Source organism: Nonomuraea endophytica (assembly GCF_014203235.1).
GTDB classification, from domain to species: Bacteria; Actinomycetota; Actinomycetes; order Streptosporangiales; family Streptosporangiaceae; genus Nonomuraea; species Nonomuraea endophytica.
This window is the reverse complement of sequence record NZ_JACHIN010000016.1, coordinates 1-56,658: the sequence shown is the minus strand read 5'-3', so window position 1 is coordinate 56,658 and position 56,658 is coordinate 1. Positions and strand designations below refer to the sequence as shown.

53 protein-coding genes and 1 pseudogene (1 of these 54 only partly in view) are annotated in these 56,658 nt (G+C 69.1%); 21 read left to right on the top strand and 33 right to left on the bottom strand.

The genetic code is table 11. The annotated features are described in order from the left end of the window. Both HNR40_RS42925 and HNR40_RS42920 read right to left on the bottom strand, forming a co-directional pair. Positions 1-760: the 5' portion of a hypothetical protein gene (locus tag HNR40_RS42925; protein ID WP_312896745.1), read on the bottom strand. 221 nt of this gene lie to the left of the window's left edge; 760 of the gene's 981 nt are visible here — the first part of the coding sequence; its start codon is at positions 758-760; its stop codon lies beyond the left edge, outside the window. Positions 761-797: 37 nt separating this feature from the next. Continuing rightward, positions 798-2,021 (bottom strand): polysaccharide biosynthesis C-terminal domain-containing protein, encoded by a 1,224-nt coding sequence (locus HNR40_RS42920; protein WP_184972069.1) that lies wholly within the window; start codon positions 2,019-2,021, stop codon positions 798-800. Between the two features lie 107 nt (positions 2,022-2,128). Between HNR40_RS42920 and HNR40_RS42915 the strand changes: the two genes are divergently transcribed. Then, entirely contained in the window at positions 2,129-3,097 is a 969-nt protein-coding gene (locus HNR40_RS42915) for an aldo/keto reductase (protein WP_184972067.1), read from the top strand. 1 nt (position 3,098) lies between these two features. Here the strand turns inward: HNR40_RS42915 and HNR40_RS56815 are convergent, their stop codons facing one another. The 4 genes from HNR40_RS56815 to HNR40_RS42900 are packed head-to-tail and all read right to left on the bottom strand — an operon-like array spanning position 3,099 to position 5,452. Continuing rightward, the gene (locus HNR40_RS56815; RefSeq protein WP_281395803.1) at positions 3,099-3,224 is read right to left on the bottom strand and encodes a hypothetical protein; all 126 of its coding nucleotides are present in this window, start codon (positions 3,222-3,224) and stop codon (positions 3,099-3,101) included. Continuing rightward, positions 3,194-3,751: an RNA 2',3'-cyclic phosphodiesterase gene (thpR, locus tag HNR40_RS42910; RefSeq protein WP_184972065.1), complete on the bottom strand. Its 558-nt coding sequence runs from the start codon at positions 3,749-3,751 to the stop codon at positions 3,194-3,196. The genes HNR40_RS56815 and thpR overlap by 31 nt, the downstream gene beginning before the upstream one ends. A 7-nt stretch (positions 3,752-3,758) precedes the next feature. Further along, complete coding sequence (locus HNR40_RS42905; RefSeq protein WP_184972063.1) at positions 3,759-4,979, bottom strand: MFS transporter; 1,221 nt, start codon at positions 4,977-4,979, stop codon at positions 3,759-3,761. 23 nt (positions 4,980-5,002) lie between these two features. Continuing rightward, entirely contained in the window at positions 5,003-5,452 is a 450-nt protein-coding gene (locus HNR40_RS42900; RefSeq protein WP_184972061.1) for a MarR family winged helix-turn-helix transcriptional regulator, read from the bottom strand. A 336-nt stretch (positions 5,453-5,788) separates the two neighbouring features. Here HNR40_RS42900 and HNR40_RS42895 point away from each other — a divergent pair, with 336 nt between their 5' ends. Continuing rightward, positions 5,789-8,113, top strand: a complete 2,325-nt coding sequence (locus HNR40_RS42895) for an ATP-binding protein (RefSeq protein ID WP_184972059.1) — start codon at positions 5,789-5,791, stop codon at positions 8,111-8,113. Here the strand turns inward: HNR40_RS42895 and HNR40_RS42890 are convergent. Both HNR40_RS42890 and HNR40_RS42885 read right to left on the bottom strand, forming a co-directional pair. Continuing rightward, positions 8,091-9,551 carry an NCS2 family permease gene (locus HNR40_RS42890; RefSeq protein WP_184972057.1) on the bottom strand — a complete coding sequence of 487 codons (1,461 nt, stop codon included), beginning with the start codon at positions 9,549-9,551 and terminating at the stop codon, positions 8,091-8,093. The two genes, HNR40_RS42895 and HNR40_RS42890, sit on opposite strands and share 23 nt — an antisense overlap. A gap of 68 nt (positions 9,552-9,619) precedes the next feature. Next, positions 9,620-10,834, bottom strand: coding sequence for an RNA-guided endonuclease InsQ/TnpB family protein (locus HNR40_RS42885; RefSeq protein WP_246510296.1), 1,215 nt, complete (start codon positions 10,832-10,834; stop codon positions 9,620-9,622). A 92-nt stretch (positions 10,835-10,926) separates the two neighbouring features. Between HNR40_RS42885 and HNR40_RS55540 the strand changes: the two genes are divergently transcribed. Both HNR40_RS55540 and HNR40_RS42875 read left to right on the top strand, forming a co-directional pair. Next, positions 10,927-11,133: a DUF2530 domain-containing protein gene (locus tag HNR40_RS55540; RefSeq protein WP_184972055.1), complete on the top strand. Its 207-nt coding sequence runs from the start codon at positions 10,927-10,929 to the stop codon at positions 11,131-11,133. A gap of 69 nt (positions 11,134-11,202) precedes the next feature. Beyond that, positions 11,203-12,675, top strand: coding sequence for an alpha/beta hydrolase (locus HNR40_RS42875; RefSeq protein WP_184972053.1), 1,473 nt, complete (start codon positions 11,203-11,205; stop codon positions 12,673-12,675). Between the two features lie 117 nt (positions 12,676-12,792). Here HNR40_RS42875 and HNR40_RS42870 read toward each other — a convergent pair whose 3' ends face one another. Genes HNR40_RS42870 through HNR40_RS42860 form a run of 3 tightly spaced genes read right to left on the bottom strand, consistent with a single transcriptional unit; the run spans position 12,793 to position 15,674 of the window. Then, positions 12,793-13,998, bottom strand: coding sequence for an alpha/beta hydrolase (locus HNR40_RS42870; protein WP_184972051.1), 1,206 nt, complete (start codon positions 13,996-13,998; stop codon positions 12,793-12,795). Between the two features lie 8 nt (positions 13,999-14,006). Then, positions 14,007-15,248, bottom strand: a complete 1,242-nt coding sequence (locus HNR40_RS42865) for a serine hydrolase domain-containing protein (protein WP_246510295.1) — start codon at positions 15,246-15,248, stop codon at positions 14,007-14,009. Positions 15,249-15,269: 21 nt separating this feature from the next. Further along, positions 15,270-15,674 carry a VOC family protein gene (locus tag HNR40_RS42860; RefSeq protein WP_184972049.1) on the bottom strand — a complete coding sequence of 135 codons (405 nt, stop codon included), beginning with the start codon at positions 15,672-15,674 and terminating at the stop codon, positions 15,270-15,272. Between the two features lie 198 nt (positions 15,675-15,872). Between HNR40_RS42860 and HNR40_RS42855 the strand changes: the two genes are divergently transcribed. Then, complete coding sequence (locus HNR40_RS42855; RefSeq protein ID WP_184972047.1) at positions 15,873-16,757, top strand: LysR family transcriptional regulator; 885 nt, start codon at positions 15,873-15,875, stop codon at positions 16,755-16,757. Between the two features lie 65 nt (positions 16,758-16,822). Continuing rightward, on the top strand, positions 16,823-16,975 hold the full coding sequence (locus HNR40_RS42850; protein ID WP_184972046.1) for a hypothetical protein: 153 nt from the start codon (positions 16,823-16,825) through the stop codon (positions 16,973-16,975). 226 nt (positions 16,976-17,201) lie between these two features. Here HNR40_RS42850 and HNR40_RS42845 read toward each other — a convergent pair whose 3' ends face one another. Together HNR40_RS42845 and HNR40_RS42840 are read right to left on the bottom strand one after the other, a co-directional pair. Next, positions 17,202-17,549 carry a DoxX family protein gene (locus tag HNR40_RS42845; protein WP_184972044.1) on the bottom strand — a complete coding sequence of 116 codons (348 nt, stop codon included), beginning with the start codon at positions 17,547-17,549 and terminating at the stop codon, positions 17,202-17,204. Positions 17,550-18,472: 923 nt separating this feature from the next. Then, complete coding sequence (locus tag HNR40_RS42840; protein ID WP_184972042.1) at positions 18,473-18,856, bottom strand: hypothetical protein; 384 nt, start codon at positions 18,854-18,856, stop codon at positions 18,473-18,475. Between the two features lie 1,026 nt (positions 18,857-19,882). Here HNR40_RS42840 and HNR40_RS42835 point away from each other — a divergent pair. After that, complete coding sequence (locus tag HNR40_RS42835) at positions 19,883-20,419, top strand: hypothetical protein (RefSeq protein WP_184972040.1); 537 nt, start codon at positions 19,883-19,885, stop codon at positions 20,417-20,419. A 444-nt stretch (positions 20,420-20,863) separates the two neighbouring features. After that, a complete protein-coding gene (locus HNR40_RS42830; protein ID WP_184972038.1) occupies positions 20,864-21,055 on the top strand; it encodes a hypothetical protein in 192 nt (63 codons plus the stop codon). A 122-nt stretch (positions 21,056-21,177) separates the two neighbouring features. On the opposite strand, the gene HNR40_RS58020 is transcribed toward HNR40_RS42830, so the two are convergent. Then, entirely contained in the window at positions 21,178-22,218 is a 1,041-nt protein-coding gene (locus tag HNR40_RS58020; RefSeq protein WP_376773588.1) for a peptidoglycan-binding domain-containing protein, read from the bottom strand. 429 nt (positions 22,219-22,647) lie between these two features. Between HNR40_RS58020 and HNR40_RS42820 the strand changes: the two genes are divergently transcribed. Beyond that, a complete protein-coding gene (locus HNR40_RS42820) occupies positions 22,648-24,228 on the top strand; it encodes a hypothetical protein (protein WP_221341533.1) in 1,581 nt (526 codons plus the stop codon). A gap of 938 nt (positions 24,229-25,166) precedes the next feature. On the opposite strand, the gene HNR40_RS42815 is transcribed toward HNR40_RS42820, so the two are convergent. The 5 genes and pseudogenes from HNR40_RS42815 to HNR40_RS42800 form a co-directional block, all read right to left on the bottom strand. Then, complete coding sequence (locus HNR40_RS42815) at positions 25,167-26,027, bottom strand: helix-turn-helix domain-containing protein (protein ID WP_184972032.1); 861 nt, start codon at positions 26,025-26,027, stop codon at positions 25,167-25,169. 6 nt (positions 26,028-26,033) lie between these two features. Further along, positions 26,034-26,555 carry a DUF6879 family protein gene (locus HNR40_RS42810; protein WP_184972030.1) on the bottom strand — a complete coding sequence of 174 codons (522 nt, stop codon included), beginning with the start codon at positions 26,553-26,555 and terminating at the stop codon, positions 26,034-26,036. A gap of 465 nt (positions 26,556-27,020) precedes the next feature. Further along, positions 27,021-27,146, bottom strand: a pseudogene (locus HNR40_RS58140) (IS30 family transposase); the annotation flags it as partial. 105 nt (positions 27,147-27,251) lie between these two features. Next, positions 27,252-30,284, bottom strand: coding sequence for a sacsin N-terminal ATP-binding-like domain-containing protein (locus tag HNR40_RS42805; protein WP_184972389.1), 3,033 nt, complete (start codon positions 30,282-30,284; stop codon positions 27,252-27,254). A gap of 54 nt (positions 30,285-30,338) precedes the next feature. After that, entirely contained in the window at positions 30,339-31,139 is an 801-nt protein-coding gene (locus HNR40_RS42800) for a DUF3027 domain-containing protein (RefSeq protein ID WP_184972028.1), read from the bottom strand. A 125-nt stretch (positions 31,140-31,264) separates the two neighbouring features. Here HNR40_RS42800 and HNR40_RS42795 point away from each other — a divergent pair, with 125 nt between their 5' ends. Continuing rightward, entirely contained in the window at positions 31,265-32,827 is a 1,563-nt protein-coding gene (locus tag HNR40_RS42795; protein ID WP_312896742.1) for an MFS transporter, read from the top strand. Here the strand turns inward: HNR40_RS42795 and HNR40_RS42790 are convergent. Beyond that, positions 32,824-33,219 carry a cold-shock protein gene (locus HNR40_RS42790; RefSeq protein WP_184972024.1) on the bottom strand — a complete coding sequence of 132 codons (396 nt, stop codon included), beginning with the start codon at positions 33,217-33,219 and terminating at the stop codon, positions 32,824-32,826. The two genes, HNR40_RS42795 and HNR40_RS42790, sit on opposite strands and share 4 nt — an antisense overlap. A gap of 90 nt (positions 33,220-33,309) precedes the next feature. Further along, on the bottom strand, positions 33,310-33,930 hold the full coding sequence (locus HNR40_RS42785; RefSeq protein ID WP_312896741.1) for an HAD family hydrolase: 621 nt from the start codon (positions 33,928-33,930) through the stop codon (positions 33,310-33,312). An 87-nt stretch (positions 33,931-34,017) separates the two neighbouring features. On the opposite strand from HNR40_RS42785, the gene HNR40_RS42780 reads away from it, so the two are divergent. Beyond that, on the top strand, positions 34,018-34,419 hold the full coding sequence (locus tag HNR40_RS42780) for a hypothetical protein (protein WP_184972022.1): 402 nt from the start codon (positions 34,018-34,020) through the stop codon (positions 34,417-34,419). A gap of 34 nt (positions 34,420-34,453) precedes the next feature. After that, on the top strand, positions 34,454-35,080 hold the full coding sequence (locus HNR40_RS42775) for a TetR/AcrR family transcriptional regulator (RefSeq protein ID WP_184972020.1): 627 nt from the start codon (positions 34,454-34,456) through the stop codon (positions 35,078-35,080). Here the strand turns inward: HNR40_RS42775 and HNR40_RS42770 are convergent. Next, positions 35,073-35,876, bottom strand: coding sequence for a hypothetical protein (locus tag HNR40_RS42770; RefSeq protein WP_184972018.1), 804 nt, complete (start codon positions 35,874-35,876; stop codon positions 35,073-35,075). The genes HNR40_RS42775 and HNR40_RS42770 overlap by 8 nt on opposite strands. Before the next feature lie 44 nt (positions 35,877-35,920). Here HNR40_RS42770 and HNR40_RS42765 point away from each other — a divergent pair, with 44 nt between their 5' ends. Then, positions 35,921-38,329, top strand: a complete 2,409-nt coding sequence (locus tag HNR40_RS42765) for a helicase C-terminal domain-containing protein (RefSeq protein ID WP_184972016.1) — start codon at positions 35,921-35,923, stop codon at positions 38,327-38,329. Between the two features lies 1 nt (position 38,330). On the opposite strand, the gene HNR40_RS42760 is transcribed toward HNR40_RS42765, so the two are convergent. Genes HNR40_RS42760 through HNR40_RS42745 form a run of 4 tightly spaced genes read right to left on the bottom strand, consistent with a single transcriptional unit; the run spans position 38,331 to position 43,306 of the window. Beyond that, a complete protein-coding gene (locus HNR40_RS42760; protein WP_184972014.1) occupies positions 38,331-39,602 on the bottom strand; it encodes a DUF4407 domain-containing protein in 1,272 nt (423 codons plus the stop codon). Next, positions 39,595-40,563: a hypothetical protein gene (locus HNR40_RS42755; RefSeq protein ID WP_184972012.1), complete on the bottom strand. Its 969-nt coding sequence runs from the start codon at positions 40,561-40,563 to the stop codon at positions 39,595-39,597. Before HNR40_RS42755 ends, HNR40_RS42760 begins: the two co-directional genes overlap by 8 nt. A gap of 11 nt (positions 40,564-40,574) precedes the next feature. Then, positions 40,575-42,611 (bottom strand): hypothetical protein, encoded by a 2,037-nt coding sequence (locus tag HNR40_RS42750; protein WP_184972010.1) that lies wholly within the window; start codon positions 42,609-42,611, stop codon positions 40,575-40,577. Then, positions 42,608-43,306, bottom strand: a complete 699-nt coding sequence (locus HNR40_RS42745) for a hypothetical protein (RefSeq protein WP_184972008.1) — start codon at positions 43,304-43,306, stop codon at positions 42,608-42,610. Before HNR40_RS42745 ends, HNR40_RS42750 begins: the two co-directional genes overlap by 4 nt. A 284-nt stretch (positions 43,307-43,590) precedes the next feature. On the opposite strand from HNR40_RS42745, the gene HNR40_RS42740 reads away from it, so the two are divergent. Next, complete coding sequence (locus HNR40_RS42740) at positions 43,591-44,028, top strand: Pycsar system effector family protein (protein ID WP_184972006.1); 438 nt, start codon at positions 43,591-43,593, stop codon at positions 44,026-44,028. Here the strand turns inward: HNR40_RS42740 and HNR40_RS42735 are convergent. Continuing rightward, a complete protein-coding gene (locus HNR40_RS42735) occupies positions 44,018-44,743 on the bottom strand; it encodes a Crp/Fnr family transcriptional regulator (RefSeq protein WP_184972004.1) in 726 nt (241 codons plus the stop codon). The genes HNR40_RS42740 and HNR40_RS42735 overlap by 11 nt on opposite strands. 96 nt (positions 44,744-44,839) lie before the next feature. Between HNR40_RS42735 and HNR40_RS42730 the strand changes: the two genes are divergently transcribed. Then, the gene (locus HNR40_RS42730) at positions 44,840-46,312 is read left to right on the top strand and encodes a class I adenylate-forming enzyme family protein (RefSeq protein ID WP_184972002.1); all 1,473 of its coding nucleotides are present in this window, start codon (positions 44,840-44,842) and stop codon (positions 46,310-46,312) included. Here the strand turns inward: HNR40_RS42730 and HNR40_RS42725 are convergent. Next, positions 46,309-47,202 (bottom strand): hypothetical protein, encoded by an 894-nt coding sequence (locus tag HNR40_RS42725; protein ID WP_184972000.1) that lies wholly within the window; start codon positions 47,200-47,202, stop codon positions 46,309-46,311. The genes HNR40_RS42730 and HNR40_RS42725 overlap by 4 nt on opposite strands. A 3-nt stretch (positions 47,203-47,205) precedes the next feature. Continuing rightward, positions 47,206-47,706 carry a SigE family RNA polymerase sigma factor gene (locus tag HNR40_RS42720; RefSeq protein WP_184971998.1) on the bottom strand — a complete coding sequence of 167 codons (501 nt, stop codon included), beginning with the start codon at positions 47,704-47,706 and terminating at the stop codon, positions 47,206-47,208. An 81-nt stretch (positions 47,707-47,787) separates the two neighbouring features. Here HNR40_RS42720 and HNR40_RS42715 point away from each other — a divergent pair, with 81 nt between their 5' ends. Beyond that, the gene (locus HNR40_RS42715; protein WP_184971996.1) at positions 47,788-48,138 is read left to right on the top strand and encodes a hypothetical protein; all 351 of its coding nucleotides are present in this window, start codon (positions 47,788-47,790) and stop codon (positions 48,136-48,138) included. Positions 48,139-48,206: 68 nt separating this feature from the next. Continuing rightward, complete coding sequence (locus tag HNR40_RS42710; RefSeq protein WP_184971994.1) at positions 48,207-49,850, top strand: DNA repair helicase XPB; 1,644 nt, start codon at positions 48,207-48,209, stop codon at positions 49,848-49,850. A 179-nt stretch (positions 49,851-50,029) separates the two neighbouring features. On the opposite strand, the gene HNR40_RS42705 is transcribed toward HNR40_RS42710, so the two are convergent. Beyond that, positions 50,030-50,362, bottom strand: a complete 333-nt coding sequence (locus HNR40_RS42705; RefSeq protein WP_184971992.1) for a hypothetical protein — start codon at positions 50,360-50,362, stop codon at positions 50,030-50,032. A 102-nt stretch (positions 50,363-50,464) separates the two neighbouring features. Here HNR40_RS42705 and HNR40_RS42700 point away from each other — a divergent pair, with 102 nt between their 5' ends. Beyond that, positions 50,465-52,555, top strand: coding sequence for a HelD family protein (locus HNR40_RS42700; RefSeq protein ID WP_184971990.1), 2,091 nt, complete (start codon positions 50,465-50,467; stop codon positions 52,553-52,555). A 116-nt stretch (positions 52,556-52,671) separates the two neighbouring features. On the opposite strand, the gene HNR40_RS42695 is transcribed toward HNR40_RS42700, so the two are convergent. Further along, the gene (locus HNR40_RS42695; RefSeq protein WP_184971988.1) at positions 52,672-54,078 is read right to left on the bottom strand and encodes a flavin monoamine oxidase family protein; all 1,407 of its coding nucleotides are present in this window, start codon (positions 54,076-54,078) and stop codon (positions 52,672-52,674) included. 23 nt (positions 54,079-54,101) lie between these two features. Between HNR40_RS42695 and HNR40_RS42690 the strand changes: the two genes are divergently transcribed. Then, positions 54,102-54,701, top strand: coding sequence for a TetR/AcrR family transcriptional regulator (locus tag HNR40_RS42690; protein ID WP_184971986.1), 600 nt, complete (start codon positions 54,102-54,104; stop codon positions 54,699-54,701). A gap of 14 nt (positions 54,702-54,715) precedes the next feature. Further along, positions 54,716-55,141: a GNAT family N-acetyltransferase gene (locus HNR40_RS42685; protein ID WP_184971983.1), complete on the top strand. Its 426-nt coding sequence runs from the start codon at positions 54,716-54,718 to the stop codon at positions 55,139-55,141. A gap of 27 nt (positions 55,142-55,168) precedes the next feature. Here the strand turns inward: HNR40_RS42685 and HNR40_RS42680 are convergent, their stop codons facing one another. Then, entirely contained in the window at positions 55,169-55,540 is a 372-nt protein-coding gene (locus HNR40_RS42680; protein ID WP_184971981.1) for a helix-turn-helix transcriptional regulator, read from the bottom strand. Between the two features lie 57 nt (positions 55,541-55,597). On the opposite strand from HNR40_RS42680, the gene HNR40_RS42675 reads away from it, so the two are divergent. Then, positions 55,598-55,957 carry a DUF6841 family protein gene (locus HNR40_RS42675; RefSeq protein ID WP_184971979.1) on the top strand — a complete coding sequence of 120 codons (360 nt, stop codon included), beginning with the start codon at positions 55,598-55,600 and terminating at the stop codon, positions 55,955-55,957. 128 nt (positions 55,958-56,085) lie between these two features. On the opposite strand, the gene HNR40_RS42670 is transcribed toward HNR40_RS42675, so the two are convergent. Beyond that, positions 56,086-56,382 carry a hypothetical protein gene (locus HNR40_RS42670; RefSeq protein WP_184971977.1) on the bottom strand — a complete coding sequence of 99 codons (297 nt, stop codon included), beginning with the start codon at positions 56,380-56,382 and terminating at the stop codon, positions 56,086-56,088. Positions 56,383-56,658 lie beyond the last annotated feature (276 nt).

The window sequence follows — 56,658 nt, the reverse complement described above, 5'->3', positions numbered from 1 at the left end:
CCTCGGACCCGGTCAGCACCGCCTTGCCGTCCGCCGTGTACGCGATCGACTCGGCCTGATCCAGCGGCGGCATCGAGATCTTGGTAATGATGTCGCCGGAAGGCCGGAAAAGCGTGGCGGAGAAGTAGGTCCGCACGACATAGGAGGATCCGTCGGGCGCGTAGGCCGCGTCGGTGGCCATCATGGGCGCGGTGGCGACCTTGCGCAGGATGTTCACGCGTCCGGTGCGCAGCTTCAGGGGCGCCTCGTACACCGCCCCGGAGAACTCCTTGGACACCACCGACAGCCGCCCGGTCCTGGGGTTCACCATGATCCCCTCGGCGTTGCGTGCCCCGTCGGCGTACCGGAACCGGTAGCGCACCGCGGGCACCGTGGCGTCTCTCAGCGAGGCGGGTTCCATCACCTTGTAGATGGAGATGTCCGGCCAGGCGCCGTCCAGGTTGTCCCCGATGTCGGCGAACCACAGCACGCCCCGCCCGGTCGCGGGGTCCTTGGAGGCCGCCATCGCCTCCCAGTCGCGCGCCTGCGCCCCCGACACCCTGAAGGCCGCTTTGGTACGGCCCGCCCCGTCGACCGCGAAGAACTCCGCGGCGGCCGAACTGTCGTTGTGCGTGTAGTAGATCCCGGTGTGCGTGGGCGAGACGGCCAGCCCGCTCGACTCCGTGATCCGCGCGTCGCGGAAGGTGAACAGCTTCTCTTCCGCCTCATCGGCCAGCGCCATCGCCGGCGCCGCAGGCAGCGCGCAGGCCAGCACGGTCACGGCAATCGCCCTAATCCAGACATCCCCCACCCTGACATCATGCCCGCTCCGCGGCCCCGGCCATCCCCACCTGGGCACTGTGCTTGCGGAACCCCCAGCTCTGCAACGCATAAAGCAGGACGTTCACCGCCAACATGGTCACCCACAACCCGGTGATCCCCCACACCCGCGCCACCGGCACAGCCGCGGCGACGAGCAGGCCGTACCCGATCGCGAAGTAGATGAGCGAGACGCCGGCCCGCTTGAGCGCCGACAGCCCGAAACCCCGCACGGCCTGCGCCGCGTCCGCCATCGACGACAGCAGCATCAGCGGCACCAGCGCGAGCACCGAAGCCCGCACCCCGGGGTCGTCGCTGAACAGGCCGGCCAGCGCCGGCCCGGCGAGCAGCAGCGCCAGCCCGCCCGCGGCCGAGGCGCTCACGGCCAGCACCGCCGCGCGCCGGTTGACCCGCCGCACCTCGGCGGCGGTGGCGGCCCGCGCCATCTCCGGCACCGCCGCCTGCGCGACAGCCAGCGACGCCAGGAACGTGAACCCGGTGAGCGTCCCGAGCACCGCGTGCGCGGCGGCCTCGCGCACGCTCGTCAGCGTCGCGGCGAACGTCACCACCCCGAGCGCCCCGAACTTGACCAGCACCGTCCCCGCCATCGGCAGGCTGACCCGGGCCAGCGCGAGGATCTCCGCGACACGGGGACGCGCCTGCCCGATGGGACGGCCGAGCGCGCGGCGCAGGCAGACGTTCGAGACGAGCACGCCGGCCAGCCCGGCCGCGAGCCACGCCACGCCCATCCCGTCGAGCCCCCAGCGCGGCACCAGGACCAGCGTCAGCACGATCACCGTCGCGGTGTTGGCCAGGCCGGACCAGAGCACCTGCCGCGAACGCCCGAGCGCGATGAGCACCGTGTTGGCGCCGCCGTTCGAGGCCAGCACAAGCAGATCAAGCGCCAGCAGGTACGGCAGCGCCCCCAGCTCGGCCACGACCTCCCCGGGCACGCCCGCGACCCCGGCCAGCAGCGGCACCCCGAGCACCGCCAGCGCCCCGACGAGGCCGACGGCCAGCGTCAGCCAGCGCGCGTCGCGCAGGATCGGCACCGCGCGTGCCGGATCGTCCTTGTGCGGGGCGACGAACGGCATCAGCCCGCGCAGCGCCCCGGCCACGGCGGTGGCGGCGGGGTTGAGCACGGCGGTCATGACCGCGAAGGCGGCCAGCGTGACGGGCGCGTGCCGCCCGAGCACCCCGGCGACGACCAGGGAACCCACCATCCCGGTCACCATGGACAGAAACAGGGGAACAGCGGACCGAAGCAGCACCATCACGACGGAAAGTCATCCTAGCCTGGAGTGCACTCCAGCTACCTAGGGTGAAGTCCATGGAATACGTGAACCTGGGACGCTCCGGCCTCAAGGTCAGCCCGCTGTGCCTCGGCACCATGAACTTCGGCCCGTTCACCTCCGAGGAAGACTCCTTCGCGATCATGGACCGCGCCCTTGAGGCGGGCGTCAACTTCTTCGACTCCGCCAACGTGTACGGCCAGTCGGCCGGAAGGGGCGCGACCGAGACCATCGTCGGCAACTGGTTCGCCCAGGGCGGCGGCCGGCGGGAGAAGACCGTCCTCGCGACCAAGCTCTACGGCGGCATGACCGACTGGCCCAACGACAGCCTGCTGTCGGCCCTGAACATCAGGAAGGCCTGCGACGCCTCGCTGAAGCGCCTGCGGACGGACTACATCGACATCTACCAGGCCCATCACGTCGACCGCGGCACGCCGTGGGAGGAGTTCTGGGAGGCGATGGACGTCCTGCGACAGCAGGGCAAGATCGTCTACGTCGGCTCGTCGAACTTCGCCGGCTGGCACCTGGCCAAGGCCCAGGAGGCCGCCCGGCGCCGGAACTCCGTCGGCCTGGTCAGCGAGCAGAGCCACTACAACCTGCTGAACCGGGCGGTCGAGCTGGAGGTGCTGCCCGCGGCCGAGGACTACGGCATCGGCGTGATCCCATGGAGTCCGCTGGGCGGCGGCCTGCTCGGCGGCATCCTGCGCAAGATGGACAAGGGCCGCTCGTCATCCGAGCGGATGCTCGGCGAGCTCGACAAGCACCGCGACAAGATCGAGGCCTACGAGAAGCTCTGCGACGAGCTGGGCGCCGACCCCGCGCACGTGGCGCTGGCGTGGCTGCTCAAGCAGCGCGCGGTGGCCGCGCCGATCATCGGCCCGCGCACGATGGAGCAGTTCGAGGGCAGCCTGCCCGCCCTGGAGGTCACGCTCGACGAGGCGGCGCTGGCCAGGCTGGACGAGATCTTCCCCGGGCACCGGACGGCGCCTGAGGACTACGCCTGGTAGGTCAGGTGACCAGCGCGCCGACGACGACGATCAGCAGCAGAAGGCCGAGCACGATGGGCAGGAGCCAGAAACGGGGACGGTCCACGGTTGTGGAGCCTAGCCGGGCTCCGGCGGTGCGAGCGCCCACTCGGCCAGTGACTCGTACCTCACCTGGGCGCCCAGGGTTGAGCTGACCAGCCGTACGGACTCGGCCCGCCACGGCGAGCCGGTGAATCCGGCCAGCGACTCCACCAGCGCGCTCAGGTCCTGCTCGTGCTTGGCGCGGGCGAGCGTGAGGTGCGGGTGGAAGCGCTTCTCGTCGGTCTCCACCGCGCCCGCCCGGCGGGCTCCGGCCTTGACCGAGTCGGCCAGGCGGGTCATCGAGCCGCCGCTCATCCCCGCCCAGAAGACCCTGGCCCGGCGGACCGATGAGAAGGCTCCGAAGCCGTCGAAGGCCAGGTCGAGGGCGGAGTGGCGGGCCACGGCGCGCGCCAGCCGTACCTGGAGGTCGGGCAGGACGCGCTCGGGCACCTCGCCGAAGAACGCGAGCGTGATGTGCCAGGTGGCGCGGGCGGGCCAGCGCAGGCCCGGCACCTGCCCGACGTGCGGAGCGATCGCCGTCTCGATCTCGTCGAGAACCTCGTCGGGTGGTACCAGAGCCGCGAACAACCTCATGCGGGCATCATGCCGTGGCGAGCACCACGCTGCGGCGCGCGCCGATCATGCGTGTCATGAGCAGCGCCATGCCGGTGCCGGCCAGCACCAGCGCGCCCGAGAGCATGACTCCGACTCTCGGGCCGCCGAACTCCGACAGCAGGCCGACCAGCGGCGCCCCCAGCGGCGCGCCGCCGGTGAACACGAGCAAGTAGATGCCCATGACCCGGCCGCGCATCTCCGGCGAGGTGGCGAGCTGGACGCTGGCGTTGGCAGCCGTGTTGACGGTGATCAGCGCGATGCCGGCCGGGACCAGCAGCGCCAGGTATACCGGGTAGACAGGCGCCACGCCGACCGCGACCAGGAACAACCCGAAACTGATCGCGCCGATGAGCAGCACCTTCCTGCTGGGCTTGGCGCGGCGCGCGGCCAGCAGCCCGCCGCCGAGCGCGCCGACCGCGAACATGCTGGAGGCCAGCCCGAACGACGAGGCGCCCGCGTTGAACACCTCGCGGGCCATCAGCGCGATCGACATCGAGAACGACTGCGAGAACATCGACACGAACCCGATCAGCAGGATCGGCATCAGCAGTTCCTGCTTGCCCAGCACGTAGCGCAGGCCCTCGCGGAGCTGGCCCTTGGCCCTGGGGACGGGCTCGGCGAGGTTCAGCTCCGCCTTCCGCATGAAGATCAGGCTGGAGATGACCGCGGCGAACGTCAGCGCGTTGAGCAGGAAGATCGGTCCGGTCCCGCCCAGCATGAAGATCAGCACACCGGCGACGGCCGGGCCGACCACGCGGGCCAGGTTGAAGATCGAGGCGTTGAGCGCGATGGCGTTGGACAGGTCCTTGCGGCCGACCATCTCGACCACGAACGTCTGCCGGGTCGGCACCTCCACACAGGAGACGAGGCCGAGCGCGAAGGCCATCACGTAGACGTGCCAGACCTGCGCGGTGCCGGTGACCGTCAGGATGCCGATGGTGAGCGCGAGCATCGCCATGATCGACTGCGCGACGACCAGGATGGGCCGCTTCGGGTAACGGTCGGCGAGCACGCCGCCGAAGAGGCCGAACAGCAACATCGGGAGGAACTGGAGCGCGGTCGCCGTACCGAGGGCCGCCGCGCTGCCGTGCGTGAGGTCGAGCACCAGCCAGTCCTGCGCGGTGCGCTGCATCCAGCCGCCGAGGTTGGAGACGGCGCTGCCCGAGGCGAACAGCCGGTAGTTGTGATTCCTGAGCGACCGGAACATCCCGGTCCTGGGTTCCTCAGGTTCTAGATCTTGCTGAGCTTCTCCAGAATCGGGGCCGCCTGCCTGAGCACCGCCCGCTCCTCCGGCGTCAGCTCCTTCAACCGCTGCGTCAGCCAGGCCTCTTTCTGCCTGCGCTCCTCCTTCAGGAGCTTCAAGGCGGCCTCGGTCACGCTCACGGTCACTTGCCGCCGGTCGGTCGGGTGCGGTGTACGCGCGAGCAATCCTCGCTCCACGAGCCCGGCGATCACGCGGGTCATCGAGGGTGGCTGCACCTTCTCGAGCTCTGCCAATTCGCCGGGGGTTATCGCGGAATGCCGTTCCACGGCGGCGAGCGTCGCGACCTGAGTGGGTGTCAGTGAGGCCGCCGTCGCCTGTCGTCGTAGCCGCCTGGTCAGCCGCGCCAGTGACACGCGCAGAGCTGAAGCCAGGCCTGCGTCGCTCCGCAGGTCCATCTTTTGGGTGTTCGTTAGCATGAGTCATTACCTTTGCTAACTATATGGGTACCCAACACATTCCCTCCCGGCCGAAGATCTCACCCATTGATACAGCAGACCAGGCAGAGCATGAAAAAGGGGCGGTGACCCGGGGTGGCTCACCCCTCCAGAGGCCACGCCGGATCACCGCCCGCTGAGACATCCATGCTCCTGCGCGGAGCGGAGGTCACACTCCCACAGGGTGCCGGTACGGCCCGCGTCCCGGCTATCGGTACCCCCTACGGATTTCCCGGCGACCGGCTCCGTCGGCATACGTACTCCACGGATTGCGCGGAATGCCATAACCGATCGTTACCCAATGAATACGATCCGAACATGACACTAGGCACGTTCCGCAGACGGCCAGGAGAGCTCCCCCGCGACGTCACCGCCTTCATCGGGCGCCGGACCGAGCAATCCGAGCTCGCCGCCCTCCTCACCGGCGAGCGCCTGGTGACGGTCACCGGACCGGGCGGCGTCGGCAAGACCCGCCTGTCCCTGCGGGTCGCCGACGCCGTCAAGGAGCGCTTCGCCGACGGGATCTGCCTCATCGAGCTGTCCGCATTGCGCGATCCCGAGCTGCTCCCCCACACCGCGTGCACGGCGCTCGGACTTCCGGAGAAAGCCGGGCAAACGCAGCTAGACACACTCCTGGACCACCTCCAGGAGCGCGACATCCTGCTCATCCTGGACACCTGCGAGCACCTCATCGACGCCTGCGCGGGCCTGGCCGACATCCTCATGCGGGAGACGCCCCGGGTATGCGTACTGGCCACGAGCCGCCAGCCGCTCGACGTTCCCGGCGAGCATACGTATATGATCGCGCCGCTTCCGGTGCCCGACTCCGCCGCCCTCGCCGCCGGGAGCGGGAACGCCATCGAACTGTTCGCCCTGTGCGCGGCCACCGTCGTGCCCGGGTTCCAGCTCACCGAGGCCAACGGCGACCAGGTCGTCGCGCTGTGCCGCCGCCTCGACGGGATGCCGCTGGCGATCGAGCTGGCCACCGTGCGGCTGCGGGCCGTACCGCTGGAGCAGCTCATCGAGCGTCTTGAGGACCGCTTCCGGTTACTGACGGGCGGCCGGCGTACGGCGCTGCCACGGCACCAGACGCTCCGCACCACCATCGACTGGAGCCACGACCTGTGCACCCCGGAGGAACGGGTGCTCTGGGCCAGGCTGTCGGTGTTCGCCGGATCCTTCGACATGGAGGCCGTCGAGGAGGTCTGCGCCGACGACCGGCTGCCGGTCGAGACCGTCATGGAGACGCTGATCGGCCTGGTCGACAAGTCGCTCGTGCTGCTCGCCGACGAACCGGGCGCCCGCTACCGCCAGCTCGACACCATCCGCGAGTACGGCGCCGAGCAGCTCGCCCGCAGCGGCGAGCAGTCCGCCGTGCGCGGCCGGCAGATCGCCCGCTTCCACCGCCTGGCCGCCTACTTCGACGAGCACTTCATCGACGACGACCAGGTGGAGCGTTACCGGGCGCTGCGGCGCGACCACGCCAACCTGCGCGCGGCCATGGAGCACGCCATGCTCCTGCCCGACCCGAACGTGGCCGCCGACCTGATCAACGCGCTCTGGGGCTACTGGCAGATCTCGTGCCTGTACACCGAGAGCCGCTACTGGCTGGGCCAGGTGCTGCACCGCTGCACCGCGCCCTCCCGCCAGCGGGCAAGGGCGCTCGGCGTGCGCGCCTATCTGATCGCCTTCCAGGGCGACCTCGACACCGCCCTGTCCGACTGCGACGAGGCCCTGCCCATCGCCGAGGAGCTCGGCGAGCGGCTGCTGGCCGGGCGCATCCTGCTCTACCGGCACCTGGCGCTCTGTTTCGCCGGACGGCTCGGGGAGGCGGCCGACACCGCCGAGACCGCGCTGAAGATCATGGATGAGGTCGGCGACCGGATCGGGCTGGTCGCCCTCGACGCCCAGGACGGCTACCGCCACCACCTGGCCGGCGAACCAGAGGAGGCGCGGCGGCTGTGCGAGCACGGGCTGCTGCGGCTGGGGCACGACACCGGCGAGCGATGGCTGCGCGGATACCTGTACTACATCACCAGTGCCGCCCTGTTCGGCAAGGGCGACTACGAGGGGTGCGAGGCGGCGGGCCGTACCGCCATCGGGATCAAGACGGAACTGGGCGACATGATCGGCACGGCCTACTGCCTGGAGACGCACGCCTGGCTGGCCGCGGCGCGCGACCGCGCGCAGCGGGCGGCGTGGCTGCTGGGCGCGGCCGACCGGCTCTGGCAGATGACCGGACTACGGCTGAGCGGCACGGTCGTGATGGAGGAGTTCCACCAGAGCGCCACGGGCGCCGTGCTGGCCGCGCTCGGCGAGAAGCGCTTCGCCGAGCAGCGCGAACACGGCGCCCGCACGCCGCTGGAGAAAGTGGTCGACGCCGCGCTCGCCGACGCCGACCGGCTGCCCGGCGGCGCCCCCATGGCCTGCGGGCCCGCGATGGAGCTGCTGACCCGCAGGGAGCGGGAGGTGGCCGTGCTGCTGCGCGAGGGCCTGTCCAACCGGGAGATCGCCGAGCGGCTGCACATCTCCAAGCGGACCGCCGACACGCACGTCGAGCACATCCTGGCCAAGCTCGGCCTGACCTCCAGGGCGAAGGTGGCCGAGTTGGTCGCGGGCGTTACAACCCGATCAGGTCCCTGATCGGGCCCAGCGCGAAGTACACGACGAACAGCAGGGAGACGCCCCACATCAACGGGTGCACCTCGCGGCCCTTGCCCTTCAGCACCTTGATCAGCACGTAGCTGACGAAACCGGCGCCGATGCCGTTGGAGACCGAGTAGGTGAAGGGCATGATCACGATCGTGAGGAACGCCGGGATCGAGACCTCGTAATCGCTGAAGTCGATCTCCTTGATCGCGCTCATCATCAGGAAGCCCACGATGACCAGCGCGGGCGCCGCCGCCTCGTACGGCACCACCTTGACCAGCGGCGCCAGGAAGATCGCGACCAGGAAGAGCAGGCCCGTCACGACGCTGGCCAGACCGGTGCGGGCGCCTTCCGCCACGCCGGAGGCCGACTCGACATAGGTGGTGTTGGAGGACACCGAGCCCGCGCCGCCCGCCGCCGCGCCGATCGAGTCGACCAGCAGGATCTCCTTGGTCCTGGGCAGCTGCCCGTCCGGGCCGATCAGGTCGGCCTGGCGGCCGACTCCGACGATGGTCCCCATCGTGTCGAAGAAGTCCGTCACCAGCAGCGTGAACACCAGCAGCACGGCCAGCAGCACCGACACCCGGGTGAACCCCCCGATGGGGTCGAACTCCGTGAACAGCACCAGCGGGTTCGTGATCCCGAACATGTCGGAGGTGATGTGCGGGACGTTCAGCATCCACCCGCCGGGGTTGTCCTTGGAGAACGCACCCGGACGGAAGAGCAGCTCGACGACCGCCGCCAGCACGGTCGTGCCGACGATCCCGATCAGGATCGCGCCCTTGACCTTACGCGCCACCAGCGCGGCGGTGGCCAGCAGGCCCACGATGAACACCAGGACCGGCCAGGAGGTCAGCTCCCCGGCGATGCCCAGCGTCAGCGGCGGCACCGCGTTGCCACGGACGAAGCCGGAGTCCACGAAGCCGATGAGCGCGATGAACAGGCCGATGCCCACGCTGATCGCGGTCTTCAACTGCGTCGGGATCGCGTTGAACACCGCCACGCGGAACCCGGTCAGCACCAGGATGCCGATGATCACGCCCTCGACGAAGACCAGGCCCATCGCCTCCTCCCAGCTCATCTGGGTGGCGACGCCGAAGGTGACGAAGGCGTTGAGACCGAGCCCGGCGGCCATGGCGAACGGCACCCTGCCGACGACGCCCATGAGAATGGTCAGGACACCGGCCACGAACGCGGTCCCGGCCGCGACCAGTGCGATGTTGGGGCTGCTTCCGTCACCGATGAACTGTCCGTCGGCGTCCGGCTTGGTGGCGATGATGAACGGATTGAGTACCACGATGTAGGCCATCGTGAAGAAGGTGGCGAGGCCGCCGCGGACCTCGCGCGAGAGCGTCGAACCTCGTGCGGTGATGCTGAAGAACCGGTCAAGAGTGCTGTTCACGCGCGAACAGTGACAGGCGTCGCATCGCATGAAAAGCGTAGGTGATCGTATCGAGATGGTATTGGAAGCTACCCTGGATATTGTCAACTGCCTCCGGCTCAAGCCGGGGGCTTGCTCTCACGGTCCCGTCTGGGTGAAGGGAGGCCGGTTGCGTGCGGGGTGTTGACGGACCCCCAGACCGCGACAGCGCGGATCGCGATGTTGCGGGCTGCGATGTGGTCGGCGTGCCCAGCGAGGTCACACCCTTGGCAGACGAACCTTCCACGCGCGGGCCGGTTCTGCCTGCCGACACACCCGCAATCTGGACAGACCTGCGAGGTGTAGCGGGGATCGACCCAAGAGAAGGCGATTCCGGCGCGTGCGGCCTTGTAGCGGGTGAACGCGCTCTGCTGAGCAAAAGCCCAGCCGTGCAGGGTGCGCCGCTGGGACCGGTGAGCCCTTGTCCGGAAGCGAATGCCCTGGAGGTCTTCCAGGGCGATGCCGCGACCGGTGCGTTCGGCCTCACGCACCACGTACTTGCTGATTTGGTGATTGATGTCGGTCATCATCCGGTGTTCTCGACCGGACAGGCGGCGCAACACCCGTCGAGCCGCCGTTGTGCCCTTTGCCTGCAGACGTCGACGTTGGCGATGACGGCGTTCCCGCAGTGCGCGCACGTGCCCGGTCCCGGCGATCGTGCCGCGCAGTGCAGCGCCGGGCAGCACCACGCCGTCGCTGGTGACGGCGAGGTTCGCGATGCCCTGATCCACTCCCAGGAAGCCGTTCACCGGGTCGGCGACGTCTGGTCTGGGCAGGGTGACGGCCACCTGCAGCAGCCATACCCCGTCCCGGCAAACCAGGTCAACCTCGCCCAGCGGCAACGTCTGGACCGCCGTCACATCGCTCTCGCGGCCGGTATAGCCGACCGCGACCCGGCCGGTGGGGGTCCACAGCGAGACCGTTCTGGCATCCCGGTTCCAGGACAGCATGCGCGCGTCGAACGGCACCGCGCCCTGTCCCCGAAATACATGCGGTCGCTTCTTGGTCGCACGGCGGTTGGCGTAGGCGGCGGCAACCCGGGCGATCGCCCGGCACGCGGCTTGCGCCCCCAGTCCGGTGATCTGGGCGCGCGCCGAGTAGTAGGCCAGCCGATGCAACGCCCCGATCGCGAAGATCCGGTGGTGCCAGGCAATCCGCGAGATGAGAGTGGCCGCCGCGTTGCATGCCGCCACCGCGCCCGCCAATGCGGCGCCCTGCTCCGCGGTGGGCGAAAGCCGTACTTGGACTACGGACGGCAGGCCCGCGCGTTTGATCTCAGACCGGCCCAGAGCCATCACGAACCTCCCGTCACAAACGCATCAGGCAACACACAGATTACCGACAGTCACCAATTTTTCCCATACTATTTTCGAAAGGTGCGCCGCTAGTGACACGTGAATGGCGCCCAGAACCGGAACCGATCAAGACCAATGATCCGGCCGCCATCGCCGTGGGCACCGCGCTCTGGGCGGTCGCGCTCGTCGTTCTGCTGATCTTCCGGCCCGCGCCCGAGAACACCTGGTGGATCTGGACCTGCCTGACCGGCGCCGGGTTCGGCCTGTTCGGGATCTGGTTTGTCAGGCGCAGGCGTTGACATAAGTCACCCGCAACTACTGGCATCTCCCACTACCTGGGCAAATCCGGTCTGACCATGCTTGAAGGCATGAAGAAGACCTTGACGACGACCCTCCTGCTCGCGACGGCCCTCACCGCATGCAGCACCGCGGCCAAGCCGGAACCGGCCCCCGTCGCGAAGAAGCAGGAGACCGGGGCCGTCGCCTGGGCCCCCTGCACCGACCTGACCGGGCCCGACGGCAAGCCCCTGAAGGACGCCTCCCTGGAGTGCGGCAAGCTCCCCGTCCCCCTCGACTACGCGAAACCGGACGGCGAAAAGCTCGACCTGGCCCTCATCCGGATCAAGGCGACCGGCGACAGGCTCGGCTCCCTGGTCTTCAACTTCGGCGGCCCCGGCGGCTCCGGCGTCGACACCCTCGGCCTGGCCTCGAAGGCGTTCGCCAGCCTCGGCACCCGCTACGACCTGGTCAGCTTCGACCCGCGCGGCGTCGACCGCAGCTCCGGCGTCAAGTGCGGCGACCTCAACAAGTTCGCCTCCGTCTCCCCGCAGTCCGCCGACTTCGAGCGCATGATGAAGGAGTTCGCCAAGGCCTGCGCCGCCGAGTCCGGCAAGATCCTCCCCCACGTGGGCACCGCCAACGCCGCCGAGGACCTCGACCGCATCCGCATCGCCGTGGGCGACGAAAAGCTCAACTACTTCGGCCTCTCGTACGGCACGCAACTCGGCGCCGTCTACGCCACCAAGCACCCCAAGAACGTCGGCCGCTTCGTCCTCGACGCCGCCCTGGACCCCTCGGTCAGCTTCAAGGAGCGGGCCGTCACCCAGGCCAAGGGCTTCAAGCAGGCCTTCGACGCCTTCGCCAAGGACTGCGTCGCCCAGACCTGCGACCTCGGCGCCACCCCCGCCGCCGTCCAGAAGGATCTCCAGATCTTCCTGAAGGCCCTGGACGAGAAGCCCGTCAAGGTGGGCGACCGCGAACTCACCGGCGGCCTGGCCCAGACCGGCGTCATCGCCTCCCTCTACTCCAAGATGAGCTGGCCGGTGCTTGAGCAGGCCGTCGCGGCGGCCAAGAAGGGCAACGGCGAAGCGCTCCTGAGCATGGCCGACCTCTACACCGGCCGCCGGCCCGACGGCACGTACAACACCATGATGACCAGCCTCCAGGCCATCAACTGCGTCGACAGCCCCGAACGGCCCACCGACGCCGACATCGCCGACGTGAAGAAGGCCACGCTCGCGGTGAACCCGATGATGGAGAACGGCGGGCTCTCCGTCATCTGCCGCTACTGGCCGGTGCACGGCACCAACGACGACGCCAAGCGCGTCGACGCCACCGGTTCGGCCCCGATCGTGGTGGTGGGCGGCAAGGGCGACCCGGCCACGCCGTACGAGTGGGCGCCCCGCCTTGCCGCCAGCCTCAAGACCGGCGTCATGCTGACGTACGAGGGTGAGGGGCACGGCGCGTACCTGAGTGGCAGCAGCTGCGTGACCCGCGCCATCGACACCTACCTCCTCAACGGCACCCTCCCCCAGAAGAACGCCACCTGCCCCGCCACCTGACCCGACTCTTCTCCACGAGCGGCCCCACGGGGGCGAGCCGCTAACCCGATGCCCCTCCCACCCAGGGAGGGGCATCCTGTCTGGGGGTGAACGCGTTGATGCGGTGCGCTGATCGCCCTATTTCAGGGCGTGTTCCATGAGGAATCCTTGGACGTGCGGTCGCATGATCTGCGAACCCCAGCTGCCCCACTGGCCGGTGAAGTTGTGCTCGGCCCACGGAATGGTCACCGCGGTGGCGGGCACGCCCGCGGCGTTGAGCTTGCCGGCCAGGGCGGCTGCCTGCGGGGCCGGGATCATGTGATCGCGGTCACCCTGGATGAGCAGGGTGGGCGGCAGACCGGCACGGACGTGGTTGATCGCCGAGGCCAGGTCGTAGCGGGCGCGTTGTGAGTCGAGATCGCCGCCGAGGAAATCGGTGGTGGCGCTCGCGGCGAGTCCGGGCAGGCCGTTGCCGTTCAGGAGGGCGGGCAGATCGGTCGGCGCGTACCAGCCCATGACCGATTTCACCGGGGCCTCCGGCACTGCGCAGGAGGGCCGGAAGCGCTGGTCGCCGACGGTGTAGGCGGCCAGCAGCGCGAGCTGGCCGCCGGCGGAGTCACCGGCGATCGACACGTTCGCGGTGGCTATGCCGTACTGGCCGGCTTTGGTTCTGACCCAGCCGAGTGCGCATTTGACGTCGCCGACCGCGTCCTGCCAGCGTGGCGGGGGCGCGAGCCGGTAGTCGATGGAGAAGACGGTCACGCCCTGGTCGGCCATCCATGCGAACCACGGGGCGCTGTCGGCGCGGGTGCCGGAGTTCCAGGAGCCGCCGTGGACGTAGACCAGCGTGGGCTTGCTCGCGGCCGGTTGCCGGGGTCGGTAGACGTCGACCTGGAGGTTCTGGCCCTGGACGGTGGCATAGGTCGCGGTCGTGGTGGGCGAGGGTGTGGGCGCCGCGGCGAACTGCTGCGACCAGGACACCTCGGCGGTCCGGGAGGCCGCAGCCCACGGCACGGTGATCATGAGTACGGCCAGCACGGTGGCCAGGAGGCTGGTGGTGAGCAGGGCGCGGCGGCGGGAGCGCCATGCCCAAACGGCGATCACCGCCGTGATGAGCACCGAGCCGATCAGCGTGCTGGTCAACCAGGGGATGAACAGCGCCGTCACCCCGATCACGTCCTGTAGCGGGGAGATCGGCAGCCGGGGCGCGAAGAACGCGAGCCCCAGCATCGTGACCAGACCGCACAGCGCCCAGGCCGGCACGAGAACGACACTTCGCCAGCGGCTCCTGCGCCGGGCCGGCGTCACGGGCAGCCGTTCGGCGCGGTCGATGGTTCGCAACATGGTTGTCCTCAATCGATGGCCTGGTAGACGGTGGTCCAGAAGTCGCGGTGCAGGTTCGGGGTGACCGGGGTGTCCATCGCCGTCTGGGTGAGCAGGATGCCGACGAGGTCCCGGGCGGGGTCGGCGTAGGCGGTGGTGCCGAGGCCGCCGTCCCAGCCGAACTGGCCCACGGAGGCCAGATCGCGGCGGTGAGTACGCACCGCCATCCCGAAGCCGAACCCGCCGTGCCTGCCGAAGTGGTCGCCGAAGACGTCCTTTTCGGCCTTCTGGCCCTGGGTCAGGTGGTCCATCGTCATCAACTCGACCAAGGCGCGAGAGAGCACCCGCTCACCGCCGTGCACACCCTTGTTCAGCAGCATCCGGTAGAAGGCGTGGTAATCATCCACCGTGGAGACCAGTCCGTCGCCGCCGGCCTCGAACACCGGCGGTCGGCTGTACTTGCCGTCCGCGGCCTCGTCCCACACCACCAGTTCCCCGCTGTGCGGGTCGTGGGCGTAGCTGGTCGGCAGCCGGTGCAGCCGGTCGGCGGGTACGGAGAAGCCGGTATCCCTCATCCCCAGCGGGTCCAGCAGCCGCTCGCGCAGGAACGCTCCAAATGACTGCCCCGCCACCCGGGAGACGAGCACGCCGAGCACGTCGGAGCCGACGTGGTACTGCCACAGCTCCCCGGGCTGGTACATCAACGGCAGCTCGCCCAGCCTGCGGATCCACTCATCGGGCCCGAAAGGCGGAGCAGTGGTGTCAAGGCCGAGCTCGCGCATCGCGACTTGGATGGGATAGGTGTCCGGCGCCGCCAAGACCGCCCCGAACCCGAAGGTGAAGGTCAAAAGATCGCGTACGGTGATCGGTCGCAGCGCCGGAACCGTGTCCTCCAGCGAGGCGTCGATGCTCTTGAGCACCCGCCGCTCAGCCAGCTCGGGCAGCCACTCATCGACCGGGTCATCCAGCCGCAGCCGGCACTCTTCCACAAGGATCATCACCGCCGCCGCGGTGACCGGCTTGCTGAGCGAAGCCATCCGGAAGATCGCATCCCGGCGCATCGGCGCGTCACCGCCGGCCCGCATCGAGCCCAGCACCTCGACATGCGTGTCCAGCCCGCGGCTGATCAGGGCGACCAGCCCGGGAACGTGCCCGGACTCCACCGGGCCGGTCAGAACGCGGCCCAGCCTGCTCAGCCCCGCCTCCGACAGACCCTGCTTGTCCTCCATACTCCAGTTGCCCTGGGTGTCCCAGCTTGCGATGGTTGTCATGGTCTTCTCCTTTGAGATCCTCTACGTTTGCAGGGGCTGGACTCCAGCCGGCGGGATCCATTCGACGAGCTGGACCACGACGCCGTTGGGGTCGGTGAGCTGGACCAGCCGTTCGCCCCAGGGCTCTTCGCGCATCGGCATGGTGATGTTGGCGCCCTCCCGCCGCAGGCGCCGGTACTCGGCCTCAAGCCCGGTGACCGTAAAGGCCAGGACCAGTCCCGCGGGCCGTTCATAGCGCTGCTCGCTGGGGAGCATGTCGCTGCCCCGCCTCAGCAGGACCACGTCGCCGGCCGCGTCGTCTCGGGTGAGAGAGACGAACGACGGGTCGGCCATGACTTCACGAAAGCCCAGGTGGGTGGTGAAGAAGGCGCTGGAGGCCGCAACGTTGTCCACGGCCAGCGACACCGTGGTGGTGATGATGTTCACAAGCCTCTCCCTCTCGCCGCCATAGTCCGAAATAGGATGTTTCGGATGGATCAATCTTCGACAGGAGGCGCTCCGGCATCAACGACACATCCGGCTATGATCCGATAAGTCGGAGTTATGGATCCCGGGGTGATGGATTCCGGAGTTACGGATTCCGGAGTTGTGGATGTCGGAGTTATGGATCGAGTGAGGAGCAGGGTGGATCTTCGTGATATCGAGATCTTCCTGACCCTTTCCGAAGAGCTGCACTTCGGACGCACCGCTGAGCGACTGCACCTCACCCAGGCCCGCATCAGTCAGTCGATCAAGAAGCAGGAACGTGCGATCGGCACCGCCCTCTTCGAACGCACCAGCCGCAGGGTGGCACTCACCGAGATCGGCCGGCAGCTCTACACCGACCTCAAGCCCATACAGCGCAGCCTCGACGAGTGCCTGGAGCGCGCCAAGCTGGCCGCCCGGGGCAAGGCCAGAGTGCTGCGCGTAGGACTGATCCCGCACAACCTGCCGGAGTTGCGCACCCGCTTCGACACCTTCCCCCATCGCCACCCGGACGTCGACCTGCGTATCGGCCACATCGGGTTCGGCGACCCCTTCGGGCCGCTGCGTAGGAACGAAGTCGACATCGCGCTGCTGTGGCTGCCGGTCAGGGAGGCCGACCTGACCGTCGGCCCAGTGATGTTCACCGAACCGGTCATGCTGGCGATGTCGGCCACCCATCGCCTGGCCACGCGCGAGTCCGTCTCCCTGGAGGACCTCGGTGACGAGGTCACCGTCGGCGGCATCACCCTCGAATACTGGCGCGAGGCGCTCATCCCCACCCGCACACCCAACGGCCGCCTGATCGAGATCGGGCCAACCGCCACGACGTGGGCGGACATGGTGCCCATCCTCTCCAATGGAAAGGCCGTTTCGCCCGTCCACGCCCACGCCGCCCGTTACGCGTCACGTCCCGATCTGGCCTACGTGCCCATCCACGACGCGCCCCGGACCCAATGGGCCCTCGTCTGGCGCACGGCCACCGAATCCGACCTGATCCTGGACCTGTCCGGGACCGTCCAGGAGATGGGCCCGCTGACTCATTGACCTGCCCCATGATGAGGCCGCGGGCCCGGTGATCACTCTCACTGACCTGCCAGGTCGCGAGCCCGGTGATCACGCTCATTGACCTGCCCCATGATGAGGTCGCGGGCCCGGTGATCACGACGATCACCAGTCTGGCGGCGAACTCCAGCAGGTCGATCGGCCGGTTCGTGCCGTCAAGTCCGGCCGTAATGGCGCGGGCCTCGGCCGGCCCGCGGTAGACGCCGGCCACTGACGATGCCAGCCCCTGTTCTTGCCGACGGCGATGACCAGCTTGGCCGCGATCTCGGGCCCGGTTAGCCAGCGCGTAAGCGATCATGTCGTCATCGAACACCTTCGGCCGGCCCCCTTGACGCCCCGCGCTCACGGGACGACTCCTGGCCTTCCAGCAACTTCTCTCGGATGTACTCCCTCTCCGATCCCGCCATCCCCGCTTCTCGAGGGCTGCTAGGCGATGGACCCGAGCACCAGGGCGGCGATCACTGGGCCCATGTACAGCAGGGGGTAGACGACGGTGGAGTACGAGCGCGCCCGCAGCACGGTGACCACGGCTCCGGCGAAGTAGAGCACCAGCCCGATCCCGGCCAGGACGCCGATGACCGGCACGAACAAGCCGGCCAGCAGGCCCACAGCCCCGGCGGCCTTGGCCAGGCCGAGCCAGTTCCACCACGAGGTGGGGACGCCGTAGTCCGTCAGCGGCTTCACGACCCACTCGGCGCGGCGAAGCAGCGAGAAGGCGGAGAACCCCACCCAGAGGGCGGCCAGGACGGTGACAACGGTGGCGGTGGTGGACATGTGGACTCTCCCTAGCTGGTGCTTTCCTTGTGAAACCAATCCTGCGAGCCCCGGTTGATAACTCCGCGATGCGCTCACGATGCGCTGGAGATCAACCAGCCGGCGCGTAAGCTCTCCTCTCGCTCCGCGCGGGCGCGAGGGGCGAGGGGCGAGGGGCGATCATGCTGATGCTCTCGGCGATGGCGATGGCGATGGCGATGGCGTCGGCGAGCGCGGGCCGCGCGAATGCGCTCGTTGAGTCGACTACCTGGGGCATCAGTCGGCTTCTACCTGGGGCATCAGCCGGCTTCGGCTACCTGCACAGCCCGTCGCCGCAGTCCGACGATTCTCAGCTGATCTTTGTCCGGTCTCGGCGCCGATGACCTCGTCGGCTGGGAGAGGGCAGGGCTGGGTGGCCTGGGTCCGCCGGTCCCGGCGCCATCATAAGCCGAGTCCACGGCCTGGGCGCGATATGTCCGCAGGACGACGGCCAGGAGCACGAGGCCGGCGCAGACGCTCAGAGCATGCTCCATCACGGCGACGACCGGATACTCCGGCGTCACGAAATCACCGAGCCGTACGACGGCCCAGAGAAGCTTCCAGCACCCCCAGGCGAACAGCGAACCCGACCCGAGGAACACCAGCGCCATCGGAACCCACAGCGGCAACCGAGAAGGCCGGGCCGCGATCAGAGACCAGCCACACCCGGCACCGAGCAGCGCCCACGCGCCCCAGTTGCCGCGCATCAACAGTCTGTCCAGAGCTTCGCGCCCGACATGCACAGGGTCCGTTCCCAGCCTCCCGCCAAACGCCCAATACCCCCAGAGCAGCCCAAGCCCGGCGCTCGTCATCAACCCGATCAGGAGGAACGACCGTGCCCGCCGACTGGTGCCGGGAAGCTCACCAAGTCTCCCCAGAAAGGCTTGCGGCCAGCGTTCTCGCAGTTAGATCGGCAGAGCGACCGCCAGACCCACCGCCATCCCCGTGAATCCAACACCGATGCCGATCGCCTCCCACCCCGGCATCGCCGCGTCATCGCCGGCCTGGGCACCATCCGCGCCGAGCAAGACGCTCACAACCCCGTACGGGACCATCGGAACCAGGAATCCCGCACCAACCCACGCAAAGAACAGCAGCGGCGGGCCCGGAATCAGCCGACCCCACCGCTGAGCGAGAGCCAGCCCCAGCGCCACACCGACCAACGACATCACCACCGTGATCGCATTGAGCGTCACCCACTCCGTGGTATCCATACCGCTCTGCGCAGGCATGATGCCGAGTAGGGCCGCAGCGGCCAAGACGACCTTGACGACGAGGTACAGGGACAAGGTCGAGGCGGCGCCGTACCCCGCGATTTTCCTAACGGCACTCCACCGTGGATGGACAGACGTCTGGCTTCTCATAGTGATCACGAGTGTCCCGGCACGACCCTGACCCCCACCTCCCCCGAAGGAGCCACCATCCTCCCCCGCCAAGGGGAGACGACCCTTCGCCGTCACAGACAGTGGCACTCACTGCCCGGGCTCACAACCGCTTTGCGCGCAGGTTGGCATCCAGCCACGACGGCTGTGAGAACGCCTCAAAAGCCTCACGAGACGGCCTCCACGGGTATCAACTCAACCACCAACTCGGGCCTGTCCAGGGAAACCTGGCGAGCAGGAGTGACACCACCCGGCCATGAGACCAGAAACGCCCCCGCCCTCACCGTCACCTCAGCGGCCTTTGCCCCATCTCGCCCGTACACCAACAGCTCTGGCGCCATAGGCCGGACCACACCCTCACCACCCCGCCTGCCATCGCCGTACAACCGCAGGCTGATCCGAGACACCCACCGCGTATCCAGGCCGAGAGAAGCAAGAAGGTCCCGCACCGCCACCAAAGCCACCTCGCACCGCTCGGCCTGACCTTCGGTGAGAACTTCCGCGCTGTCTACGTGCTGTGCTGGAGCCATGCACCGACGGTAGAAGCGGCTACGAACCCAGCTCAATGAATTTGCAGCAGTTTGCGTGCTGTCCTACTGACCGAATAGCGCAATCTCACCGGGTGACTCCTCCAGGAGCCAGAACATCACGCCGACCGACCTCGACGAATGGAAGCAGCGGCGGCGCGCTCTTGAGGTCGAATTCGCCGCGCGGCCTGACCAGCACCGCTCTCGCAGCGGTACCCCCAACACAGGGCTTGCACCTGGTTATGTGGACTCCGTCGGAGATCCTTAGGCTTCGCGAGGCGACAAGACTCTAGCGACTTCGCGATGTCCCGCGTTGGGCGACAGGGTTCTGCGTTCGATACGTCGCCATCAAACTGGATTTATGCAGCCAAGCCAAGATCAACAAACGGGGAGAGGTACGCTCCTGGTGGCAGCAATCTCAACGTTCGCCGCGCTAGCCGGCTCGGCAATTGGTGCGCTCGGGACATACACAGCCACTTCTGCGCAACTCTCAAATGATCGCTACCTGGAGCGGCGAGCCGAGATTCGCTCGGCCTGCGCCGCAGTTCAGTCTAGGGCATACCGAATTGACCTCTATGTCAAATCGTCGCTAGGAAGGCTAGGAGCAATAGCCAAAACCAACAAAGGGGATCCATATAGGGCATTTGACGCCGTCAAGGAAGAGGTTAATGGCCTCTCAATGGAGCATGCCAAGTTACGGATAATTGCAGACGATGCAATCAGTACAGCCAGTGAACGCATGCTCGATGACGCTGTTGAGCTAGCACTCCTCGCTGATCGAGATTCATCCAACACAATGATCACCATCCAACTGATCGAGCTTTCCCCAAAAGAGCGGGCTCGATGGTTGCTCGAAAATCGCATTGGCTTCAAGGAAGGCTCGGAGTCACTGATGGCACATAGCGCGGCTCTTGCGAGTACATGCCGTAAGAGTCTTCAGTAGGTGCCGCCTCAGCGGTATAGCGCCGAATGGGAGATCGGCCAGGTGCTGGAGATACGCGTGACTCCACCATGCTTTCGTGTTCGGCGAGACCGCCGTCGACCAGTTCCACGAGTTCCTGGCCACACCGTACGTGGAGTGCCTGATACCCGTTGACGCAAGCGCTGAAAGAGCCGGATCGATCTCCCCGCGGCGGGCTCCTCGTCACGAGCTGAGGTCTGACTGGTTCATCCCCGCCGTTCGGTCACCAAGGAGACACGCAAGACGTGGGAGCGACTGGACCTGGAGACCAACCTCGTCGATCTTGCGAAAGAGTAGATGATTATGGATGTTGTGCTGAGCCGCGCGGTCATGGACAGCGCCGGACGGTCATGGAAGCTCGATGGCGGCTAATGGCGGAGTTGGGATCTCATCGCCGACACGCTCGGCGATGAGGGCGACCCGGAGATGCCGGTCGCCTCCCTACAGCCGGTCCTCGACGACGGCAAGGTGATCGCCTGGCGCACCTGCGATCTGGCTGGCAGAGCGATGCGGATCGCCGCATCCGGCAGCGACACCGGACACGCCATCGGCAGCACCACTGTTCCGCACCCCGCGTACTCCATGCTCGGCCACATAGCTCCGAACATCAACGAGTAGGGGTTCAGCGCCGCCGGTGGCCAACTGGTGATCACTATGATGCCCGGCATGAGAGCTGACCTGGGTTCGCCCACAGAAGGAACCAGCAGCCCGCCAGCCGTATGCCTCTGACTGGCAACGGTTCACCTGAATATCTGGGCTGGACTGCCCAGGACGTCCGATCCTGGGCACTTCCAGTGGGCGAAGGAACCGGAGCGCTGCCAAAGACGGTAGGCCTCCTCGATATTCCACTCGGGTGTCAGGGCATCGGATGGGGTGGCTCGGAGCGAGAACAGCTGAAGGTCGGTGTACTGAAACAGGCCCCATCGGCGAACGCCGTTGACGTCGGGGCCGGTGATCCACAGAGGGTCGCCGGCGGACATGCACCATACGAGTTTCTGCGCGCGGTGGGCTGCGGCGGGAGGAAAGACCCGCCTAAGGCGCTCCTTGACCTGCGGTCTGGTCCACGTCAGCTGCGGGGGCCCGTCTGCGAGGAGCGCCTGGATGGTTCGCTTGTCACCTAGGCCAGTAGGCGGAAGCCGAGCTGCTACTTGGAAGGCGGTCAGCCGCATCCTGGTGTACGGTCCGAACCCGGCGTCGGCCGGCAGCTCCATAGACCGGCTCTGCAGCCGCTCCTGAATCCATTGCACACACGATCCGTAGGCACCCAGGCTCACGACGGTCGTGCACGGATGGTGGAGCGCAGTGGTGGAGACCAACTGGGCAAGCGTCGGTGACAGTGAGCTGTCCGCCACTGCGACCACGGCGAGGGCGGTGATCAGGCCGCCCAGCCGCAGCCAGCGAGGGATTCGACTGGGAGAAGAGGATCTCGAGGTAGCTGCCGGGAGCTCATGCGGCTCAGACGATGGCCCGGGCGGCGAGTTGCCACCTTCCACCGAAGGGTTGCGCACGCGCTGCCATGCCGCTTGCCAACGAGCAGTTTGCTCGGCATCGCCGCCACATGCGCGAACGATGGTCTCTAGCAGCTCTGGACGTGGCAGTCGATCCCGATTGAGAGCATGAAAGGCTGTGCTGTACGGCAGGACCTCCCCATGAAGATGGGCCCGGCGTTCCAATTGGCGATAGGTCAATCCCGAATCGACCCTTAACCGCTGCAGCGCGGCGATGAATTCCTCAACGGTCTGGATCTGCTCTGGATCTGACACTCGGACCCTTGCCCTCATCCACCAGCCGAAACATCGTTTCAAACAATGCCAAACGCTTCCTGAGGTTCTCACACCGCGTTCCCGGTGCCAAGATCGCAGTCGGGGCGTCAACAGGGGACGGAACGCCGCGGGGACTCGCGCATCCCATGGCTTTGGGTCGACTCGATCATGCTCACCAACGAACCATCCGGCCACGACGCCGCCTTCAGCCAGTTCCCTCCTCAGGGCCTGGTCAGTCTGTCATCTGGTGGCCCCACTCCGGTGCTCGCCGATTGCGTCACGTAGAGAGGAACGCCTTTGTTACGCCATCGTCTGCGACATACTCGACGGCTCATCGTCGTCGCGACAGCGCTCATCACGCTGCTAGGACTCATCACCACACTGAACCGGCATCCAGCCCAGGCAGCGGCAAGTGACAACAGGTTCACCGCACTCGTCCCGACACCAGTGCTTGACACCCGCAGCGGGCTGGGCGGTGCGGCGGCCAAAATTCCGGCCAACGGCTCGGTGACCTTCCAGATCGCAGGTGTGGCAGGCGTGCCATCCGGCGCCACCGCGGTCGCCTTGACCATCCAGGCCAACGCTCCCAGCGCCTACGGCTGGCTCAACCTCTTCCCCTCCGACCAGCCCACCACCGTCTCCTCCCTCACATACCACGAGAACGAAGCGACAGCTGGCGCCGACATCGTGCGCCTCACCAGCACTGGCAAGCTGACGATCCGCAACAACGGAGCTGGAGCTGAAGCCCACGCCATCATCACCGTCCGAGGTTACTTCGCCGACACCGCGATCGCGTCCTCAGGCCAGACCTACCACCCCACCACCTCCACACTGTTGTATGACACCCGAACCGGCGCCGGAACTCCGCCGCAGACGACCCCGATCCCGGGCAACGGTGGCTTTGTCGTCTTTGATGTGGCTGGCGCCGAGGGCGTCCCCGAAAGCGGAGTCTCGGCCGTGGCCGTCACCGTCGTGGCCACCCAGCACACCGCCAAAGGCTGGCTCACTGTCGTCCCCTCCGATCAAAATCCCGGCTCCGGCGGCTTAACGTATGTGGCCGATGAGAGCAACAGCACCATGATGATCTCCCAGCTATCCGCCACCGGCGACCTGAAGATCACCAACCACGGCACCGGCCCCGTCCACGTCACCCTCTCGATGCGCGGCTACTTCACGCTCGACACCGACGACAACCAGGGCACCCCCTACACCCCGGTCGCCACCACAACGATCTACGACACCGTCAGCGACATCGGAGGCGGCGGCACCCTCCCCCTGGCTCCCACAGAAACCGTCACCTTCACCGTGGCGGGCATAGCCGGCCTCGGCTACGACGACGCCTCCGCTGCCGCGCTCATCCTCAACGCCCGCCAGGCCACCCGCAACGGCTGGCTGTCGGCCTATCCCGCTGACAAGCCCGACCCCGGCGTCAGCAGCGTCGACTTCGCCCCCGCGGAAAGCACCAACGGCCTCGACTTCGTCAGACCCGATGCCGAGGGCCGGATCAAGGTCACCAACCACAGCGACGGGCCCGTCCACCTCACCGTGGCCGTTCAGGGCTACTACGTCGACGTCGACGACCCCTCCAGCACACCCGACACCCCCGGAGAGATCATCGAGGAAGGAGAGGAAGACGTCCCCCTAAGCACAGGTGGAACAGTCCGGCTCAGCTACGTCGACAAGACCAAGTTCGCCCGAGGAAACTGCACAGGATTGAAGGACGGCTGGGTAAAGATCACTTACCGGAAGTACAGCGCTGGGACGGTCAAACTCCGCTGGGCCGAGGCGCACACCAAGGACGACTGGTGGGCTGGCGAGAAGTTCCAAGTCGCCTGGCGCGGTAACGATGGCGACTCCACCTATTGGAGAGCCACGCGACCCTATGCTGGCCGCTTCTCCTGGAACGACCACGCCATCACAGACAGGTATCCGAACATTCGATATCACAAGCCCTACGTGAAGTACTCCGCCGAATGGGATCTGCTGCGGACGACGAGAAGATGTAAGGCATACATCACCATGAACTAAGTCTGGGACCGGCGCTTGAGGAGAGATTGACTCAAGGGACGCGGCGCCGGTCTGTTCGACGGACCGCTGCCGAGCCTGCGGCCCGGATGCGCCGCTGCTCGGTGTCGTGGGGGTGCCGGGTCCGCGCGGCAACCAGTTCGGCCTGCGCCCCCGACTGGTCGATCACCAGGAAGATCAGGCCGGAGTGGGTGAGATCGCCTGGTGATCTACGTTTTGGCAGCCTTCGCCGCCATGAAGAAGACGATCGCGGCCGCCGGTGCCCTGGTCATCGGCGGCATTCCCGCCCAGGCCACGCCCAAGACGATGCCCTCCCCCTCAGAGGGCGAAAGACCCCAACGGACCGGGGCTGCGCCGCGGCCTGTCCCCAAGAATCTGGGAGGAGTACACCGACCTGGTCAAGCGGCTGCTGGATGCCGCACCGGTCGGGCCCGACCACCTCAATTTCTGCGTGATCACGACGACCGGATCCGAGGTCCGGTCTCCTGCACTCGGCCCAGGGCCTGGCCTGCGCGTCGTACACCGCAAGAGCGCTGGGGCCATGGAACGCCTTGCTGTACAGGGCAACCTCGCGAGGCTGAGTTATGGCTTCAACATGGACCATCCGCTCCTCGCGTGCCCGAGCCGCCCGAGACCGAATTGCGCGCGATTGTGCGGTGCTCTAGCGCTGTTCGGCCGGATGAATCCCTCTGGCGGCTTGACCGTCGCCACTGTCTGTTGAGCGTCGTGTTTCTCCGTAGTTGTGGAAAGCCCTCTCGGGAGCATCTCCGCGACATCCTGATGTCCAGTGGCCGCCCGAGATCCTCGGTTCGCCGCTCCTCGCCCGGCTGGCTTCACTCGCGCCATCCGAGCCTCACCCTTCAGGACGAACTCAGGGCTTGGAACTGGCCAGGCCACTCGACGGACGTGCACCGGCGCTAGGAAGCAGGCCGAAGCCAGGGCTAGAGGTTTTCTCTAGTTTGCAGTCGGCTCCTCGCGTCTTCGATCAGCCAGCGCGCCGCCGCCCCGTAGACCGCCAAGCCTCGCAACATCGCAAAGGCTCGCAGGAAGGTCTCGATCTCCTCGGACTGATTGGACCTGAATCCACCCGACCACATTTCGCTGCGAACGAGCTGTCCGTCGAAGATATAGAACCCTTCCCCAGGGTAAAGCGATCGCACCTGGCCACGCGGAATTATCCCCAGCGAGACGTGAGGTAGCGCCGAGATCTCCAGGAGGAGGTTGTACTGCTCTCGCATGACATCCACGTTGCCGATGATCACATCCAGAGCCATCGCCTCGACGAGGAAGCTGTAGCGATTACGGCCGGTTCCCGCAGTCACCAGTCTCTGCCGGGGAATTCGACCTGCTACCGCTGCTTCAGCCTCTCCGTCGGGTAGACCGTAAAGCGTACTCGCAGCCGAAAAGAGCGCCCGTATATACCGAGGCGTCTGCAAAATACCGGGAATACGAACTGACTCGTACACACAGAGGAGCTTCGTGCTCTCATACAGGGGAATGGCCCGGGACTGGATATGTTGCTGCCCTGCCCGGAGATGGCGACGCCACTCCACCCACATCTGCTCGATTTCCCGCTGCACCGCGATCAACTCGGGGATCATCCGGGCAACACCGCAGGCGATGCACCACGCCCGGATGTCGTCCTCAGAGGGGTTCTGCTGGCCGTGCTCTATCCGGCTGATCTTGGTGTTGTGCAGGCCCGCTGCCGTGGCGAGCTGTCGTCCCGTGAGCCCAGCGTCCTTGCGCAGATCACGAAGCCGGACTCCGAACGCCTTCTTCGCGGACGCCGCCTGTTCGGACACGACGAATCAGACGCGCCGGTATTCGTGGTGCGGAATCGACAAACTCCACACGGCCTTGAAAGCGTCAGCACATAGTTTGACCACATCGGGGTCCGTGTAGAGCTGACGCTGAACCACTTCACCGTCTCCTGAGAACACCGCGAAAACAACGGTCTCTTCGTCGAACATCCAGAAGTCGTTGCCCGGCAGCGCGACGTCAGACACCAGCCGCCTCGGCACCCAATGAATCTCCTCGCCGGCGTCCACGCTGGGCCCAACAACGTCGTAGGCGAACCGGCGATATTCCGAGAGCGGCTCAGAGACAACACAGGCGCGCCGATAGCGCTTACCCTCCGCGATGGCCTTGCGAATGCGATCGCACCAAGGATTCATCCAGCTGAGATCGTCAGCTTCGCTGGCCTTCCATGCCGCGAACCTCTCGCGTTCCAGATCACTCGTTGCATAGTCATCGCGCAGTTCCAGATGAACCGCCTCTCGCTTGAAGGTCGCGAAGTATTCGCCTCGCTCTTCAGCCGAGATCAATTCCATAGCGCTCCTTGGCGTACCTGCGTACGAGTAGATCGACCAGGGGTCCCGGGACCTCGACGGAAGACTCGGAGGGCTTCAGGGCCACAAGCTGTGTGACCACGTCAGGCTCCTCCCGGCGGTCGCCCTGGACGATCCATGTTCCCCTGTTGGTCTGGTAGAAGGTCGCGCAGTCTTCGCCGGGCACGGAATCGGGGTCAGTGCAGTAGAACGCGAGGTGCAAGCCGTCCGCAGGGTTTGAGGTTTGCATTGTTTTGCTACCTCCAACGTCTGGTGAGCGTCATGAAAACCTTCGCCCGGAGGGTGCGGTTGGTCAAGCGCCTTCGGCCAATCAGGGCGTCATGAGTTCACGTGGGCAGACAGATCCAGGGGCCTGGCCAAGCCAAACCCGGCCCACGACCGGGGAGTGGGAGGGGCCGGAAGGCCCCTCGCCGGGCTTGGTTTCTATGAGTCGTCGCAACGCTGCTGCTAGTTGGCGTTGTCGGTGAGGAGTGTAGCCAGACGTTGTGCCGGGGTGGCCCATCCGAGGGTTTGACGGGGTCGGCCGTTGAGTTCAGCCGCCACCGCGCTCAGATACTCCCGGGTGTGGAGCGCCCTCACGCGAAGACCACGCCTTTAAGCCCGGGGGTGCGGGGGCCTGCCCCCGCAGTCACAGCCCGAGCCCCAAAGCGCGAAGCCCCCCAGGCGAGGACCTTGTTGTTAGGAGAGGTCGGCTTCGGCTAGGAGGAGGGGGACGGCGGCGGGGTCGCGCAAGAGGGCTGCCACCGCCAGGCGGTCGGACCATTGGCCCACTGCCCACGCCAACCCCCTCGCCAACCCGTCCACCCCCGTGCAGTGGATCGAGCCGTCGAAGTACCGCCACGAGCACGGCACTGCGTCCACCAGCAGCTTCTCGTGTTCCACGTACGTCTCGGGCGCGGTGGGAAGCAGGGACCGCACCTCCGGCGGCACAGGCCGAACCTGTCCCTCCGACGTCACCTCGCCGCTCACCAGCTCCCCCGCCAACGGCAGGTCAAGCAGCTCAGACAAGGACTCCGCCAGGTCGTAGGAGGCCAGCACCAACGGCCGCGCCGCCACCAGTTGCAGCAGGTCGGGCGCCTCCACCACGACGGCGTCGTCGGCCGAGGCCACCACGATCTCGCCGTCGAGCACGGCGCGGACCCGGGACGGCGGCGCCACCCGTGACGGTTCGACCCCGGCCAGCGCGATCCACAGGGCCCGCAGCTGGGCCCGGTCGACCACGATCGCGGAGTCGGCCATCAGGTCAAGGAGCTCCTCCGGCCCACCATGAGAGGCGAGCAGGTCAGCCAGCGTGGTGCGTACCCCCAGCATGGACAGGGCGCTCTCGTCGAGCCCGGCGGGCGCGTCGGTGTAGAGGCCCTGCAGCAGCGGGTCGGCGCCCGGCAGGCGGAGTTCGCGCGGGCGGCGGCCGTCGAGCACGGGGTGACCGGCCAGCCACCACGCCGTGTACGAGGGCACCTCCACCCCGTCCACCCGCAGCGGGTGGAGCGCGCCGCGCAGCGGTGGGCGGGTGAGGAGCGGCAGGGCGGCGGGCCAGTCGGCGACGAGCTCCAGGTCGCGTACGGCGGTGAACTCGGCCACGACCGGCGGCACTTCGAGGTCGGGCAGCAGGTCGTGGACGTGGTCGAGCCAGGCCTCCTCGCCGTCGAGGTCGTGGTCGCACTCGTCGTGGTCGAGCAGGACGTCGGCGTCGTTGACCACGGCGAACCCGTCGAGCACCCCGGCGGCGACCAGAACGCGCGAGCCGTACGCGCTGACGAGCTCGTCGGCGACCAGCGGACCCTCTTCCAGCAGCCCGGCCAGAACCCCGCCCGGCAGCAGCAGCTCTCCAGCGGCATAACGTTCGCCGTCGGCGCCGCGCAGCGCCAGCTCGGCCAGCCAGGGGAGCTCGCCGGGCGCGAGCGCGGCGGCGTCGACCAGGGAGAGTACGGCTCGCGCGATCGGCTCGGGGTCGTCGCTGTCGAGCGACTCGGCGATGGCGGTGCGGGTGAGGGTGTCTTCGAGCACGGTGCGCGGGGTGGCTTCGGCGGCGCCGAGGCGCAGCAGCAGCGGGTGGGCCGCGTCGGGGTGGACGATCCGCAGGCCCAGCGCCTCCAGGTCGAGCGAGGCCCCGGTGAGCATGAGCGTGCCGCGCGGCCCGCGCACCAGCCGTCCGTCGGCCAGCGGGACCGGCAGCGCCCCGAGCGACTCGGGGTCGTCGTAGGGCAGCACGTCGTAGAGGGCGTGCCACCAGGCGGGGTCGCGGCCCTCGACGCCCTCGCCGGACAGCTGGTCGATCACGTCGGCCAGTTCGACCTTGCGCACGCCGAGCGAGGCCATCGCCGGGTGCCGCGCGGGCCAGCCCGCGGGCAGCAGGCCGGGGACGAACCCGGCGACCGCCTCCAGCAGGTCGCTCGCCCCGGCGACCACCGCGGCCTCGCGGCCCGCCACGGTCCAGCCGTCGGGGCCCTTGTCGGGAGCGGGGTGTTCGACGTGCCACTGGGCGTCGGGCTCGTAGACGGCGGCCTCGCTGAACGACGCGGTCTCCACGTGCGGGGCGGGCGCCGACAGCGCGGGCAGCAGCGGCGCCGAGGGCAGGCGGCGCAGGATCGCGCGGCGGATGCGCGCGTCGAGCTCGCCCTTGCCCATGAGCGCGGGCACCAGGTCGAGCAGCTTGGGCGTGCGCGGCAGCTCCTTGAGCAGGCGCAGGTAGGACTCGGCGGCCTTGTCGATGAGGAAGTCGGTCAGCGGGCCCTTGGCGACGTGACGCCGGTCCGTGGCCATCGGGAAGGAGGCGATGAGCAGCGCGGGCAGGTCGAGCGCCTCGTCGCTGGGCGTGGGCGCGTGCACGACCGCGGGCACACCGGCCGGCAGCGGCCGCGGCTCCCGCGCGGCCCCTTCCGTGGCAATCCCATCCACGGGTACGGCCCAGCGCACCGACCAGTAAGGCCGGGCCCGTTCCTCGGTGGGCCGGTCGGCGAACAGCTCGGCCACCTGCTCGGCGGTGAACTCGCCGGAGTCGGCCACCAGATGCCACCCGTCGGCGTCCACCCGGCGCAGCGCGCCGTCGAGCTCGATCTCGATGGCTTCGAGCGCGGGCAGGCCGAGGAGAAGCGCCGGGCTGGTCTCGGCCAGCATCCGCCGGACCGCCTCGGTGGCCGTCTTGTCGCGCAGCGGCAGCCGTACCAGAGTGTCGAAACCGTCGGGCACCGTGAGCGGGTCGGCCGCGAACGGCAGGCGCAACAGCGGGACGTGCCCGGAACGCCCGGACAATTCACCCGCCAGGACCGGCACCCCGGCGACCAGGGCGGTGGTCTCCTCGCGCGACCAGCGCACCGCGCCGGACCCGCGGGAGCCGATGGACGGCTCGTCGGTCACCGAGACGACGGCGGCGAACCCGACGCCGAAGCGCCCGGCGGCGCCCGCCTCGTCGCGTTTGCCGGACACGCGCAGCGTGGACAGGCCCTCGACGCCGGTCGCGTCGAGCGGCGCGCCGGTGTTGGCGGCGGTGAACACGTCGCCGTCGAGGCTGAGCCGCAGCACCCCCGGCACGCCGGCGCGCAGGGCGGCGTCGGCGGCATTCTGCGCGAGCTCGACGATGAGCCGATCTCGATAACCGCCGAGGGCGAAGTCTTCCTCGGCGTTGGCGTCCTCACGGAAACGGGCGGGCGAGGCCGTCCAGGCCGTGAGGACCGCCGCGCGCATCCGGTCGGTGCCGAAGCTGTCCACGATCCTCCAATGCGGGTAGGGGTCCCCGAAGATTAGCGGCCCCGACCGACAGTGAAGTCAGGAGTGGCCGAGCTCCTCGGAGGCCGATTCGTCGACCGAGCCCGCCTCGTCCTCGATCAGGTCGAAACCCATGTCGTCGAGGATGGGCGAGGCCTGCTCCACCGGGGGCGGCATGACCGCGGCCTCGGAGTGGGCGCCGCAGCCGTGGTCGGCGGAGACCACCTTGCCGTCGTCCGGCGCGTACTCATTCGCGCACACCCCGAACTCCAGCCGCATCACACCCGCGAGCGGCAAGAAGAAACCACAGGTGGAGCACTGAGCGGGCGCGGCGTGTGCGATCGGCGTGTGCGGCCCGTGCTCGCCGGAGTGCCAGCGTCTCGCGGCCCGGTCCCTTCCGGCGGCCGAGAGCACACGGGCCCGGCCCAGGCCGTACTCGAAAATCATCTGGGTGTCGCCGTCGTCGCTGGTCTCGGCGAAACCTGGCTCAAGGCGATCGTCGTCGTCGGCCGTGGGCAGCAGGTCGCCCACGCCCAGGTCGCCGGGGCGCAGCCGCTCGCTCCACGGCAGCCACTCGGGCGCGAGCAGCGCGCCAGAGCCGGGCAGCAGCACCGCCTCGCTGACCGTCACGATCTTCGCGCGCGAGGCGCGGGTGACGGTGATCGCCCAGCGCCAGCCCCGGTACGCCCGGTCCTGGCAGGCGAAGTAGTGGGTGACGACCCGGTCGCCCTCGCTCTCGACGCCCAGGTGCTCGCCCGGCTCGCCGGGCCAGGCGAGTTCGAGCGCGGCGGCGCGGGCCAGGTCGACCGCGGCGACACAGGCCTGGTCGGGCGGGGCCACGCGTGTCCTGGTGCGGGTCATCGGACCGCCTCCGCCGAAAGGTGCTGTTCGCTCACACTTCATTCTCACCCATGGGCGGACCTGACAGCGCCCTCACAGAGAATCCAGGTCCGAGAGTGACCGCAAATCGGGTAAGACTGGTAGGCGTGGCGGAAGGCTGGAACAAGGCGCGAGAGATCTCGCGGCGTGTCGGGAAGGGCGCGGCCCAGGCGGGCCGTGCTTCCTGGCGCGCGGGCCGGGCCACCGCCACGGGCACCAAGCGGGCCGGAGTGGCCACCGCGCGGGGCGCGCACAAGATGGGGCAGGCCACGCGCCGCCTCACCCATGCCAACGGCGCCGGGCGTACCGGCCTGGGAAGGCTGATCGAGCTGTCGATCGGCAACAGCGCGGCCGACGCGTTCGTGACGGTGGCGCTGGCCAGCACGGTCTTCTTCGGCGTCCCCGTGGGCGAGGCGCGCGGCTCCGTGGCGCTCTACCTCGTGATCACCATGATCCCGTTCGCGCTGGTGGCGCCGTTCGTCGGGCCGATCCTGGACAAGTTCCGCTCGGGCCGCCGCTACGTGATCGCCGGGACGCTGTTCGGCCGTGGGCTGCTGTGCTTCGCGATGGCGGCGGCGGTGGGGCCCGGCGACCTGCCGACGTTGTTCGCGGGCGCGCTGGGTGTGCTGGTGTTGTCGAAGGCGTTCACGGTCTCGCGGGCGGCGATCATGCCGAGCGTGCTGCCCGCCGACATCACGCTCGTCTCCGCCAATGCGCGCGTGGCGTTGTTCTCGCTGGTGACGGCGGGCATCGCCGTACCGATTGGCGCGGGTCTGACGGCGTGGCTGGGCAGCGCGGTGATGCTGCGCGTCGCGATGGTGGCCTTCCTCCTGGTCGGCGTCTTCGCGGTACGGCTGCCGCGCCACGTCGACTCCCCCGACCTGGAGGAGGAGGCCCCGGAGGAGGGCGGAAGGGCCGAGCGCTGGCGCAGCCTGCTCAACGTGGGCCCGGCGGTGACCGAGGCGATGCTGGCCAACGTGGGCGTCCGCCTGTTCTCCGGGTTCCTGCTGTTCTTCATGCTGTTCCTGGTCCAGGACCTGGGCGCGCCGTGGCTGCTGGTGAAGGACACCTTCTTCGACGTGCCCAAGACGATCGGCGTGCTCGCGCTGGCCGCCGGGCTGGGCGGCCTGGTCGGGGCCGCCGTGGCCAACTGGGCGCGTAACCACTCGCCGCAGCTCATCGTGCTGCTCACGCTGGCGCTGACGGTCGCGACGACGGTGGTCACCGCGATCTTCTTCAACCTGTGGACGGCCATCGCGGTCGCGCTCGTGACCGCCTTCGCTCAGGAGCTGGGCAAGCTGGCGCTGGACGCGATCGTGCAGCGCGAGATCGGCGAGGAGGTGCGCTCGTCCACCTTCGGCGTGGTCGAGGCGCTGCTGCAGATGGCCTGGGTGTTCGGCGGGCTGGTCGGCCTGCTGCTGTCCCTGACCGAGAACGGCCCGCCCGGCTTCATCACGCTGTCGGTGGTGCTGTTCGCGTGGCTGGTCTGGCTGCTGATCCGGCGCAGGCGGCGGATCAAGGCGGTCAACGCCCAGATCCACGAGGAGCGGCAGCCGCCGACCGCGCCGGTTCCCAGGGAGCAGGCGTGGGCGCACGAGGAGCCGCCCACGCCGGACGAGCAGCCCAGTCAGATCGACCGGACGAAGCCGCTCACCAACCCCTACGGCTAGGCGTCCACGTCGTCGGCGACCGCCCGGAGCACCGCCGCGATCTTCTTGGAGTGGGCCGCGTCGGGGTGCTTGCCCCGCTGGTAGGACGTGGACAGGTCGTCGAGCAGCTTGATCAGGTCTTCGACGATGACGACCAGCTCGTCGGGCTTCTTCCGCTTGCCCTTGGGTTTGGCCTTGGCGAGCGTCGGCGGCTGATCGAGGATCCGCACCGACAGCGCCTGCTGGCCGCGTCGGCCCTCCGCCACGCCGAACTCGACCTTCTGGCCGGGCTTCAGCGGGGCAGAACCAGTGGGAAGCGCGGAGGAATGAACGAATACCTCACCGCCGTCGTCGCGGGTGAGGAAGCCGAAACCCTTGTCGGCGTCGTACCACTTGACCTTGCCACTCGGCACAGGAGGGACCTCGTTCGGAACGTTGGAAAAAAGGATGGATGTAGGTTATGCCCCGGAGAGCCCCGTAGCGACCGGGTATTTGGTGCTGAATTACACCTGACGCCAATCGCCAAACCAGGTGGCGAATTCCGTCAGGTCGCCCAGTGCCACATCCGCTCCGTGATCACGCAGCTCGCCCACGGTGTAGGGGCCGGTGGCGACCGTCACGCTGATGGCGCCGCCCGCTCTGGCGGCCTCGATGTCGGCCACGTGGTCGCCCACGTACGCGGCGGCGCCGAACGAGGTGAGCGCCGCCCCCTTGGCCGCCCCGAACACCGATCCGACCACCTCGTCGACCTTCAGCCCGAGCCAGCTCACGGTACGGCGGGCGTCGTGGACGTTCTTGCCGGTGACCACGATGACGCGCCCGCCCGCGGCCCTGACGGCCTCGACGGCCTCGTGCGCGCCGGCCATGGCGGTGGTGGCGGGAACGGCGAGGTCGGGATAGATCTCGCGGAACAACATGACCGCCGCCGCGACCTGCTCCGCGGGCACCCAGTTGGCCATCTCCAGCTCCAGCGGCGGCCCGAGCCTGGCGATGATGGCCTGGCTGTCGATCTCCACGTCGAGCCGCCTGGACAGCTCGTCATAGACGGCGGCAATGCCCGATCGGGTATCGGCAAGTGTCATATCCAGGTCGAAGCCCACATCGAGGCCAACAGAAGTGGTCACGCCAGCAGCATGCCAAAGGAAGCGTAACGAGGGTAATTGTGGGACCGTGGAGTGGGCAGAAAGGAATTACTTATCGAGGGAGTGCCCATGTCGGAGACCCCCAAGCCGCCGGAGCCGGGTGACAAGCTGGTGGCGGCCCCGCTGGAGCAGACCCGCCCCCACCGCCCCGCCAGACCCTCGGCCGTCAGGAAACCCGGTGTGTGGCAGCAGGCGGTGACGTTCGCCGTCTGGGTGATCAAGGTCGCCTCCCGCCTGGCCGCGCTCGTGGTCGTCCTTTACGCCGTCTTCACCGTCTTCCAGGCCAACCCGGGCAACGCCTGGTACCAACTGGTCGAATCCCTCGCCTCCTGGCTCTCCCTGGGCCTGTCCAACCTCTTCCAGATGGCCGACGCCCGCTGGGAAACCCTGGTCAACTACGGTCTGGCCGCCGTGGTGTGGCTCATCCTCGGCTCGGTGGCCGCGGGCCTTGTCCGGCGCTTGGCTCCATGACGGCTACGCTCCTTGCGGAGGTAACGGGTAAGACATGACAAGATCGCCGAGCACCAGCACGCGTGAGCGGATCATCGACGAGTCCCTGCGGCTGTTCGCGCAGCGGGGCTACTCCGCCACGTCCGTTGCCGAGATCGAGGCCGCCTCCGGGCTCTCGCCGGGCGCCGGCGGCCTCTACCGGCACTTCAAGTCGAAGTACGAGGTGCTGGCCGCGGCGATCAACGAGCACGCCAACCGCACCAAGGCCCAGGTGGCCGAGAGCCTGGCCGAACTCGGCGGCATGGAGTCGGCCGGGCTGGAGCTGCGGCTGTCGCACGTGTGCCGCGCCGGCCTGGCCAAGGTGCGCGAGGAGAGCGAGCTGACCCGGGTCTTCTTCCGCGATCTCAGCCAGTTCCCCGAGCTGGTCACGGTGGTCAGGGAGGGCCTGCTGCAGCCCATGTTCGACGCGATCACCACCTGGTTCACCGCCCAGCCCGAGTACGCCGACGCCAAGGTCGACTGGCCGGCGATCGCCGCGGTGCTCGGCGGCGCGGTGGTGCACTACCGGCTCTTCCAGGAGACCGTGGGCGAGACGCCGGGACACGCGGAGAAGGAGCAGTTCGTGGCGGCGTGGGTACGCCTGGCCGTGGGCCTCCTGCCCAGCCCGGCGCCGGTCAGCTGACGTTGAACAGGCGGTAGGCCAGCAGGACCACCCCGAGCCCGGCGCCGATCATGAACATGATCCCGCTGACGCTGTAGAACTCCGTGAAGAACCGCTCGAACCCGGCCGTGGCCCCCACCCGCAGCCCGCCGATGAGCACCCCGCCGACCGAGTAGCCGAGGATGGGCGCGCTGGTCCCGAGCAGCCGGTCGCGCCACGTCCAGCTGTCGCTGAGCAGCACGATCACGGTGCCGATCGCCCAGATGATGACCGGGACCGTGAAGATCGCCACCGACGGCAGGTTGAACGGCACCATCAGCGCCGCCACCAGCAGCAGCGCCATGGCCAGCGTCTCGCGCGGGTGCTCCTTGACGATGGTGCCCGCGTCGCGGCCCTCGGTGGTCATCGGGTTGGCGCTGGACATCACCGCCCTGCGCAGCCCAGCCAGCGGCATGCCGCGTCCAGGCCGCCGGGAGAGCCGGTCCTGGGCGAGTTTGATGCTCCTGGCGGCCCCGGGAGGCAGGTTGGGGTCGTCGCGGATCTGCGGGAACCGGGCGGTGGCCTCGGGCGCCCGCTCTTCCGGCTGCCCCTCGGCCAGCCTGCGGGCCTCGCGGGCCACGAGCGCCTGCGGGTCGCCGAAGCGGGCCAGCACCTTCGCCACGTCACGGGCGCTCTGACTGCCCTGGCGCTCCTGCTCGATCCGGGCGCGCAGCCGCCGGGAGAAGTCGAGCCGCTGATCCGCTCTGAGCACGCCGTGAGCGGCGTCGGCAGCCGCGCTCACGTAGTTAAGAATCAGCTGATCTGCCCGCTCTGTCACGGGAGCCATGCTGCCCGAATCACGTGCGACATACCATGGCATCGATGGAGTTCACGGAGTGGATCAGGGGGCGCACCGACGAACAGCTGAGGGCGCTCGTCTCAGCGCGCCCCGAGCTGATCACCCCGGTGCCCGCACACCTGGAAGGCCTCGCCTCACGAGCGGGCAGTCCTTCGGCGATCGGCAGGGTTCTCGACCGGCTCGACCGGTTCACGCTGGCGGTCGTCGAGACGCTGGCCGTACAGGAGAAGGCGATCTCGAAGGCGCGCCTGCGCGCCGTGATCGGCCGCGCGCTGGCGGAGGGCAAGCCCGAGCCCGAGCTTTCTGCCGCGCTGGAACGGCTGCGCGAGCTCGCGCTCGTCTACGGCCCCGACAGCGCGCTCGACCTGGCGCCCGGCGTGCGCAAGGTGCTCGACGACCCCGCTGGGCTGGGGCCGCCGGCGGCCGAGGCGTTCCGCCACCATCCGCCCGAGCAACTGGCGGACATGGCCGACGAGATCGCGCCCGGCACCGCCGGCACCGGCAAGGAACGCCTGGCCGCAGCTCTCGCCGAGCCCGGCAAGCTGATCGAGGACGTCTCCGGCGAGGCGCAGGCGGCGCTGGAGCAGCTCGCCTGGGGCCCGCCGACCGGCCGGGTGCCCAACGCCCGCCGCGAGGTACGCGTCGAGTCGGCCCGCTCACCCATCGAACAGTTGCTGGCCCGAGCCCTGCTGGCCGCCACCGGCGAGGAGAGCGTGACGCTCCCCCGCGAGGTCGGCCTTTACCTGCGTGACGGGCGCATCCACCGCGACCTGCGGGCCACCGCGCCCGCGCTGGAGGGCGCCGAGCGCGACCAGAAGCTGGCCGACCGGACCGCCGCCGGGCAGGCGTTCGCCTTCGTGCGCTCGGTGGAAGAGCTGTGCGAGCGGTGGAGCGTCGACCCGCCGGGCGTGCTGCGCACCGGCGGGCTGGGCGTGCGCGACCTCAAGCGCGCCGCCACCGACCTCGACCTGCCCGAATGGGCGGCGGCGCTGGTCGTCGAGGTGACCCACGCGGCCGGGCTGATCGCCGCCGGCGGCGCGGTGGACGGCGAGTGGCTGCCCACGACCGGCTACGACCTGTGGCGGGTCAAGCCCACCGCCGCCCGCTGGGTGATCCTGGCCACGACCTGGCTGCAGATGGACCGGGTTCCAGGCCTCGTGGGTGCCCGGAGCACAGGAGCTCGCCAGGAGAGAGCGGGCGAAGCGATGCCAACGAGTGGCGAAGCGGGTGCGACCATCAAACGCAGCGACGAGCGTGACAGGCCGCTCAACGCCCTGCACACCGACCTGCGCCGCTCGGCCGCCCCCGGCGTGCGGGCCGCGACGCTGGGCGTCCTGGCGGCCGCCTCGGGGCTCGCGCCGACCCGCGACTCCATCGCCGAACGGCTGGCGTGGGAGCAGCCCAGACGCCGGGGCGCGCTGCGCGAGCAGCTCATGGAGTTCGCGCTGCGCGAGGCCGAACAGGTGGGCGTCACCGGGCTGGGAGTGCTCTCCGGGCACGCCAGAGCGCTGCGCGACGGCCTGGACGCCGCCGCCGTCCTGGACCCGCTGCTGCCCGAGCCGGTCGACCACGTGCTGCTGCAGGCCGACCTGACCGCCGTCGCCCCCGGCCCGCTGACCAGCGAGCTCAACCGCTGGATGACGCTGACCGCCGACATCGAGTCCAAGGGCGGCGCGACCGTCTACCGCTTCAGCGAACCCTCCGTCCGCCGCGCGCTCGACGCCGGCCACGGCGCCGAAGAACTGCTCGCCATGCTGGCCCGCCACTCGGCCACGCCGGTGCCGCAGGCCCTGTCCTACCTGGTCGCCGACGTCGCCCGCCGCCACGGCCGCATGCGCGTCGGCACCGCCAGCGCGTACATCCGCTGCGACGACCCGGCCCTGCTCGACCAGATCACCGCCGACCGCCGCGCCGCCCAGCTCAGGCTGCGCAGGCTCGCGCCCACCGTGATCGCCTCCCGCTCGTCGCGGGCGATCCTGGTCGACTCGCTGCGCGCCATGGGGTACGCGCCGGTCGCCGAGTCGCTGGACGGCGACGTCATCATCAGCCAGCTCGACAGCCGCCGCACCGAGGGCATCGCCCCGGTCCGCTCGGTGGCCTCGGCGACGGGGCTGGACTCGGGCGTGGCGGCGGCCGCCGTACGCGCGCTGCGGGCCGGCGACGCCGCCCACCTGGCCCGCCGCGACCCCGTGGAGGCCCCCGACGGCCAGGTGCCGCGCGGCCCGGCCACCGCGACGATCTCCGCCCTGCAGGAGGCCATCCGCCAGGGCGTACGCGTGTGGATCGGCTACCTCGACTCCCAGGGCAACGCCACCTCCCGCATCCTGGAGCCGGCCAGAATGGAGGGCGGCTACCTGACCGCCTACGACGAGACCCGCGCCGCGGTCCACCGCTTCGCCCTCCACCGCATCACCGGAGTCGCCGGCCTCTGATTCAGCGCCGCGAACCGTTGACCGACGGCTCGCGGCGCATGAGGTCGATCGTACGGCGGTTGATGAGATCACTCACGTGCGAGCGCGCGTCGGCCTGGAGCGCTCGCTTGCGTTTGCGCAGGTCCTCTGCCTTCTCCTCCCTCTCCAGCCGCAGCTCGCCCGCCTCGGCGTGCTCCGCTGTTTCGATGCGTTCCTTGTGCAGCCTCTCCTGGCTCTTGTTCTCCTCCTCGACCAGCCGGTCGTAGAAGCTGGTGCCACCCATGAGCTTCACCAGCACCGGGAGGCAGTCGATGAGGAGCATGAGCAGGCGCATGAGCCAGGTGAAGGTCCACAGGAACACGTCGCTGCCGGTGAGCTCGTCCAGGGCCTTCTTGCGCTCCAGCAGGCCCACGGTGTCGTCCTTGGTGGGCAAGCTGGTCAACCGCCGGTCGATGGCGGCCTGAATGCGTTGCTTGTACCCGGTGTTGGCGGTGGCCACGACAGCGCCGGCGGCGAGGATCCGGCCGTCGAGGCTCTTCAGCGTGGCGGTGTCCGGGTCCACGTGCTCGCGGGCGAACCCCTTGGCTATCTCCGTCGCTCGCGCACACCGAGGACCGTACCCCTCCCTGCCGCTGAGCCCCACCCCCTTCACACCGCGGCACTCCTTCGTGGCCTGGCCCAGAAGCCCGGCGTGCTTGCGCTGGGCTGCGGCCAGGCGGACGGCGACCTTGTCGCGTTCGGCGCGCAGTGTGCGCAGGGTGGTGCTGGCCTCGGCCGGGGTCTCCGGCGTCAGCCGCGTCCCCTCGCCGCACGCCCCGGCGGGCGGCCGCGCGGGCGGCGCCGGGTTGCACCGGATCAGCGTGTCACGCAGCGCGCTGCGGGCCTTCTCCCGCCCCTCGATCACGTGGTCCACGACGGCGGTCTCGAAGAACCTGAGCACGAGCGGCTCGGCGATCACAAAGCCGAGGACGGTGGCCACGGCCAGCCGTGGGACCAGCATCGTGAGCCTGCGCTGCCACCGTCCCGTAACCGTGCTGACCAGCCAGCGGTCCAGGTTGAGCACGATCAGCGCCCACACCACCACCAGGACCAGCGCCGCGGGATGCGCCCTGCCCAGCATCTGGCTGAGAAAGAACCACATGGAGATCCCGGCGATCACGGACGTGCTCAGGACGACCCCGCCCAGGCCGGTGTAGCGGGTCCGCTCCAGGGGCACCCGGGCGAGCAGCCGTTCGTCCACCCCGGCCAGCACGCGCAGGCGTCGGCCGAGGTCGATCGTGCGCCGCTCAGTCATCCAGGTCCTCCAGACCGAGTGGTCTGGGCGCGGAACCGTCCACCAGCGGAGCGGGCGGCACGGGCGGGGCCGCGCCCTCGACGATCGTGGTGGCCTTGTCCGGGCCGAGCACGGACCTGCCGAACTGCTCCAGCAACATCCGGGTGTTGACGGGGAGGAAGTCCAGCGATCCCTGCGGCAATGCCTTGATCATCTCCAGGACGTACTCGGCGCGCCGGTTCTCGGCCTCGCTTTGGTGCAGTACGGCGTCGCCGATCGCGACATGCCCCCTGCTGACCCCGAGCGCCATTCCGGCTGCCGTACCCCGGCAAAGGATCTCCTCGATCCGGGCCACGTCCTTGTTCTCCAGTGCCTGCTTGAGCTCGGTGACCTCACCCTCGCGACGCACCGTCTTGAGGTCGATGGCATGCCCGCGGACGTCCTCCGGCAGAAGCAGGTCGACCCTGGCCAGAGCGACGGTCATGCCGTCGATCTCCGGCGGCATGACCTCCACGTGGGCCTTGACCCTCGCCACGACGTGCTGGCGGAGCTGGTAGATCTTTTCGATCGGGTAGCGCAGGCCCAGCGAGAGGAGTTCGGTGTCGGCTGACAGGTAGTGGGCGAGCACCTCGCCGATGTCCTTGAGCCCCTGCTCGACGATCTTCTCCGGGTGGGTGACCGTACAAGTGAAGGTAGCGCGCAGCGGGAAGTCGTGGGCGAGGTCGGCCGACGGCAACGGCACCTGCGCGATGACGGAGCAGGTGCGCACGTCCACGACGCTCACTGAGACGGCGTCGACGACCTCGTCCTCGGCGCCGCGCAGGTGGCGGCGCTCGGTGAAAGCGTGGTAGCCGGCCGCCACCTCGAAGACCAGCACGCTTCCCGGCGGGGTCTCGGGCAGGTCGGCGAGGTCGCGCCGGGTGCGCAGGAAGCGGCGCGGCACGGGGGCGAGCGCGCGCTCCTCGATGATCGGGTAGGTCATGATGCCTCTTCTCAGCGCAGGCGCTGGTGGTTGTAGTGCCGGGAGCCCGCCGACAGCAGGGCTTGGACGAGGATGTGGGAGCGTTCCGCACCACCGGCGTCGCCGAGTGCGTGGCGGAGCCGCTGTTCGATCGGCTCGGCCAGCTCCGCGGGGAGGTGCGCCCAGATGGCCTCGCCCAGTTCGCTCACGGCGGCGACGGCCGCCGCGCCGGATTCCGATGAGGGGATGAGGACGCGGCGCAGCGCTCGGATGGCGTGGCCGCGGTGGTGGCCGCTGCTCAGCGCCCAGGCCCATAGGCGGCCGAGGTGGGCCGCGCAGCCCGAGCCTGTGGTCAGCATGCGCTCGGCCAGCGGCCGGGTGCCGTCGAGCGTGTCGGCCTCCAGGAGGTCCACGACCACGTCGAGGGCCTTGCGTGTCCTGATCGACCCCGTCTCGCTCATCTCCGTGGCCACCAGCACCCTGAGCAGGCGCAGCACGGTCCTGGACGCGTCCTCGCGCTCGGCTGCCTGTCTGAAAAGCAGCGCGAGCGAGCGCCGGGCGACCACGTTGACGCGTACGGCCCGCAACGCCAGGAACCAGAGCCAGTTGACCGTGTCGGCCGGATACCTGATCGCCAGGCCGCCCCCGAGGGCAAGCGCGGCGGTCATCGCCCGCGCTTGGCCGACATCCGCGACCCAGCTCAGCGCGAGCGTCAGCGCTTCAGGCGCCAGGGCGTCGTCGGCGCACATGATCGAGATGGTGTTGGCCGCGGCCAGGCGCTCCATCGCCGACCCGCTGGCCCAGACGTCCAGGAACTCCTGGCAGGACTCCGTGAGCGAGACCCCTGCCAGGATCGCGACGCCCGCGGACACCTGGATCTGCAGTTCGAGGCCGCTTGCGGCGAGCGAGCGGACCCAGGCGCGCAGTGGTTGCCAGAGCGTGAAGCCGTAGCGGCCAACCAATTCGGCGATGACCTGGCGCCGGTGGTGAACGCCCTTGAACACCACACGGCGCTCGCGTGCGGCCCCGGAGCCTTCGGCCACGACCGTGACCAGCGGGTGCTCACGGCTCCAGGCCATGCGCGACTGCGGCTCTGCATCGCGGACCTGGGGCGGCAGGAGGTCGCCCTCCAGTTCGGCCCGGATGGCGGAGAGCCGGGACAACTCGCTCTCGAAGATCCTCTCGGGCATGCGATAGGCAAAGGCCAGCACGGCGACCAAGTGGACGTCCTCGCGGCTGGGCTTCGCGTCGAACCAGGCGGCCACCTCGCCACCTTCCTCTTCCGCGAGGAGTTCGGCGACGGGCCGCGGGTCGGCGGCGACGCGCCGGGCCAGGGCCACCACCCGCGCGGGGGACGGCAGTTCGACGGCGCGTTCTCGTGCCGCCGAGAGCTCCTCGGGGTTCCTGCCGGGCGGTGCTCCGACGGTGACGTCGAACAGTTCGCCGAGGTCCGGGCAGTTCCACGCGTGCTCGTCCCGGCCTTGTCCACCGGCCCTGGTCAGGACGAGGAAGGAGCCGATCTCCACGAGCTTGCCCGCCAGCCTGGCAAGCTCGTGCGCCCGTACCGCCGCCGATTCGGTTCCCGCCGCGATCCAGTCATGCAGGAGATAGGCCCTACCGGGCTTGAACTCGGTCTGCGTGGCGAGTTCGGCGAGGGTCCGCGCCGGCGAGAGCACGGTGATCCGCCCCTGGACGAGGGGCATCCGAGAGAGCAGCGCGATGGCGCCAACCCGCTTGCCGATCTCCTCGTCCCCGCTCACCACGATCAGGTGGCGGGCGGCGAGGTCCTCCAGCGCGGGTGCGAACGCCTCCGGCTCCAGGTAGTTCGTCAGCAGGCCGGCTATCTCGGCCGGGTCCAGGTCGCGCGTGGTCGCGCGAACCGGGACGCCGCCGCCCATGCCGAACCGTGCGGCCGAGGCGTCGACGTAGCCGAGGAAGTTGTTGATGACGGTCGCGCTCTGGTTGAGCGCTGACTCGTCGATATCCTCCGGTTCCTCGGACTCCTCGGACTTCGTGTTCTCCGGCGGATCCGGCTGCTCGGCCTCCTCGGGTTCCTTTGCGTCGGTCATCGGCGATCACCGCCCACCCCGAACGTGGCGCGGCGGGCGTCCACCGAGCCGTAGAGATTGTTGATGACCTCGGCCTGCTGAGCCGGCGGCCGTGGAGTCTCCGGGACGGCGAGGTCGTGCGCGATTCCCTCGGGACCCCAGACCCAGGCGACTCCGGAGAATTCCTTCTCCTTAACATTTACCCGGACGAATTCCTTCGGTTCGTACGAGGTGTGCCCCTGTGACACCACGTCGGTGAAAACGCGGTCGGAGAGTATAAGAACGAGATTCAGTTTCTGGTTCTTGTCGAGGAGCTTCTTGAGCGGTTTCCAGTCGACCAGGCGGCTGACTTCGACGACCGCCTGCCCAGCCAGGCCATTGCTCGCCGGATAGGCGACGCCGTAGTGCATCGCCACGCGAATCCGTATCCGCTCGTCCGCGTCGAGCCCCGCATTGTGCGCGCCGAGCGCCCGGTCGAGCTCCCGCACGTACGTGTCGACGACGCTGGGCTCCCGTTCCGTCTGCGGCACGCAGGCCAGTTCGCCGTCGCCGGCGGGCTGGCGGAGCCAGGAGGCCCTGTTCAGCCCCGCAGCGCGGGCAGCCTTCTCGTGGATGTGAACGAAGACTTCCTGGATGGTCTCGTGTCGCTTGTCGGTGCCGGCGCCGTAGCCCTTGGTGTCGCTGGACACCAGCAACGCGCGCCCGTACTCGGTCATTTCGATCTTGACTCCATCTACGCAAACCCATCTACCTCGGACAGGACGCAGACGAGTATCAGCGATGACGGAGCGCGAGATCCCGTACCAATACGTGATCTGACCCCAGCAGGTTCATCAAATGACCCGAAACAGCATTTTTACCTATTTAGGAGGTCCGGTCAGCTCGTCCAATGTGACTAGTCAGGACACGGGGAGGGCCGATGAATCTCTTTCAAACCGGGCGTATCAGAAAAGAAGCGACAGATGTCTCCAGGGAGGACGTTGTCGCCGCGTTGGCGACAGTGTCCGTATTCCAGAATTACGTTCAGCATGCCGACACGAAAGCCGGCATCGCGGTCGTCGTGCACGCGGCCGGCGCCACCCTGCTCGCCACCCAGTCGGGCGCCGCGCCCAAGATCCTCGGCGCGTCCGCCGCCCTCGGCTGGTCGGTCCTCGCCGCCTTCGCCGTGGGCTTCCTGGTCGCGGGCTACTACCTGGCGCGTGCCGTGAGCCCATCGCGGCGTCTCGTCCGCAGCCGCTACGGCATCTCCGGTGCCCCAGAGACACCGCCCGACCACACCGACCTGAGGACGCAGTACGCGGAGGCCTGGGCCATGATCACGACCCTCGCCGCCATCGCGCGGAAGAAGCACCGGCACGTGGCCGGTGCGATCCGCTGGAACTACCTGGTGATCCTCAGCACGACGGTCTGGTCGGTATCCGCCCTCCTCATCCGGTGAGCGCAGCGCGCAGCGCGGCCAGGTCCCGCACGACGACCCTCCGATACCCGATCTCGATCAGCCCGTGGCTCTTCAACCTACGCAAGGCCTTACTGGCGGCGGCCTCCCGCGCACCGACCAGTTGCCCTATCTCCTCATGAGACAGGCTCACGCCCACGTCCAGACCCTCCTCCGCCGGTACGCCGTGCCGCGAGGCCAGTTCGGCGAGAACCCGGACCACCCGCTCGTACACCTCATAACCAGTGAAGTCGAGTCGGCGCTGGTTGGCCCAGTCGAGCCGGTTCGCGATCATCGTGGTCAGCGCGGCCCACATCGCCGGGCGCTGCTCCAGGAACGCCTGGAAGCGCCCCGCCCAGATGCGGTAGACGGCCGTCTGCGTGCACGTGGTCACCGTCGCCGAGCGAGGGATGGACCGCATGACGGCCATCTCACCCACGAGGTCGCCGCTCACCCGGATGCCAAGCATGGTGTCCACGCCATTCGCGAGCGTGGCGGTGACCTTCACGCACGCCGACGTGCCCCTCCTCGTCGATCGGAGCAGAAGGACGTGGTCAGCCTGCGTGTCGCCCTGCCGCAGCAGGACCACGCCAGGACCGTGCACCTGCAGGTCGCCGAGCGTGACCAGCGCGTCGCGGGTCTCCTCGTCCAGGGCGGCCATGAGCGTGCCACTGGGCCAACGGCACCGGTACTCGTCGCGAGCAGGGTCAATCGGCACGACACACCTCCCCACTGTCCGCATCCTCCCCATCCAGGACCTCTCGGGCAACCCTGAGACTTGACTACCGGGCGTTGACCGCATCAGCTTGATCCTGTGACCGAGCAGACGCTGGGCAGGCTGGCAGAGGAGTCGTGGGAGCGCTTCGGCGACTACGACGCGGTGTTCTACGACGGTGCGTGGCACCGCCGTCACACGCTCGCCGCGCGGGCCAGGCGGGTCTGCGGCGGGTTCGTGGCCGCGGGGGTACGGCCCGGCGACCGGGTGGCCGTGATGATGGCGACCAGTCCCGACGTGGCCGTCGTCTACCAGGCGTTATGGGCGGCCGGTGCGGTGGTCACGCCGATCGTGTTCCTGGTGGGCCCGGAGGAGTTGCGCCACATCCTGGCCGACAGCGGCGCGGTGGCTGTGGTGACGTCGCCGGAGTTGGTGGAGACGGTGCGGCTGGCCGTACCCGATGAAGTGCGGATTTTTCTGGACACGGGGGAGTTCGGAGAGCTCGCGCAGGCACCCGAGCACGGGCCCGTCTCCGTGGATCCCGGGGATCTCGCGGCGCTGATGTACACCGGCGGCACCACCGGGCGGGCCAAGGGCGTCAAGCTCAGCCACCGCGGCCTGTGGCAGGTCGCCAAGGACGCCTTCGCCATGTCCCACCAGGAGGGGCTCAACCGGGCGATCGTGCCCGTCCCGCTCTCCCACGCCTACGGCCTGATCATCACCGTGGCCGAGATGCACGCCGACGAGCCGCAGCAGGCCGTGCTGATGCGCTGGTTCGAGCCCAAGCCGTTCCTGGCGCTGGCGGCCGAGCAGCGCGCGCAGTTCGGCACCGTCGTGCCCTCGATGATCCAGATGCTGCTGGCCGAGCCGCTCGACGAGCATCCGCTGCCCGACCTGGCCTTCCTCACCTGCGGCGCGGCCCCGCTCGGGCGCGAGACGCTGCTGGAGTTCGAGCGCCGGATGCCGGGCACGCAGATCCTTGAGGGCTACGGCATGACCGAGACCAGCGCGGTCACCACGTTCAACCCACCCGGCCGGCGGCGGATCGGCAGCGTCGGACTGCCGCTGCCCGGCTACACGCTCACCATCCGCGACAATTCCGGCGAACCCGTCGAGTCCGGTGACATCGGCGAGATCTGTATCCGCGGCTCGTCGCTGATGCTCGGTTACTGGGGCGGCCTCAGCTCCCCGATCGTGGACGGCGAGCTGCGTACCGGCGATATCGGCTGCCTCGACGACGACGGCTACCTCTACGTCGTGGACCGCAAGAAGGACCTCATCATCCGCGGCGGCTTCAACGTCTTCCCGCGCGACGTCGAGGACACGCTCAACCGGCACCCGGACGTGGTCATGTCCGGGGTGGTCGGCCGCCCCGACCCGCGCCACGGCGAGGAGGTCGTCGCGTTCGTCCAGCTCCGTCCCGGCGCCGAGCTCGCGGAGGAGGAGCTCATCGGGTGGGTACGCGACCGGGTCGGCCGGGTGAAATACCCGCGCGAGGTGCACTTCGTCGACACGATCCCGGTCACCAGCGTGCTCAAGATCGACAGGAAGGAGCTGCGGGGCAGGCTCTAGTCGTCCACGTCGAGGGCGCCGGGGAAGAGGTTCTCCAGCCCTTTCCGCGCGTCGAGCACCTTGCCGTCGGCGTCGTAGGCCGTGACGTCCACCTTGGGGAGCGTCGCGCTCCGCTTCGTGACCCGCGTCCTGGCGATGAAGAAGCCGCCGGAGAGGCTCGCCTCCATCCGCTGCCCGCTCGCCCAGGCGATCTCGACCCGGCGCACCCGCTCGGCCGCCCGCCCGGCCACCACCATGAACACCGGGTCGCCGTCCGTGCCCGGATTGACCTCCGACTGCGTCTGCGTGCCGTGGACGTCCACCGCGAGCGGCCCGTCGAAGGCCAGGCTGCCCGGCTCCTCGTGCCCCCAGTAGGTGAAGATCGGCCGCTCGGGGTAGCTGACGTCGAGCACGCCCGGCGTGCACAGCACCAGCCCCTTCCTGCTGCCCATCAGCTGGGTCACGCCCAGCTTGTCGCGCGACTCGGCCAGCAGCCTGAAGTCCTCGGCGACCCCGTGCTGCGGGACGCGCCGCTCGCCGTCCATGCCGTGCACGGGCCCGCCCTGCGGCATGCAGTCGCGCACCTGCCGGAACTGCTCGGGCGTGTTGGCCGGCAACCCCTCGATCGGCGGCGCCGTGGCCGGCGGCGGCGTGGGCGCCAGGGTCAGCCCGGTGAAGGTCGGGTCGACCTCGGCGACCGTCCGGTCGCCCGGGTCGGGGAGGTTCGTCACCGCCACCGCGCCGAAGGCCAGCGCCGCCGCCGTCCCGGCCACCCCCACCGCCCATCCGGTACGGCGCCGCCGCCCCGCCGAGCGCAGCACCAGGGCCGCCATCATCTCCCCGTCCACCGGCTCTGCCCGCCCGGCCAGGCGGCGCAGGCCGTCGCCGATCGTGCGTTCGTCCACTGCCATCGTTCAGGCCTCCTGGTTGACGCGGTCGCCGACGAGGGCCCGCAGGCGCTTGACGGCCTGATGGGCCTGGCTGCGCACGGTGCCCACCGAGCAGCCCATGATCCGTGCGACCTCCGACTCGGGCAGGTCCTCGAAGTAGCGCAGCACCAGGACCACGCGTTTGCGCGGCGGCAGTTGCCGTAAGGCGTGCTCCAGCGCGAGCCGTTCGTCCACCTCGGCGGTGGCGTCGCCGGTCGCGCGTTCCGGCGGCTTCTCGACGACGCGCTCGCGCCCCCAGCGCGCGCTGCGCCACACGCTCACCTGTTCGCGGTACATCACCCGGCGGACGTACGCCTCCGGGTCGCCGCGGATGCCCCGCCAGCGCCCGGCCGTCTTGATCAGCGCCGTCTGCAGGAGATCCTCGGCGGAGTGCTGATCGCCGGTGAGCACGTACGCCAGCCGGATCAGGCTGTCGGAGCGTGCTGCGACGAACTGGGTGAAGCCTCGGCGGTCATCCGGATGCACCTGCCCTCCTCATGTCTCGCCTCTCTAGATGCGTCCAAGCGACCAGATCTATGGCGACATCGTGATAAATCTGGAGGTGCTATGAGCGATCCCTATCAGCCGTACGGCGCGCCATACGGCGAACAGCCACCTCCCGGCTACGGGTACGGACCTGGTTACCCGCCGCCCCATCAGCCGCGCAACGACGGCCTGCGTACCAGCGCCATCGTCGCGCTCGTCCTCAACCTCATCGCGATCGTCACCTGCTGCAACTTCGTCGCCATCGCCGGCGCGATCATGGCCGGCCTGGGCCTCGGCAAGGTGGACACCGAGCCGGAGAACGCCAGGAGCAAGCTGGTCTGGGCGTGGGTCCTGTTCGGCGCCGGATTCCTGGTGACGATCGGCGGTTTCCTGTTCCTGGGCTTCGCCGGATACTTGGACGACAACGGCTGATTCCCAGTTCGGGGACTGTTCCGCCGCTTCTTTGTGTTGGATAGGCGGTAGCCATCGAAGGGGGATTTGTGAACGACGGCCCGCTCATCGTCCAATCCGACAAAACGCTGCTGCTCGAGGTCGACCACGCCGACGCGGGCGCGTGCCGTAAGGCGATAGCGCCGTTCGCCGAGTTGGAGCGCGCGCCCGAGCACGTGCACACCTACCGCGTCACGCCGCTGGCGCTGTGGAACGCGCGGGCCGCCGGTCACGACGCCGAGCAGGTCATCGACGCGCTCATCAGCCACAGCCGCTACCCGGTCCCCCACGCGCTGCTGGTCGACATCGCCGAGACCATGGCCCGCTACGGCCGGCTCCGGCTGGAGAAGGACCCGGTCAACGGCCTGGTCCTGACCTCGACCGACCGGGCCGTGCTCGAAGAGGTGCTGCGCTCGAAGAAGATCCAGCCGATGCTGGGCGAGCGCATGGGCGCCGACTCGGTCGTGGTGCACCCGAGCGACCGCGGCAACGTCAAGCAGGCGCTGCTCAAGCTGGGCTGGCCGGCCGAGGACCTCGCCGGCTACGTCGACGGCGAGGCGCACCCGATCTCGCTGCTGGAGGACGGCTGGTCGCTGCGCTCCTACCAGAAGGACGCGGCCGAGGCCTTCTGGCACGGCGGCTCCGGGGTGGTCGTGCTGCCCTGCGGCGCCGGCAAGACGATCGTCGGGGCGGCCGCGATGGCCCAGGCCCAGGCGACCACGCTGATCCTGGTCACCAACACGGTCAGCGCCCACCAGTGGAAGACCGAGCTGATCAAGCGCACGTCGCTGACCGAGAACGAGATCGGCGAATACTCCGGCACCAAGAAGGAGATCCGCCCCGTCACCATCGCCACCTACCAGGTGATGACGACCAAGCGGAAGGGCGTCTACGCCCACCTGGAGCTGTTCGACGCGCGCGACTGGGGCCTGATCGTCTACGACGAGGTGCACCTGCTGCCCGCGCCCATCTTCCGGATGACCGCCGACCTGCAGGCCCGCCGCCGCGTGGGGCTGACCGCGACGCTGGTGCGCGAGGACGGCCGCGAGGGCGACGTGTTCTCCCTGATCGGCCCCAAGCGTTATGACGCGCCCTGGAAGGAGATGGAGAACCAGGGCTGGATCGCGCCCGCCGACTGCGTCGAGGTCAGGGTCACGCTGTCCGACGAGGAACGGCTGGCCTACGCGATGGCCGAGTCCGACGAGAAGTACCGCTTCGCCGCCACCACGCCGTCCAAGACGACCGTCACCGAGGCGCTGGTCAGGAAACATCTGGGCGAACAGGTGCTGGTCATCGGCCAGTACATCGACCAGCTCGACGAGCTGGGCGAGCACCTCAACGCGCCGGTCATCAAGGGCGAGACCCGGGTGAAGGAGCGCGAGCGCCTCTACCAGGCCTTCCGCGACAAGGAGATCCAGGTCCTGGTGGTCTCCAAAGTGGCCAACTTCTCCATCGACCTGCCGGAGGCGGCGATCGCCATCCAGGTGTCGGGCACGTTCGGCTCGCGGCAGGAGGAGGCGCAGCGGCTCGGCCGCGTGCTGCGGCCCAAGGCCGACGGGGGCGGCGCCCGCTTCTACACCGTGGTCAGCCGGGACACCGTCGACCAGGAGTTCGCGGCGCACCGTCAGCGGTTCCTGGCCGAGCAGGGCTACGCCTACCAGATCATCGACGCCGACGACGTCCTGGAAGTGTGAAGGCCCGGCCGCTCCGGCAGCCGGGCCTTGCCCAAAACCTCAGGTCCACGAAACTCCGCGGGCCGTCGACAATCGAACCACCCCCCTCACCTGCGCGCTGTCGCCTACTTCACGCCAGCTGCGACATACCCGATGATCCCCCATTCCCACCTGAAATGCCCGATTTTTTGGCGATTTAGTTAGCCAACGAGGAGGCCGCCCAGGAAGAGCACACCCTCGGCGACCACCCATGCGGCCACGGCCGAGCCCATGTACAGGTTGAAGGTGCGATGGTCCTTCCTGGCCGCGGGCAGGATCCAGGCGGCAGCCGTACAGACCGCCGCGAGCATCGCGAACAGCCCGGACAATCCCGCGACGGCGTCGAGGCGCTGGCCGCACTGCGTGGCGTCGCCGTTCGCGCAGAAGGCCGCCGTCCCCCAGCCCGCGAAGACCGACAGGCCCCACAGCGCGGCGAGCAGAAAGCTCGCGATGGTGGGGACAATCGGGGAGACGCCGAACCGCACACGTGCCACGGTCTCCCCCTACCCCGCGTAAATGCTTTGGATGCCTCCCGTTTCCCCGATTAGACTGACCGATTCGCTACCGGTTACCACTCCGACAGGGGGCGCTTTCGCATGCCCGCACACCAGCTGGCACCCGACATATCCGACGACCCAGCCGACGTTCTGTCCGCCGAGCAGTCTCACCTGGCCGAATCCCGCAAGGCCCTGCAGGCGATGCGCGAGCACGCGCAGTCGCTGTCGGCCGAGGCGGCCGGCGACTGGGTCTCGCAGCAGGTCCTCCAGTCGCTGCTCGACCAGCGCGTCGCCGCCCTCGCCGACCATCCGGACACGCCGCTGTTCTTCGGCCGCCTCGACCGGAGTGCCCCCGAGCGAAGGAGCTCGCGACGAGAGAGCGAGCGGAGCGATGCCAACGAGGAGCGAAGCGGTCGCGACCATGAACACGATGACTTGCCCGGCACCATCTACGTCGGCCGCAGGCACGTCCACGACGGCGCCAGCCGCGCGCTGGTGATCGACTGGCGCGCTCCGGTCTCGCGCCCGTTCTACCAGGCCAGCCCCACAGACCCCATGGACGTCGTACGGCGCCGCCGCTTCGGCTACCACGGCGGCGCGCTGACCGCCTACGAGGACGAGCCGCTCGACCAGGGCGGCAAGCTGGGCCCCTCGAAGATCCTCACCGACGAGATCGAGCGTCCGCGCACCGGCCCGATGCGCGACATCGTCGCCACCATCCAGCCCGACCAGGACGAGATCGTCCGCGCCGCGCTGACCCAGACCGTGTGCGTGCAGGGGGCGCCCGGCACCGGGAAGACCGCCGTGGGCCTGCACCGCGCCGCCTACCTGCTGTTCACCCATCGCGAGCGGCTGGCCCGCTCCGGCGTCATGATCGTCGGGCCGAACCGCGCGTTCCTGTCCTACATCTCCTCCGTCCTTCCCGCCCTCGGCGAGGTGAAGGTCGACCAGACCACCGTCGCCGACCTGCTGGGCGCCTACAACGCGCCGGAGGAGCCGGAGGTCGCCGCGGTCAAGGGCGACGCCCGGATGGCCGCGGTGCTGGAGCGGGCGCTCTGGCTGCACATCAGCAAGCCCGAGGAGGGCCTGGTCTACACCGCCGGCGTCCACCGCTTCCGGGTGGCCGACTACGAGGTGCGCGAGATCGTCGCCTCCCTGCGCGGCACCACCCGCTACGGCCCCGGCCGGGCGGCGCTCGCGCAGCGACTTGCCCACCAGGTGCTCGTACGCATGGAGCAGCGCGGCGACTCCCCCGACGACCGGGTCCAGGACTCCGTCGCGCGGTCCAAGCCGGTCAAGCAGCTCGTGGACGCGGTCTGGCCCAAGGTGACGCCCGCCCAGGTGTTGTTCCGGCTGCTGTCGGACGCCGAGTTCCTGGCCAAGGCATGCGCCAAGTCCGACATTTCGCCTGGCGAGCAGGAAATGCTGCTTTGGCGGAAGCCGTACCGTGGATGGAAGTCCGCGAAGTGGTCGGCGGCCGACGCCGCGCTCCTCGACGAGCTCGGCGACCTCATCGAACGCACCTCCTCGATCGGCCACCTCGTCGTGGACGAGGCGCAGGACCTGTCCGAGATGCAGCTGCGCGCCCTCGGCCGCCGCTGCCGCAACGGCTCAGCCACCGTCCTGGGCGACCTCGCGCAGGGCACCACACCCTGGTCCACCACCTCGTGGGAAGCCGTGCTCCGGCACCTCGGCCAGGACTCCGGCGAGGTCACCGAGCTGACACTCGGCTTCCGCGTGCCGCGCGAGGTGCTCGACTACGCCGCCCGCCTCCTGCCGTCCGTCGCCCCCGGACTGGCCCCGCCGCAGTCGCTCCGGCCCGGCCTCGGCTCCCTGTCGGTCCAGCCCGGCGCCGCCGTCGCCGAGGCGGTCCGCGCGACCCTGTCCAGGGAGGGCTCGATCGGCGTGATCGTGCCGGACGCGCTGGTGGGGCAGGTCTCCGGTGCGCTGGAAGGCATCGGCCACGCCGTACTCGACCCCGACGCCGCCGACCAGGAACACCGGCTGCTCGTCATCCCCGCGACCCTGGCCAAGGGCCTGGAGTACGACCACGTGATCGTGGTCGAGCCGGCGGACATCGTCGCCGCCGAGCCCAGGGGCCTGGCCCGCCTGTACGTCGTGCTCACCCGAGCGGTCACCTCCCTGACCGTCCTGCACGACAAGCCGCTCCCCGCCGCTCTGGCGATGTAGCCGCTCCCCGTCACCTCTGGCGATCCCACCCTCCCGCCACGGCCCTTGCCGCCGTGGCTGGCGATCCAGTCCTGCCGCGACCTCTGGCGATCCAGGCATACCACCGCTCCGACGGTCTAGGCGGTCTGGTCGCTCTGGTCGGCCTTGTCGGTCTGGGCGGTGTTGCCCAGGGCCTTGGCGACCTCCGCTGCCGCCCGGTGGCCCGACTCGACGGCGCCGTCCATGTAGCCCGCCCAGCGGACGGCGGTCTCGGTCCCCGCCCAGTGCAACGGCCCCACGGGCGTGCGCAGGGCGGGGCCGAACCGGGTCAGGGTCCCCGGCGCGGCGAAGGCCCCGTAACACCCCCGGCTCCACTCCTCCGCGGCCCAGTCGAGCTCGATGTAGTCGATCGCGTACCGGGCAACAGGGCCGAAGTAGACGGTCAGGTCGTCCACGGCCCGGCCGCGCCGCTCGGCGACGCTCAGGCCGGCCACCGCGTCGGCGTGCGCGCCCTCGAAGAAGCCCGTGAGCACCCCGGGGCCGCCGTCCCCCTGCGGGGTGCTGTCCAGGACGGTGCCGAGCGCGCGGACGTCGCTGTTGGCCTCCCCGGTGTAGCCGTCCTCGCGCCAGAACGGGGCCCCGTAGACCAGATGTACCTTGATGACCCGGCCCATCGGCATCCGCTGGGTGAGCTGGTCACGGTCGCCGGGCAGCCCCGGGCTGTACCTGATCCGTCCGGCCAGCGGCGGCGGCACCGCGACGATCGCCCGCCTGGCACGGGTCTCGGTCCCCGGGGTGCGGAGCACGACCTGGTCGTCGTCCCAGGTGATGTCGGTGACCGGTTCGGCCTGCCGTACCCGGTCGCCCAGTTCCGCGGCGACGGCGAGCGCGACGCGCTGCGAGCCGCCCGCGACGCGGTCCTGCTGCGCCCCGCCCCTGACCTCGGTCAGCGCGTCGAAGCCGCCACCCGAACCGAAGTAATACAGCGCCCACAGGGCGGAGATCTCCTCCGGCTCGGCCGAGAAGATCGCCTCGGTGACCAGCCTGACCATCGCGCGGCCGCTCTTGGTGCGGGTGCGGGCGTGCATCCAGGCCGCGAACGTCTGCGCGTCGAGCTCGCGGGCGTCGGGCGCGGTCCAGGGCGCCTCCAGCGGGATACGGCGGGCCGCCCGGTCCAGCGCGAGCTGCGCCCGCCCGAGGTCGGCCAGCGCCAGCGCCCCGATCCGCGGAATGCGCCCCGTGTACTCCACGCGCCGCCCCACCAGCTCGGCCACCCGCTTGCCCTGGTGATGGGTGGGAAAGGTGGTCAGCCCAAGCTCACTGATGAGCGCGAGCACCCGATCCTGCCCGGGCCCGACCCACTGCCCGCCGAGCTCGATGGCCGCGCCGCCCGGCAGTTCGCCGTTGAGGGTACGCCCGCCGACCCGCTCCCGCGCTTCCAGCACCACCACGTCGTGCCCGGCGCGCACCAGATCCCGCGCGGCCACCAGCCCCGCCAGCCCGGCGCCGACGACAGCCACATCCACGCTGTATCTGACATTCATGTTGTATGTGATATCCATAACGCATGACAGCCGTCAAGACCCGGCGCGAGCTCTACGCGGAGACCACCCGCCAGGCGCTCATCGACGTCGGCCGCCGCGTCTTCGCCGAACGCGGCTACACCGCCGTCTCGGCAGAGGAACTGGTACGCCAGGCGGGCCTGACCCGCGGCGCCCTGTATCACCACTTCGACGGCAAGCAGGGCCTGTTCGAGGCCGTCTTCGAAGAGCTGGAGGACACCGCCGTCCGCGCCGTCACCACGGCGATGACCACCGCCGCCGGAGACCCCGAGACCCGCGCACGAGCCGGACTGTCCGCCTACCTGGACACCTGCGGGGAGCCCGAGTTCAGGGAGATCGTCCTGAAACAGGGCCCCATCGCCCTGGGCCACGAACGCTGGCAGGAGCTCGACGTCCGCCACTTCGGCGGCTTGCTCCGCGACGCCCTGACCGCGCTGATGGACGAGGGCTACCTCACCCGCCGCCCGGTGCAGATGCTCGGCCGCGCCCTGTTCGGCGCCATCACCGAACTGGCCCTGGCCATCGCGGAAGCCGACGACCCCGCCGCCGCCCGTGCCGAGGCGGACGTCATCGCGGCCACGCTGCTGTCGGGCCTGCGCGCCTGATACCTTCCAGAACCATGGCCGAATTCGGGGTAAAGGTAAGAAACGGCGACCAATCCGACATCAAGGCTGTCCTGGACTTCTGGGCAGAGGCCGCGGAAGGCACCGACCGCCACGACTCCCCCGCCAAGGTCGAAGCCCTGATCGCCCGCGACCCCGAGTCGCTGCTGCTGGCCGAACTGGACGGCGAGCTGGTCGGCACCCTCATCGCCGGATGGGACGGCTGGCGGGCCCACCTGTACCGGCTGGCCGTCCACCCCTCCCACCGCCGCAAGGGCATCGGCACCACGCTGCTCGCCGCCGCCGAGGCCCGCTTCGCCGCGTTCGGCGCCTTCCGGGCCGACGCCATGGTCCTGCACGACAACACCCTCGCCCACCACGCCTGGTCGGCCGCCGGCTACACCCGCCAGCCCGAATGGGCCCGCTGGATCAAACACCTGTGAGCGCCGCCGACCGCCGGCCCAGGACCGTCAGGCGCCCGTGAGCGCGGTGGTGAGCTTGCGCATGGCCGACGTGGCGGACTCGCTCGCCGTGGGCCCGAGCGCGGTCAGGCTGGAGATCAGCGCGGCGATCTCCCTCAGGTCGAAGGCGATGGGCGGGATGTCGGCACGCCGCACGATGACGGCCCCGCCACCCCGGCCCGGCGCGACGTCCACCGGCACTCCGGACAGCCGCAGCCGCTCGATGTCCCGGGCGATGGTGCGCTCCGAGACGCCGAAGTCGTGGGCGAGCGTGCCGACGGTGACCCGGTCCGCGCTGGCGTGGAGCCGTTCGATGAGGTGTTGCTGGCGCTCGACGCGGCGTACCGTCAGATGATTGTCTCGCGAGGCCGCCGATGTCATGAAGAAGAGCGTAACCACGACACGGGCTTGTCAGGGTTGCTGATTAGCGTGAAGCCCATGACCGACAACGACCTGGTGCTCGACTTCTTCCACCGATACTCCCGCGCGTTGCTCGCCCGCGACGAGAAGGCCGTGGCCGCCATGTACGCGGTGCCCGCCCTGATCCTGTTTCCCGGGCAGTCCGTCGTCGTGTCGGACGCCAAGCAGACCGAGGAGTTCTTCGCCGGAGCCTGGGGCCAGTACGACGGCGTCGAGGACACCAGCACCGACATCACGGTGGTCGCGGAGACCGCCCACAGCATCTGGGCGGACGTCACCTGGCACCACGGCAACGGTGCCACGGAACGGCTGATGTACCAGCTCATCGACACCGGCTCACGCTGGAAGATCGCCACCCTGACCCCGCTCGGCCCATGACCCGTCCGTCCCGCCGCGCGCCCTCGGGCCGGATCACCTGAGCAGGACCACGTCGGCCGTGCCGCCGTATCCCCGGGCCGGCAGACCGAAAGCGCCGCTAATCCCGACAAGAGAATTCCCGGCGAATATCACTTCCAGTTGTAGCTGTAGTACCGGCCGAGTTCGTGGAGGGCTTCGTCGGTGAGTGCGGGGTAACGGGCGCGCATCTCGGATACGGCCTGGGCCGTTCCGGATTCCAGCGTGTGGTTCTCCCAGTTCACCGGGATGTTCAGCATCTCGTCGGCCAGTGCGTCCAACGTGGGAAGCACCTGGGCCGCCTGGTCGGGGCCCAACGACTTCGCCAGGGCGGCCGGGTCCTTTCGCGGCCAGGGACTCGTGCCGCCGCTCAGATAGACGATTAGTGCCTGGCTGATCGGCTCATTCACCCTTCCAGGGTCTCAGCCGCGGTCAAGACCCGCCTTCGGGTGAGCGCAAAAGCGCGCGGGGCTCGTTTGGGCGTCGCGAAAAGGGCGCCCCCCGAACCGGGAGACGCCCTCTTTGCGAAATGGCTGGACTTAGAAGTCCATGTCGCCGCCGGGCATGCCACCAGCCGGGGCAGCCGGGTTCTTCTCCGGCTTCTCGGCGATGACGGCCTCGGTGGTCAGGAACAGCGCCGCGATGGAGGCGGCGTTCTGCAGCGCCGAGCGGGTGACCTTGGCCGG

Bases quoted from the DNA above. Each gene is read 5' to 3' on its own strand.
- HNR40_RS42920 (WP_184972069.1), bottom strand. From the start codon at position 2,021: ATGGTGGGTTCCCTGGTCGTCGCCGGGGTGCTCGGGCGGCACGCGCCC.
- HNR40_RS42915 (WP_184972067.1), top strand. From the start codon at position 2,129: ATGGAATACGTGAACCTGGGACGCTCCGGCCTCAAGGTCAGCCCGCTG.
- thpR (WP_184972065.1), bottom strand. From the start codon at position 3,751: ATGAGGTTGTTCGCGGCTCTGGTACCACCCGACGAGGTTCTCGACGAG.
- HNR40_RS42905 (WP_184972063.1), bottom strand. From the start codon at position 4,979: ATGTTCCGGTCGCTCAGGAATCACAACTACCGGCTGTTCGCCTCGGGC.
- HNR40_RS42900 (WP_184972061.1), bottom strand. From the start codon at position 5,452: ATGCTAACGAACACCCAAAAGATGGACCTGCGGAGCGACGCAGGCCTG.
- HNR40_RS42895 (WP_184972059.1), top strand. From the start codon at position 5,789: ATGACACTAGGCACGTTCCGCAGACGGCCAGGAGAGCTCCCCCGCGAC.
- HNR40_RS42890 (WP_184972057.1), bottom strand. From the start codon at position 9,551: ATGCGATGCGACGCCTGTCACTGTTCGCGCGTGAACAGCACTCTTGAC.
- HNR40_RS42885 (WP_246510296.1), bottom strand. From the start codon at position 10,834: ATGGCTCTGGGCCGGTCTGAGATCAAACGCGCGGGCCTGCCGTCCGTA.
- HNR40_RS42875 (WP_184972053.1), top strand. From the start codon at position 11,203: ATGAAGAAGACCTTGACGACGACCCTCCTGCTCGCGACGGCCCTCACC.
- HNR40_RS42870 (WP_184972051.1), bottom strand. From the start codon at position 13,998: ATGTTGCGAACCATCGACCGCGCCGAACGGCTGCCCGTGACGCCGGCC.
- HNR40_RS42865 (WP_246510295.1), bottom strand. From the start codon at position 15,248: ATGACAACCATCGCAAGCTGGGACACCCAGGGCAACTGGAGTATGGAG.
- HNR40_RS42845 (WP_184972044.1), bottom strand. From the start codon at position 17,549: ATGTCCACCACCGCCACCGTTGTCACCGTCCTGGCCGCCCTCTGGGTG.
- HNR40_RS42830 (WP_184972038.1), top strand. From the start codon at position 20,864: ATGCCGGTCGCCTCCCTACAGCCGGTCCTCGACGACGGCAAGGTGATC.
- HNR40_RS58020 (WP_376773588.1), bottom strand. From the start codon at position 22,218: ATGAGGGCAAGGGTCCGAGTGTCAGATCCAGAGCAGATCCAGACCGTT.
- HNR40_RS42810 (WP_184972030.1), bottom strand. From the start codon at position 26,555: ATGGAATTGATCTCGGCTGAAGAGCGAGGCGAATACTTCGCGACCTTC.
- HNR40_RS42800 (WP_184972028.1), bottom strand. From the start codon at position 31,139: ATGACCCGCACCAGGACACGCGTGGCCCCGCCCGACCAGGCCTGTGTC.
- HNR40_RS42780 (WP_184972022.1), top strand. From the start codon at position 34,018: ATGTCGGAGACCCCCAAGCCGCCGGAGCCGGGTGACAAGCTGGTGGCG.
- HNR40_RS42775 (WP_184972020.1), top strand. From the start codon at position 34,454: ATGACAAGATCGCCGAGCACCAGCACGCGTGAGCGGATCATCGACGAG.
- HNR40_RS42765 (WP_184972016.1), top strand. From the start codon at position 35,921: ATGGAGTTCACGGAGTGGATCAGGGGGCGCACCGACGAACAGCTGAGG.
- HNR40_RS42760 (WP_184972014.1), bottom strand. From the start codon at position 39,602: ATGACTGAGCGGCGCACGATCGACCTCGGCCGACGCCTGCGCGTGCTG.
- HNR40_RS42755 (WP_184972012.1), bottom strand. From the start codon at position 40,563: ATGACCTACCCGATCATCGAGGAGCGCGCGCTCGCCCCCGTGCCGCGC.
- HNR40_RS42750 (WP_184972010.1), bottom strand. From the start codon at position 42,611: ATGACCGACGCAAAGGAACCCGAGGAGGCCGAGCAGCCGGATCCGCCG.
- HNR40_RS42745 (WP_184972008.1), bottom strand. From the start codon at position 43,306: ATGACCGAGTACGGGCGCGCGTTGCTGGTGTCCAGCGACACCAAGGGC.
- HNR40_RS42725 (WP_184972000.1), bottom strand. From the start codon at position 47,202: ATGGCAGTGGACGAACGCACGATCGGCGACGGCCTGCGCCGCCTGGCC.
- HNR40_RS42715 (WP_184971996.1), top strand. From the start codon at position 47,788: ATGAGCGATCCCTATCAGCCGTACGGCGCGCCATACGGCGAACAGCCA.
- HNR40_RS42700 (WP_184971990.1), top strand. From the start codon at position 50,465: ATGCCCGCACACCAGCTGGCACCCGACATATCCGACGACCCAGCCGAC.
- HNR40_RS42695 (WP_184971988.1), bottom strand. From the start codon at position 54,078: ATGAATGTCAGATACAGCGTGGATGTGGCTGTCGTCGGCGCCGGGCTG.
- HNR40_RS42690 (WP_184971986.1), top strand. From the start codon at position 54,102: ATGACAGCCGTCAAGACCCGGCGCGAGCTCTACGCGGAGACCACCCGC.
- HNR40_RS42685 (WP_184971983.1), top strand. From the start codon at position 54,716: ATGGCCGAATTCGGGGTAAAGGTAAGAAACGGCGACCAATCCGACATC.
- HNR40_RS42680 (WP_184971981.1), bottom strand. From the start codon at position 55,540: ATGACATCGGCGGCCTCGCGAGACAATCATCTGACGGTACGCCGCGTC.
- HNR40_RS42675 (WP_184971979.1), top strand. From the start codon at position 55,598: ATGACCGACAACGACCTGGTGCTCGACTTCTTCCACCGATACTCCCGC.